At 61.3% G+C, this 54791-nt stretch carries 60 protein-coding genes and 1 pseudogene (2 of these 61 only partly in view); 28 read left to right on the top strand and 33 right to left on the bottom strand.

All coding sequences use genetic code 11. The features are described 5' to 3' along the window. From ilvM to ompA, 5 genes are all read left to right on the top strand, one after another. A protein-coding gene (ilvM, locus tag ACSMDR_RS20045) for an acetolactate synthase 2 small subunit (protein ID WP_005901383.1) crosses the window boundary here: on the top strand, positions 1-205 show its 3' portion. 83 nt of this gene lie to the left of the window's left edge; the window shows 205 of its 288 coding nt (coding positions 84-288); its start codon lies beyond the left edge, outside the window; its stop codon occupies positions 203-205. Positions 206-217: 12 nt separating this feature from the next. Then, positions 218-1150, top strand: coding sequence for a branched-chain amino acid transaminase (locus ACSMDR_RS20040; protein ID WP_436469462.1), 933 nt, complete (start codon positions 218-220; stop codon positions 1148-1150). Positions 1151-1318: 168 nt separating this feature from the next. Beyond that, complete coding sequence (ilvD, locus tag ACSMDR_RS20035; RefSeq protein WP_436469461.1) at positions 1319-3160, top strand: dihydroxy-acid dehydratase; 1842 nt, start codon at positions 1319-1321, stop codon at positions 3158-3160. A 104-nt stretch (positions 3161-3264) separates the two neighbouring features. Further along, the gene (ilvA, locus tag ACSMDR_RS20030) at positions 3265-4785 is read left to right on the top strand and encodes a threonine ammonia-lyase, biosynthetic (protein ID WP_436469460.1); all 1521 of its coding nucleotides are present in this window, start codon (positions 3265-3267) and stop codon (positions 4783-4785) included. 256 nt (positions 4786-5041) lie between these two features. Further along, positions 5042-6172, top strand: a complete 1131-nt coding sequence (ompA, locus tag ACSMDR_RS20025; protein WP_436469459.1) for a porin OmpA — start codon at positions 5042-5044, stop codon at positions 6170-6172. A gap of 105 nt (positions 6173-6277) precedes the next feature. On the opposite strand, the gene ACSMDR_RS20020 is transcribed toward ompA, so the two are convergent. Then, entirely contained in the window at positions 6278-6745 is a 468-nt protein-coding gene (locus ACSMDR_RS20020) for an HPP family protein (RefSeq protein ID WP_436469458.1), read from the bottom strand. Positions 6746-6826: 81 nt separating this feature from the next. On the opposite strand from ACSMDR_RS20020, the gene ACSMDR_RS20015 reads away from it, so the two are divergent. The 3 genes from ACSMDR_RS20015 to ACSMDR_RS20005 all read left to right on the top strand — a co-directional run bounded on the left by ACSMDR_RS20015 (position 6827) and on the right by ACSMDR_RS20005 (position 9098). Beyond that, positions 6827-7390, top strand: a complete 564-nt coding sequence (locus tag ACSMDR_RS20015; protein WP_436469457.1) for a TetR/AcrR family transcriptional regulator — start codon at positions 6827-6829, stop codon at positions 7388-7390. 45 nt (positions 7391-7435) lie between these two features. After that, complete coding sequence (locus tag ACSMDR_RS20010) at positions 7436-8182, top strand: SDR family oxidoreductase (protein ID WP_436469456.1); 747 nt, start codon at positions 7436-7438, stop codon at positions 8180-8182. A 193-nt stretch (positions 8183-8375) separates the two neighbouring features. Next, positions 8376-9098: a head GIN domain-containing protein gene (locus tag ACSMDR_RS20005; RefSeq protein ID WP_436469455.1), complete on the top strand. Its 723-nt coding sequence runs from the start codon at positions 8376-8378 to the stop codon at positions 9096-9098. Positions 9099-9222: 124 nt separating this feature from the next. Here the strand turns inward: ACSMDR_RS20005 and ACSMDR_RS20000 are convergent, their stop codons facing one another. The 3 genes from ACSMDR_RS20000 to ACSMDR_RS19990 form a co-directional block, all read right to left on the bottom strand. Further along, positions 9223-9729, bottom strand: coding sequence for a DinB family protein (locus tag ACSMDR_RS20000; protein ID WP_436469454.1), 507 nt, complete (start codon positions 9727-9729; stop codon positions 9223-9225). Positions 9730-9825: 96 nt separating this feature from the next. Beyond that, positions 9826-10674, bottom strand: coding sequence for an S-formylglutathione hydrolase (gene fghA / locus ACSMDR_RS19995; protein WP_005905741.1), 849 nt, complete (start codon positions 10672-10674; stop codon positions 9826-9828). Positions 10675-10746: 72 nt separating this feature from the next. Next, positions 10747-11874, bottom strand: a complete 1128-nt coding sequence (locus tag ACSMDR_RS19990) for an S-(hydroxymethyl)glutathione dehydrogenase/class III alcohol dehydrogenase (RefSeq protein WP_436469453.1) — start codon at positions 11872-11874, stop codon at positions 10747-10749. Positions 11875-12003: 129 nt separating this feature from the next. On the opposite strand from ACSMDR_RS19990, the gene ACSMDR_RS19985 reads away from it, so the two are divergent. Then, positions 12004-12909 (top strand): LysR substrate-binding domain-containing protein, encoded by a 906-nt coding sequence (locus ACSMDR_RS19985; RefSeq protein WP_436469452.1) that lies wholly within the window; start codon positions 12004-12006, stop codon positions 12907-12909. A gap of 54 nt (positions 12910-12963) precedes the next feature. Here ACSMDR_RS19985 and ACSMDR_RS19980 read toward each other — a convergent pair whose 3' ends face one another. The 4 genes from ACSMDR_RS19980 to ACSMDR_RS19965 form a co-directional block, all read right to left on the bottom strand. After that, entirely contained in the window at positions 12964-13929 is a 966-nt protein-coding gene (locus ACSMDR_RS19980; RefSeq protein ID WP_005907469.1) for an ABC transporter permease, read from the bottom strand. Between the two features lie 2 nt (positions 13930-13931). Beyond that, a complete protein-coding gene (locus tag ACSMDR_RS19975) occupies positions 13932-15050 on the bottom strand; it encodes an ABC transporter permease (RefSeq protein WP_005907471.1) in 1119 nt (372 codons plus the stop codon). Beyond that, positions 15047-16630, bottom strand: a complete 1584-nt coding sequence (locus ACSMDR_RS19970; protein WP_436469451.1) for an ABC transporter ATP-binding protein — start codon at positions 16628-16630, stop codon at positions 15047-15049. The genes ACSMDR_RS19975 and ACSMDR_RS19970 overlap by 4 nt, the downstream gene beginning before the upstream one ends. A gap of 142 nt (positions 16631-16772) precedes the next feature. Next, positions 16773-17771 carry a BMP family lipoprotein gene (locus ACSMDR_RS19965; RefSeq protein WP_005907475.1) on the bottom strand — a complete coding sequence of 333 codons (999 nt, stop codon included), beginning with the start codon at positions 17769-17771 and terminating at the stop codon, positions 16773-16775. A gap of 518 nt (positions 17772-18289) precedes the next feature. Between ACSMDR_RS19965 and uvrD the strand changes: the two genes are divergently transcribed. After that, entirely contained in the window at positions 18290-20461 is a 2172-nt protein-coding gene (gene uvrD, locus ACSMDR_RS19960) for a DNA helicase II (protein ID WP_436469450.1), read from the top strand. Positions 20462-20530: 69 nt separating this feature from the next. Here the strand turns inward: uvrD and ACSMDR_RS19955 are convergent, their stop codons facing one another. The 4 genes from ACSMDR_RS19955 to ACSMDR_RS19940 all read right to left on the bottom strand — a co-directional run bounded on the left by ACSMDR_RS19955 (position 20531) and on the right by ACSMDR_RS19940 (position 23623). Continuing rightward, on the bottom strand, positions 20531-20896 hold the full coding sequence (locus ACSMDR_RS19955) for a DUF2846 domain-containing protein (RefSeq protein WP_436469600.1): 366 nt from the start codon (positions 20894-20896) through the stop codon (positions 20531-20533). A 313-nt stretch (positions 20897-21209) separates the two neighbouring features. Further along, a complete protein-coding gene (locus tag ACSMDR_RS19950; RefSeq protein WP_436469449.1) occupies positions 21210-21530 on the bottom strand; it encodes a hypothetical protein in 321 nt (106 codons plus the stop codon). A 128-nt stretch (positions 21531-21658) separates the two neighbouring features. Next, entirely contained in the window at positions 21659-21970 is a 312-nt protein-coding gene (locus ACSMDR_RS19945; protein WP_436469448.1) for a BON domain-containing protein, read from the bottom strand. Between the two features lie 702 nt (positions 21971-22672). Further along, complete coding sequence (locus tag ACSMDR_RS19940) at positions 22673-23623, bottom strand: transposase (RefSeq protein WP_436469447.1); 951 nt, start codon at positions 23621-23623, stop codon at positions 22673-22675. A gap of 179 nt (positions 23624-23802) precedes the next feature. Here ACSMDR_RS19940 and ACSMDR_RS19935 point away from each other — a divergent pair, with 179 nt between their 5' ends. The 3 genes from ACSMDR_RS19935 to ACSMDR_RS19925 are packed head-to-tail and all read left to right on the top strand — an operon-like array spanning position 23803 to position 24715. Continuing rightward, on the top strand, positions 23803-23955 hold the full coding sequence (locus tag ACSMDR_RS19935) for a DUF3309 family protein (protein WP_201764981.1): 153 nt from the start codon (positions 23803-23805) through the stop codon (positions 23953-23955). Between the two features lie 27 nt (positions 23956-23982). Next, positions 23983-24402 carry a BON domain-containing protein gene (locus ACSMDR_RS19930; protein ID WP_436469446.1) on the top strand — a complete coding sequence of 140 codons (420 nt, stop codon included), beginning with the start codon at positions 23983-23985 and terminating at the stop codon, positions 24400-24402. Positions 24403-24427: 25 nt separating this feature from the next. Next, entirely contained in the window at positions 24428-24715 is a 288-nt protein-coding gene (locus ACSMDR_RS19925; protein WP_436469445.1) for a sll1863 family stress response protein, read from the top strand. A gap of 312 nt (positions 24716-25027) precedes the next feature. Here ACSMDR_RS19925 and fabF read toward each other — a convergent pair whose 3' ends face one another. Continuing rightward, a complete protein-coding gene (gene fabF / locus ACSMDR_RS19920; protein ID WP_436469444.1) occupies positions 25028-26305 on the bottom strand; it encodes a beta-ketoacyl-ACP synthase II in 1278 nt (425 codons plus the stop codon). Beyond that, on the bottom strand, positions 26302-26829 hold the full coding sequence (locus ACSMDR_RS19915) for a winged helix-turn-helix transcriptional regulator (RefSeq protein ID WP_436469443.1): 528 nt from the start codon (positions 26827-26829) through the stop codon (positions 26302-26304). The genes fabF and ACSMDR_RS19915 overlap by 4 nt, the downstream gene beginning before the upstream one ends. Before the next feature lie 249 nt (positions 26830-27078). Here ACSMDR_RS19915 and ACSMDR_RS19910 point away from each other — a divergent pair, with 249 nt between their 5' ends. Further along, on the top strand, positions 27079-27477 hold the full coding sequence (locus ACSMDR_RS19910) for a hypothetical protein (RefSeq protein ID WP_436469442.1): 399 nt from the start codon (positions 27079-27081) through the stop codon (positions 27475-27477). A gap of 214 nt (positions 27478-27691) precedes the next feature. Here ACSMDR_RS19910 and ACSMDR_RS19905 read toward each other — a convergent pair whose 3' ends face one another. Beyond that, a complete protein-coding gene (locus ACSMDR_RS19905) occupies positions 27692-28141 on the bottom strand; it encodes an SRPBCC family protein (RefSeq protein ID WP_040318863.1) in 450 nt (149 codons plus the stop codon). A 179-nt stretch (positions 28142-28320) separates the two neighbouring features. Here ACSMDR_RS19905 and ACSMDR_RS19900 point away from each other — a divergent pair, with 179 nt between their 5' ends. Further along, entirely contained in the window at positions 28321-29007 is a 687-nt protein-coding gene (locus tag ACSMDR_RS19900) for a chromophore lyase CpcT/CpeT (protein WP_236611706.1), read from the top strand. A 16-nt stretch (positions 29008-29023) separates the two neighbouring features. Here ACSMDR_RS19900 and ACSMDR_RS19895 read toward each other — a convergent pair whose 3' ends face one another. Continuing rightward, complete coding sequence (locus tag ACSMDR_RS19895) at positions 29024-29203, bottom strand: type 2 periplasmic-binding domain-containing protein (protein ID WP_436469441.1); 180 nt, start codon at positions 29201-29203, stop codon at positions 29024-29026. A 9-nt stretch (positions 29204-29212) separates the two neighbouring features. Between ACSMDR_RS19895 and ACSMDR_RS19890 the strand changes: the two are divergent. Beyond that, a pseudogene (locus ACSMDR_RS19890) lies at positions 29213-29356 on the top strand (LysE family translocator); the annotation flags it as partial. Positions 29357-29466: 110 nt separating this feature from the next. On the opposite strand, the gene ACSMDR_RS19885 reads toward ACSMDR_RS19890, so the two are convergent. From ACSMDR_RS19885 to ACSMDR_RS19835, 11 genes are all read right to left on the bottom strand, one after another. Next, positions 29467-30576, bottom strand: a complete 1110-nt coding sequence (locus tag ACSMDR_RS19885; protein ID WP_436469440.1) for a YeeE/YedE family protein — start codon at positions 30574-30576, stop codon at positions 29467-29469. Between the two features lie 233 nt (positions 30577-30809). Continuing rightward, on the bottom strand, positions 30810-30941 hold the full coding sequence (locus ACSMDR_RS19880; protein WP_436469439.1) for a hypothetical protein: 132 nt from the start codon (positions 30939-30941) through the stop codon (positions 30810-30812). A gap of 3 nt (positions 30942-30944) precedes the next feature. Next, on the bottom strand, positions 30945-31076 hold the full coding sequence (locus tag ACSMDR_RS19875) for a hypothetical protein (protein WP_436469439.1): 132 nt from the start codon (positions 31074-31076) through the stop codon (positions 30945-30947). Positions 31077-31079: 3 nt separating this feature from the next. Further along, the gene (locus tag ACSMDR_RS19870; RefSeq protein ID WP_436469438.1) at positions 31080-31211 is read right to left on the bottom strand and encodes a hypothetical protein; all 132 of its coding nucleotides are present in this window, start codon (positions 31209-31211) and stop codon (positions 31080-31082) included. A gap of 3 nt (positions 31212-31214) precedes the next feature. Continuing rightward, entirely contained in the window at positions 31215-31346 is a 132-nt protein-coding gene (locus tag ACSMDR_RS19865; RefSeq protein WP_436469437.1) for a hypothetical protein, read from the bottom strand. A gap of 3 nt (positions 31347-31349) precedes the next feature. Then, entirely contained in the window at positions 31350-31991 is a 642-nt protein-coding gene (locus ACSMDR_RS19860; RefSeq protein WP_436469599.1) for a LysE family translocator, read from the bottom strand. 47 nt (positions 31992-32038) lie between these two features. After that, positions 32039-32854: a helix-turn-helix domain-containing protein gene (locus ACSMDR_RS19855; protein WP_436469436.1), complete on the bottom strand. Its 816-nt coding sequence runs from the start codon at positions 32852-32854 to the stop codon at positions 32039-32041. A gap of 136 nt (positions 32855-32990) precedes the next feature. Continuing rightward, positions 32991-33893: an EamA family transporter RarD gene (gene rarD / locus ACSMDR_RS19850; protein ID WP_436469435.1), complete on the bottom strand. Its 903-nt coding sequence runs from the start codon at positions 33891-33893 to the stop codon at positions 32991-32993. A 124-nt stretch (positions 33894-34017) separates the two neighbouring features. Beyond that, complete coding sequence (locus ACSMDR_RS19845; protein WP_005893497.1) at positions 34018-34191, bottom strand: hypothetical protein; 174 nt, start codon at positions 34189-34191, stop codon at positions 34018-34020. A 119-nt stretch (positions 34192-34310) separates the two neighbouring features. Then, the gene (locus ACSMDR_RS19840) at positions 34311-35810 is read right to left on the bottom strand and encodes an aldehyde dehydrogenase (protein ID WP_436469434.1); all 1500 of its coding nucleotides are present in this window, start codon (positions 35808-35810) and stop codon (positions 34311-34313) included. 144 nt (positions 35811-35954) lie between these two features. After that, positions 35955-36497 (bottom strand): cupin domain-containing protein, encoded by a 543-nt coding sequence (locus ACSMDR_RS19835; RefSeq protein WP_005893493.1) that lies wholly within the window; start codon positions 36495-36497, stop codon positions 35955-35957. Positions 36498-36671: 174 nt separating this feature from the next. Between ACSMDR_RS19835 and aptA the strand changes: the two genes are divergently transcribed. The 6 genes from aptA to ACSMDR_RS19805 all read left to right on the top strand — a co-directional run bounded on the left by aptA (position 36672) and on the right by ACSMDR_RS19805 (position 43207). Continuing rightward, complete coding sequence (gene aptA, locus ACSMDR_RS19830) at positions 36672-38003, top strand: omega-aminotransferase AptA (RefSeq protein ID WP_436469433.1); 1332 nt, start codon at positions 36672-36674, stop codon at positions 38001-38003. 103 nt (positions 38004-38106) lie between these two features. After that, positions 38107-39603 (top strand): CoA-acylating methylmalonate-semialdehyde dehydrogenase, encoded by a 1497-nt coding sequence (locus ACSMDR_RS19825; RefSeq protein WP_436469432.1) that lies wholly within the window; start codon positions 38107-38109, stop codon positions 39601-39603. A gap of 54 nt (positions 39604-39657) precedes the next feature. Then, positions 39658-40377, top strand: a complete 720-nt coding sequence (locus ACSMDR_RS19820; RefSeq protein ID WP_436469431.1) for a glutamine amidotransferase-related protein — start codon at positions 39658-39660, stop codon at positions 40375-40377. A gap of 42 nt (positions 40378-40419) precedes the next feature. After that, positions 40420-41535, top strand: coding sequence for an alanine dehydrogenase (gene ald / locus ACSMDR_RS19815; protein WP_436469430.1), 1116 nt, complete (start codon positions 40420-40422; stop codon positions 41533-41535). A 105-nt stretch (positions 41536-41640) separates the two neighbouring features. Then, on the top strand, positions 41641-42480 hold the full coding sequence (locus tag ACSMDR_RS19810) for a PfkB family carbohydrate kinase (protein WP_436469429.1): 840 nt from the start codon (positions 41641-41643) through the stop codon (positions 42478-42480). A gap of 274 nt (positions 42481-42754) precedes the next feature. Then, the gene (locus ACSMDR_RS19805) at positions 42755-43207 is read left to right on the top strand and encodes an Rrf2 family transcriptional regulator (protein WP_005893480.1); all 453 of its coding nucleotides are present in this window, start codon (positions 42755-42757) and stop codon (positions 43205-43207) included. A 64-nt stretch (positions 43208-43271) separates the two neighbouring features. Here the strand turns inward: ACSMDR_RS19805 and ACSMDR_RS19800 are convergent, their stop codons facing one another. Further along, on the bottom strand, positions 43272-43784 hold the full coding sequence (locus tag ACSMDR_RS19800; RefSeq protein ID WP_005893478.1) for a ferredoxin-type protein NapF: 513 nt from the start codon (positions 43782-43784) through the stop codon (positions 43272-43274). Positions 43785-43920: 136 nt separating this feature from the next. Here ACSMDR_RS19800 and ACSMDR_RS19795 point away from each other — a divergent pair, with 136 nt between their 5' ends. Next, positions 43921-44136 carry a hypothetical protein gene (locus tag ACSMDR_RS19795; RefSeq protein WP_436469428.1) on the top strand — a complete coding sequence of 72 codons (216 nt, stop codon included), beginning with the start codon at positions 43921-43923 and terminating at the stop codon, positions 44134-44136. Continuing rightward, positions 44133-45473: a DNA recombination protein RmuC gene (gene rmuC, locus ACSMDR_RS19790; protein ID WP_436469427.1), complete on the top strand. Its 1341-nt coding sequence runs from the start codon at positions 44133-44135 to the stop codon at positions 45471-45473. Before ACSMDR_RS19795 ends, rmuC begins: the two co-directional genes overlap by 4 nt. A 63-nt stretch (positions 45474-45536) precedes the next feature. On the opposite strand, the gene ACSMDR_RS19785 is transcribed toward rmuC, so the two are convergent. The 5 genes from ACSMDR_RS19785 to def form a co-directional block, all read right to left on the bottom strand. Continuing rightward, entirely contained in the window at positions 45537-46979 is a 1443-nt protein-coding gene (locus tag ACSMDR_RS19785) for a TrkH family potassium uptake protein (protein WP_436469426.1), read from the bottom strand. Between the two features lie 93 nt (positions 46980-47072). Then, positions 47073-48449, bottom strand: coding sequence for a Trk system potassium transporter TrkA (trkA, locus tag ACSMDR_RS19780; protein ID WP_005893470.1), 1377 nt, complete (start codon positions 48447-48449; stop codon positions 47073-47075). Positions 48450-48513: 64 nt separating this feature from the next. Further along, on the bottom strand, positions 48514-49809 hold the full coding sequence (gene rsmB / locus ACSMDR_RS19775) for a 16S rRNA (cytosine(967)-C(5))-methyltransferase RsmB (RefSeq protein ID WP_436469425.1): 1296 nt from the start codon (positions 49807-49809) through the stop codon (positions 48514-48516). A gap of 60 nt (positions 49810-49869) precedes the next feature. Further along, complete coding sequence (gene fmt / locus ACSMDR_RS19770; protein WP_436469424.1) at positions 49870-50814, bottom strand: methionyl-tRNA formyltransferase; 945 nt, start codon at positions 50812-50814, stop codon at positions 49870-49872. A gap of 12 nt (positions 50815-50826) precedes the next feature. Then, positions 50827-51339: a peptide deformylase gene (gene def, locus ACSMDR_RS19765; protein WP_436469423.1), complete on the bottom strand. Its 513-nt coding sequence runs from the start codon at positions 51337-51339 to the stop codon at positions 50827-50829. Positions 51340-51447: 108 nt separating this feature from the next. On the opposite strand from def, the gene ACSMDR_RS19760 reads away from it, so the two are divergent. The 4 genes in view from ACSMDR_RS19760 to ACSMDR_RS19745 are tightly spaced (at most 54 nt apart) and all read left to right on the top strand, a layout consistent with a single transcriptional unit that may run on beyond the window. Beyond that, entirely contained in the window at positions 51448-52536 is a 1089-nt protein-coding gene (locus ACSMDR_RS19760; RefSeq protein WP_436469422.1) for a LysM peptidoglycan-binding domain-containing protein, read from the top strand. An 11-nt stretch (positions 52537-52547) separates the two neighbouring features. Beyond that, the gene (gene dprA / locus ACSMDR_RS19755; RefSeq protein ID WP_436469421.1) at positions 52548-53714 is read left to right on the top strand and encodes a DNA-processing protein DprA; all 1167 of its coding nucleotides are present in this window, start codon (positions 52548-52550) and stop codon (positions 53712-53714) included. Continuing rightward, complete coding sequence (locus tag ACSMDR_RS19750; protein ID WP_005893455.1) at positions 53707-54180, top strand: DUF494 family protein; 474 nt, start codon at positions 53707-53709, stop codon at positions 54178-54180. The genes dprA and ACSMDR_RS19750 overlap by 8 nt, the downstream gene beginning before the upstream one ends. A gap of 54 nt (positions 54181-54234) precedes the next feature. Beyond that, positions 54235-54791 carry the 5' portion of a DNA topoisomerase family protein gene (locus ACSMDR_RS19745; protein ID WP_436469420.1) on the top strand. It continues 1 nt past the right edge of the window, so only the first 557 of its 558 coding nucleotides appear in the window; its start codon is at positions 54235-54237; the stop codon is cut by the window's right edge — 2 of its three bases fall inside, at positions 54790-54791.

The raw sequence follows: 54791 nt of genomic DNA, 5'->3' as shown, positions 1-54791 counted from the left end.
AGTGATGGAACGAGTACTGCGAGTGGTGCGCCACCGCGGCTTCAATCTCAATGCCCTGCATATGGAGCAAGATTGCCAACAGCTGCGGATCACGGTTACTGTCGAGTCGACGCGTCCCATCGCGCAGCTGTGGAGTCAGCTGGTCAAGCTGGTGGACGTCTCCCGGGTCGATGCACTGGAACCGCAGCCCAGAATACACGCATAAGGAGCAGCAAGTATGTCACAGGCCACCCACCCCCAATTCATCTGGTTCAACGGCAATATGGTGCCCTGGCAAGATGCCCAGGTACACGTCATGAGTCATGCCTTGCACTACGGCTCCTCGGTGTTCGAGGGGGTGCGTGCCTACGACACCCCCAAGGGCACCTGCATCTTCCGCCTGCAGGAGCACAGTCGGCGCCTGTTCGATTCCGCCAGGATCTACTGGATGGACGTGCCCTTCAGCGAGGCCGAGGTGAACGAAGCCTGTCGCGCCGTGGTCCGTGCCAATGGCCTCAAGAGCGGCTACCTGCGCCCACTCGCCTTTATCGGCAACGTAGGACTGGGGCTGCATCCGCCGCTGGATGCCAAGGCGGATCTCATCGTTGCCGCCCTGCCCTGGGGCGCCTATCTGGGGGAAGAGGGGTTGAAAAACGGGGTGGACGTGTGCGTCACCTCCTGGAATCGACTCGCTCCCAACACCATACCGACCGGAGCCAAGGCCGGCGGCAACTACCTCTCGTCACAGCTCATCAGCCGGGAGGCCAAGCGCAACGGCTATGCCGAAGGGCTGGCGCTGGACGTGAACGGCTACCTGAGCGAGGGGGCGGGGGAGAACCTCTTCCTGGTGAAGAATGGGGTACTGTTCACACCGCCCGCCACCGCCGCCATCCTGCCCGGCATCACCCGCGACACCATAATGACGCTCGCACGAGACCTCGGATATGAGGTGCGCGAGCAGGCACTGCCCCGCGAGGCGCTCTATGTGGCCGACGAGATCTTCATGACCGGCACCGCCGCCGAGGTGACCCCGGTGCGTTCCGTGGATCGAATGCAGGTGGGGGCAGGCTGCCGTGGACCCATCACCGAGCAGTTGCAGAACGCCTTCTTCGGCCTGTTCAATGGCCAGACCGAGGATAAATGGAACTGGCTCACCCCGGTCGACGATTGATGGACAGCGCGGGCGACGTTGTCGCCCGCAGATAGCCAGGCCAGAAGAGAGAGCAAGTGCCGAGTCGGCTATGGCAAGGGCCATGTCCTTTGCCACAACCGATTCGAATTGACGGTTTCGCATCATTAATTTGCCCAGCAGGGCTCATGTATTCAGGGAGTAGAGACAATGCCGAAGTTGAGATCCGCCACCACCACCCACGGACGTAACATGGCCGGAGCCCGTGCCCTCTGGCGCGCCACCGGCATGACAGACGAGGACTTTGGCAAGCCCATCATCGCCGTGGTCAACTCCTTCACCCAGTTCGTGCCGGGTCACGTGCACCTCAAGGATCTGGGTCAGCTGGTGGCCAGGGAGATAGAGGCCGCGGGCGGAGTCGCCAAGGAGTTCAACACCATCGCCGTGGATGACGGCATCGCCATGGGCCACGGCGGCATGCTCTATTCGCTGCCGTCCCGGGAGCTCATCGCCGATTCCGTGGAGTACATGGTCAATGCCCACTGCGCCGATGCCATGGTCTGCATCTCCAACTGTGACAAGATCACCCCGGGGATGCTGATGGCGGCGCTGCGCATCAACATTCCGGTGATTTTCGTCTCCGGCGGCCCCATGGAGGCGGGCAAGACCAAACTCTCCGATCAGATAATCAAGCTGGATCTGGTGGACGCCATGATCCAGGGCGCCGACCCCAAGGTCTCCGACGCCCAGAGCGATCAGATAGAGCGCAGCGCCTGCCCCACCTGCGGCTCCTGCTCCGGCATGTTCACCGCCAACTCTATGAACTGCCTGACCGAAGCCCTGGGCCTCTCCCAGCCTGGCAACGGCTCCATGCTGGCGACCCACACCGATCGCGAGCAGCTGTTCAAGCTGGCTGGCCAGCGCATCGTCGCCCTGGCCAACCGTTACTACCAGCAGGATGACGAGAGCGCCCTGCCGCGCAACATCGCCACCAAGGCGGCGTTCGAGAATGCCATGGCACTCGACATCGCCATGGGCGGCTCGACCAATACGGTGCTGCACCTGTTGGCGGCGGCCCAGGAAGCGGGCGTCGACTTCACCATGGATGACATCGATCGCATGTCCCGCCGGGTGCCCCAGCTGTGCAAGGTCGCTCCCTCCACCCAGAAGTACCACATGGAAGATGTGCACCGCGCCGGTGGCGTGGTGGCTATCCTGGGTCAGCTGGAAAAAGCCGGTCTGGTCCATGGCGATACCCGCAACGTGCTTGGCACCAGCTTGCACAAGCTGCTGGAGCGCTATGATGTGAGCCGCACCCAGGATAAAGAGGTGCATGATTTTTACCGCGCCGGCCCGGCCGGGATCCGCACTACCAAAGCGTTCAGCCAAAGCTGCCGCTGGCCAGAGCTGGATCTGGACCGCGCCGAAGGCTGCATCCGCTCCCTGGATAATGCCTACAGCCTGGAGGGGGGGCTGGCCGTACTGTCCGGCAACATCGCCCTCAATGGCGCCATCGTCAAGACCGCCGGTGTCGATGAAGAGAACCTCTGCTTCCGTGGCCCGGCCCGGGTATTCGAGAGCCAGGACAGCGCGGTGGCGGGTATTCTGGATAGCACCGTCAAAGCCGGTGAAGTCGTCGTGATCCGCTACGAGGGCCCCAAAGGCGGCCCCGGCATGCAGGAGATGCTCTACCCCACCACCTATCTCAAGTCCATGGGATTGGGCAAAGCGTGCGCGCTCATCACCGACGGACGCTTCTCCGGCGGCACCTCGGGTCTCTCCATCGGTCACGTCTCCCCCGAGGCGGCTTCCGGCGGCACCATAGGGCTGGTGGAGGATGGCGACATCATCAACATCAACATCCCGGCCCGCACTATGGTGCTGGAGGTGGCTGACAGCGTGCTGGCGGCTCGCCGCGCCGCCGTCGATGCCCGGGGCTGGAAGCCGCTGGACAGGCAACGTCAGGTCTCCTATGCCCTGCGCGCCTACGCCATGCTCGCCACCAGTGCCGACAAGGGTGCGGTGCGCGATTTAAGCAAGCTGGAGGAGTGATGATGTCCCCTACGACAAGTTATCTGAACGACATGCAGCTCGCCTCATCCTGTGCCGACAAGGGCATGGTGTGGCGCGACCTCAGCAAGCTGGAGGAGTAAGCCATGGTCTCTGCGGCGGATTATCTACGCAAGATACTGCTCTCCCCCGTCTATGAGGCGGCGCGGGTCACCCCCTTGCAGACACTGAAAAGATTGTCCGAGCGGCTCGGCAACCATGTCGCTCTCAAGCGGGAAGATTTGCAGCCGGTGCACTCCTTCAAGCTGCGCGGCGCCTATCACAAGATTGCGACCTTGAGTGCCGAGCAGAAGGCTCATGGCGTGGTGGCGGCCTCGGCAGGCAACCATGCTCAGGGGGTCGCCCTGTCGGCGGCCAAGCTTGGCATCCATGCCATCATCGTCATGCCCAAGACCACGCCAGACATCAAGATAGATGCGGTGCGGGCCCAAGGCGGCAATGTGCTGCTGTTCGGCAACAGCTTCGATGAGGCCTATGCCGAGAGCCGCCGCCTGTCAGAAACCGAGGGTTACACCCTGATACCGCCCTTCGATGACGTCGAGGTGATCGCGGGCCAGGGTACCATCGGCAAGGAGTTGCTCGAGCAGGATACCCACCTCACCCATGTGTTCGTACCGGTGGGCGGCGGCGGCCTGGCCGCCGGGGTGGCGGTCTATATCAAGCAGCTGCTGCCAAATGTGAAGGTGATTGGGGTCGAGGCGGAGGGTTCAGCCTGTCTCAAGGCGGCGTTGGAGGCTGGCGAGCCGGTCAATCTGGATCGGGTCTCCCTGTTTGCGGACGGGGTGGCGGTCAAGCGCATCGGCACCGAAACCTTCCGGCTCTGCAACCAGTACCTCGATGAGGTGGTGACCGTCTCCAATGACCAGATCTGCGCGGCGCTGAAAGACATCTTCGACGACTGCCGCGCCATCGCCGAGCCGTCCGGGGCCTTGTCCCTGGCGGGGCTCAAGGCGTACAGCGAGCGGGAACAGGTCAAGGGCGGCCGGATGGCGGCCATACTGTCCGGCGCCAACGTCAACTTCCACAGCCTGCGTTACGTGTCGGAGCGCTGCGAGATCGGCGAGAAGCGCGAGGGCATGTTGGCGGTGACCATTCCCGAGCGCAAGGGGGCCTTCCTCGACTTTTGCCGCAACCTGGGCTCGCGGATGGTGACCGAGTTCAACTACCGTTATTCGGATGCCGAGCAGGCCTCGCTGTTTGTCTCGGTGCGGCTCACCGGTGGTGACGAAGAGTTGAGTCAGATAGAAGCCCATCTCAATGGCAACGGTTACCCCGTGGTCAATATGACGGACAACGAGCTGGCCAAAAATCATGTGCGTTACATGATTGGCGGCCGCCCTGCGCGGCCCCTTGGTGAGCGGCTCTACAGCTTCAAGTTTCCGGAGCAACCCGGCGCCCTGATGCGTTTTCTGGAGACCCTGGGCTGTCGCTGGAACATCAGCCTGTTCCACTATCGCAACCATGGCGCCGACTATGGTCGGGTGCTCTGCGCCTTCGAGCTGCCGGACGAGGACGTGGCCGCCTTCCACGACTACCTGCGCGAGCTGGGCTACGGCTGGAAAGAGGTGAGCGAGGATCCCGCCTACCGGCTGTTCCTGTCGAACTGAACGGGGTTAACCCCATGAGCAAGGGCGGGGGGCATAGGTCTCCCGCCCTTTTTTTAGCCGGACAGCCATCGTAGCGCCATGGGTTCATGTTTTGTTTGTCAGCCAGTTCACACTCTGGGATCTCTGGTCATTTGAGACCCGGTGCGAATGGGATAGGCTGGTGAAGGCGGCCCTGCACGGCGCCCGGCATCATGGCCTGGATTATTGCCATGTCGCCAGACCCCAAGACAGATGACTCAAGGAAGAGGCACTTAAGATGACAAGAACCCTGCTGGCGGCCCTGATAGGTGCGACATGCACGAGTGGATTAGCCCAGGCTCAGGCGCTGGACAACAGCTGGTATCTGGGGGGCAAGGCCGGCTGGTCCCACTATTTCGGAGCGGATTTCGAGCCTGACATCGATGAGGCATTCAAGCTGGTGGGTGCCGATGAACAGGGCGACGATCTCGGTCTGGGCCTGTTCGTCGGCTATCAGCTTAACCCCAATCTCGGCTTCGAGCTGGGGTACGACCACCTCGGCAAGTATCGGTTGAGCGGTCGGCGTAGCGAGGGAGGGAGCAGTGCCCGGTTGGCGGGGGAGGCCAGGAGTCAGATGATCCAGGCCAGCATGCGTATCGGTTTCCCCGCGACCCAGAGTCTGGATCTCTATGGCAGGCTCGGGGGCGCCTATGCCTGGACCGAGAGCGACCTGAGCGCAGCACTCACCACGAGTAGCCGCCAGTTCAACGAGTCGGCCAACGGCAACAAATACCATGGCGCCGCCTTCGTCGGCGCCCTCGGCGCCGAGTATGCCTTCAATTCCAGCTGGGCTCTGCGCCTCGAATACCAGTACAGCACCCCCCTTGGCAGTACCTCCCCGAGCGAGTCAGGCATAGAGCTGGATAACGGCCTGCTTGCCTTGGGGCTGGTCTATCGCTTCGGCCAGGGAGAAGAGGAGGTGGTTGCGGCCAGCCCGGCACCGGCCGCCGTCGTCCCCGCCACCGTCATCATGCAGCAGCGCTTCACCCTGAGTTCGGATGTGCTGTTCGAGTTCAACAAGGCGAACCTCAGGCCTGAGGCCAACCAGGCGCTGGATACCCTGTTCCAGCAGATCGTTGCGGCCAACCCTCAGGACGGCATAGCGACAGTGGTGGGCCACACGGACAGGTTGGGCTCGGATGACTATAACCAGAAGCTGTCTTCGCTGCGTGCCCGCTCCGTGGCCGATGCGCTGATCGGCCGTGGCTGGCCGGCAGAAAAGATGCAAGTGGAAGGCCGGGGCGAGCGGGAACCCGTCACCGCCAATCAGTGCAACAGTGGCAGCAAGCGTGAACTCATCGTCTGTCTGGCACCGGATCGGCGGGTCGAGGTCAAGTTGAACGGCGTCGGCGAGAGGTCGCCGCAATAGACGAGCCCTGGCCCCAGGATGACTATCTTACAGGCTGGTGCAGCCAGCCAGAGCTTGGGAAGAGACAAAACAGGGAGGCCAAGCCTCCCTGTTTTGCGTCGTACTTCAGTGTAAGGCCAGGGCGCGTCGCTGCCAGTGGCCGAGCCGACGGTAGCCTGCGGCAATCAATATCAGCAACAGGGCTCCGGGCAGCACAGTCTGCCAGAGGAAGGGCCAGGACTGGGCCGTGAGCAGCACCAGCAACGGATTGGCGCCAGCGGGGGGATGTATCAGCCCCAGGCCCTGCATCAGTGCGATGGCAAGGCCTACCCCGAGTGCCAGTTTGAGCTCCAGAGGCAGGGGCAGCAGCTGCACCAGCAGACCCACCCCGGCCGCCAGCAGATGACCCCCCAGCACGTTCTGCGGCCGAGCCAGCGGGCTCTCTGGCAGGGAGAACAGCAGCACGCAACTTGCGCCAAAAGGGGCCATCAGCAGGGTCAGCTGCCAATCCAGATCCAGCCAGCCAAGCAGGGCTATGGCCAGGCTGGCCCCTAGTCCTGCCAGCAGGGCAGCTTGCCATCGTCTTTTCTCCATCTCGCGTCTCCTTGTGTGGGTCCCTTGACCCAGGTTGAGACATTAGGTAGACAGATCGGTGTACTTCAAGGGGGAATTGCAATGAGCGAGAAACGGCAGCAACTGATGACGACCGCCTACCGGCTGTTCAACCGTCATGGTTTTCACGCCACCGGCATCGACAGGATCTGGGCTGAGGCGGGGAGCACCAAGCGTACCCTGTACCGCCACTTTCCTACCAAGGATGCCCTGATCGAGGCGGTGCTGATCGCCCGCGACGCCGAGTTCTTCGCCCTGCTCGATGTCTGGCTGGCAGGTGTTGAGGGGCCAAGGGCCAGGCTGCAGGCCCTGCTCGATGGCTTCGCCGACTGGTTTGGGCGCAGCGATTTCTATGGTTGCAACTTCATCAATGCCAGCGCCGAGTTTGGGGATCCTCGCCATCCGGTTCGCAAGCTGGTGGCGGCGCACAAGCGTGCTCTGCTGCTGTGGGTGAGCCATAACCTGGGTTGTGACGAGCAGACTGCCACCCGGCTGTGTCTGCTGTTGGAGGGGGCGGTCGTGATGACGCACAGCTATCAGCAGGCCGAGGCCCTGAGTCAGGTCAGGCCCCTGGCGCTGACCCTGCTTGGCCTGGCGCAGGCGGACGACATAACCGGGAATGCATGAGAGGATGGTAAACAAGATCAATGGCTTAACGACAAGGAGTCCAGGATGAGCAAGGTGGCACTGATCACGGGAGCGAGTCGCGGCATCGGCGCCGCCACGGCCCGGCTGTTGGCGCAGCAGGGGTATCGACTCTGCCTCAACTATCTGCGGGAAGCGGCCCGCGCCGAGGCGCTGGCCGAAGAGTTGAGCGCCCGGGGCGCCGAGATCCTCACGGTGCAAGCCGATCTCGCCGAAGAGTCGGAGGTGGTGAGGCTGTTTCAGACCCTGGATCGGCGCTTCGGATCCCTCGATGCCCTGGTCAACAATGCGGGCATCTTGCTGCCCCAGAGCCGGGTCGAGGATATGGATGCGGCCCGCATCAACCGCTTGTTGACCACCAATGTCACCAGCCAGTTTCTCTGCTGCCGGGAGGCTGTCCGCCGCATGTCCCACCGTCATGGCGGCCGGGGCGGGGCCATCGTCAATGTCTCCTCGGCGGCGGCCCGACTGGGATCGCCCCATGAGTACGTGGATTATGCCGCCAGCAAGGGCGCCATCGACACGCTTACCCGGGGATTGGCACTGGAGGTGGCCGGGGAGGGGATCCGGGTCAACTGCGTGCGTCCCGGCTTTATCCACACCGAGATGCACGGGGATGGCGGCGAGCCAGGCAGGGTGGCCCGTCTCGCCCCCCAGCTCCCCATGGGGCGCGGTGGGGAGCCGGTCGAGGTCGCCGCCGCCATCCGCTGGCTGCTCGGCGACGAGGCCTCCTATGTCACCGGCGCTTTTATCGATCTGGCTGGGGGCCGCTGAGGGGCGGCCTGCCCCCCATATGGGGTTGGTCAAACTGGCCAATGTGTAGTGAAAATGGCTTTCCCCTGCTTGGGTATAGGGCAGAACAAGAGAATTTTACATATAAATCATGTTGTTATGTTTTGGCATGGGGATTGCGATAAAGGGGGAAGGGTGAGGCCCATGGGGGCCCCTGGCAGCAAGGATGAACAAGATGAAACAGATAGTGGCCATGGTACTGGCATTGGGGTTGGCAGGGTGCAGCTGGCAGGACGATGAGGTCGTTCATGGCCAGGGAGCGTCTGTCATTACGCAGCGGCCCCTCGGGGACAAGGTGGACAGGATACTGGCCGTTGTGCCGGCGGATATCACCCTGGTACCCGGTACACAGCGCAGGATCCGGGTGGAGGGTCAGGAGAACCTCTTGCCCTACCTGACCTTCAGCGAGAGCGGTCGCAAGCTGGAGATAGAGGTCAAGGAGGGATACCAACTCAGCCCTGGTGAGCGGATCAGGGTCACCATCACCCTGCCTGTCCTGCGTGAGCTGGCCCTGGCAGGGGGCAGCCAGGGTGAGATAGGCGCCTTCGAGGGGGATGAGCTGACCCTCTCCCTGGCGGGATCCGGGGGCATACATACCGATCGGCTGGAGATGAAGCGCCTGGAGGGCAACATTGCCGGCTCTGGGGATCTTGCCCTCGGACAGGGCCATGCCGACAGCCTCACCTTCAACATCGCAGGATCCGGCGGCATCGCCGCCGGGGATCTGCTGGCCCGGGAGGTCGAGATCAACATTGCCGGCAGCGGCGATGTGGCGGTACGCGCCGAGCAGAGGCTGACTGCCACCATCGCGGGCTCCGGCAGCATAGACTACTGGGGGGATCCCGAGATAGAGAGCGAGATCCTGGGGGTGGGACAGCTGGTGCGCAGAGGGGGCTGAGCCCGGCGGCAGCTGACGAGATAAAAACGGGCCAATGGGCCCGTTTTCTTTGCTGTGCCTGCCCGCCAGGGGAGAGCGCGCCTTCTTGCTTGCGTCGTCTTCCCGCCCCTGCCTGCATGGTGGCTCAGGCGAGGGGAAGGTGCAGCCCTTGGTCGGCGTTGAGCCGCATCAGCAGCCACTGCATCCCGGCGAGGTGCTGGTGGTCATGGCTGACCAGCAGGCGCACCAGGCCATCCAGGGTGATCTCCCCATAGTTGCCATATTGGGCCCGTCGCCCCCAGACAGAGGGGGGCAGCCCCTGGAGCCAGCTGACTGTGTGAGTGCGGGCGGCGCGAAAGCGGGCCAGCTGCACGGCGGGATCCTGATGGGGATAGTCATTGTCCTGGGCCAGCTGATAGCCATCGAGGGAGGCCAGCTGGGGGAGCGCTTCATCCAGGGTACGCTGGATGCGCACCTGATAGCCTTGCGTCTCTATGTCCAGCAGGTGGCAGAGGTGGCCAAGGGCCGAGAAACGCTCCGAAGGGATGCCGGCCCAGTTGGCCGGCTCCCAGTTCAGGCAGTCACCGGGCACCTGAGCCAGCAGCTGTTCGAATCGATCCGGCATGGCTCGCAGCGTGGTAAAGATATTCATCCTTGAGTTCTGTTCCTTGCTCAAACGGGGTCGTCCTGGGCTATCCACAGGGAGTGTGGCTCCTGGACGAGCATTCAGGGCCGATGATCGGGCTGATCAGTCTCGCTCGAGCAGGTGCTCGGCGTGAAAACGCAGGTGCGCCTCGATGAAGCTCGCCACGAAGTAGTAGCTGTGGTCATAGCCAGCGTGGCGATGCAGTGCCAGGGGCCATCCCTTGGCCTCGGCCGCTTCGGCCAGGGCATCGATACCGAGCTGCTCATCGAGGAAGGGGTCGTCCAGGCCGACATCGACCCGGGTCGGCAGCGGCTGACAGTCGTGATGGCGCAACAGCTGGCAGCTGTCCCACTCCTGCCACAGCAGGGGGTTGTTGCCCAGATAGGCACCCAGTGCTTTTTGGCCCCAGGGGCTGCGGCTCGGGTGGCTGATGGGGCTGAAAGCCGATACCGAGCGGTAACGACCCGGCTCACGCAGGGCGGCGATGAGGGCACCATGGCCGCCCATGGAGTGACCGCTGATGGCGCGGCGGCTCGAGATGGGGAAGTGGGTCTCGATGAGGGCGGGCAGCTCCTTGGTGACATAGTCATACATCTGGTAGTGCTCACGCCAGGGCGACTGGGTGGCGTTGACGTAGAAGCCCGCGCCCTTGCCGAGGTCGTAACCGGCATCATCCGCCACCTGCTCGCCCCGGGGGCTGGTATCCGGCGCCACCAGGGCGATGCCCAGTTCGGCAGCGATGCGCTGGGCACCGGCTTTTTGCATGAAGTTTTCGTCGCTGCAGGTGAGGCCGGACAGCCAGTAGAGCACGGGTACCTTCTGGCCGGTCAGCGCCTGGGGCGGAAGATAGACGGCGAAGCGCATCTCGCAGCCGAGCACGCTTGACTCATGTCGGTACTGCTTGTGCCAGCCATCGAAGCTCTTGTTGCTGGCGATGATATCTAACGACATCTGGGGATCTCCTGCGCCAATGGGCGCCTGGGATGAAAAAAGAGGGGCGGGAATGCTCCCGCCCGGCCCGACTCAGTAGTGGATGACGGTGCGGATGCTCTTGCCTTCGTGCATCAGATCGAAGGCTTCGTTGATCTGCTCAAGCCCCATGGTGTGGGTGATGAAGTCGTCCAGCCGGAACTCACCCTGCATGTAGCGCTGCACATAGCTTGGCAGTTCGCTGCGACCCCGTACGCCGCCGAAGGCACTGCCGCGCCAGACACGACCAGTGACCAGCTGGAACGGACGGGTACTGATCTCCTGACCGGCCCCGGCCACGCCGATGATGACGGATTCACCCCAGCCCTTGTGGCAGCATTCGAGCGCCGCGCGCATCACCTTGACGTTGCCGATGCACTCGAACGAGAAGTCGACGCCGCCGTCGGTGAGCTCGACGATCACCTCCTGGATGGGCTTGTCGTAATCGTTCGGGTTGATGCAGTCGGTGGCACCCAGCTTGCGGGCCAGCTCGAACTTGCTCTCGTTGATGTCGATGGCGATGATGCGACCTGCCTTGGCCAGGCGCGCGCCGATCACGGCGGAGAGGCCGATGCCGCCCAGTCCGAAGATGGCGACGCTCTCACCCTCTTTCACCTTGGCGGTGTTCATCACGGCGCCTATGCCGGTGGTGACGCCGCAGCCGAGCAGGCACACCTCTTCCAGCGGAGCGGCCGGGTCCACCTTGGCGATGGAGATCTCGGGCAGTACCGTGTACTCGCTGAAGGTCGAGGTGCCCATGTAGTGGTAGATGGGTTGGCCATCTTTCGAGAAACGGGTGGTGCCATCCGGCATCAGTCCCTTGCCCTGGGTGGTGCGGATCTTCTGGCACAGATTGGTCTTGCCGGATTTGCAGAACTTGCACTCGCCGCACTCCGGGGTGTAGAGCGGGATCACGTGATCCCCCACCTTGACGCTGGTGACCCCTTCGCCGATGGACTCGACTATGCCGCCACCCTCATGGCCCAGGATGCAGGGGAAGACCCCTTCGGGGTCTTCGCCCGAGAGGGTGAAAGCGTCGGTGTGGCAGACGCCGGTGGCGACAATGCGCACCCGCACTTCACCGGCCTGGGGCGGCATCACCTCGATCTCTTCGATGGAGAGAGGCTGACCCGGGCCCCAGGCGATGGCGGCCTTGCACTTGATGCTCTGTACCTGTGCCATGAAAGGATCCTCTTGTTGTGCGCTGGAATGGGAAATTAAAAGGTCGATTTGAACCTGTCTGAGTGTAGTTTCCCATTCATTTGGTGATAATAGGGTCAAATATCAAATCACTTTTACTGACAGGTAATAATGTTCGGCTGGGAAGGGGTCTGTGAATTTGTCAGCGTGGCGGAGCAGGGGGGCTTTACCCCGGCGGCCCGCCAGCTGGGGGTGTCGGTGGCCCAGGTGAGCCGACAGGTGGCGCAACTGGAAGACAGGTTGCAGGCCAAGTTGCTGCTGCGCACCACCCGTCAGGTGCGACTCACCGAGCTTGGCGAGATCTACTACCGCCACTGTCGCCAGCTGCTCGACAACCTCTACGAGGCCGAACTGGCCCTGGGTCGCCATCAGGCCCAGCCCCAGGGCCTGCTGCGCATCACGGCCCCCGTCTCCTATGGCGAGAGTCGCATCGCCCCCCTGGTGAACGACTTCATGGTGCGCTATCCGGCCCTGGAGGTGACCCTCAACCTCACCAACCAGCTGCTGGATCTGGTGCATGACGGGTACGATCTGGCGATCCGGCTTGGTCACCTCAAGGATTCCAGCCTGGTGGCGCGGCGCCTGGCGGGGCGGGTGCCTTATGTGTGCGCCTCCCCGGCCTATACGGCGCGCCGGGGCATGCCCAACAGCCTCTCCGAGCTGGCTCGCCATACCTGCCTGCTGGGCAATGGCGACGAGTGGCACTTCACCCTGGATGCTCGCCCCTACAGCGTGCGGGTGCGCGGCCTGCTCAAGTGCAACAGCGGCCACGCCCTGGTGGACGCGGCCCTCAAGGGCATAGGCATAGTGCAGTTGCCCGATTACTACGTCAGCGATCATTTGGCCGCCGGTCGCCTCATCGAGCTGCTACCCGAGCTGCGTGCTCCCGAGGAGGGGATCTGGGCACTCTATCCACAAAATCGCCACCTCTCCCCCAAGGTGCGGCTTTTGGTGGACTATCTGGCCGAGCGGCTCGGCGAACCGGGTCAGGTCTCACTGGCGCCGCCCATCGGCTAAATCGCAGACAAGAAAAAGGGCCCATGGGGCCCTTTTTGCAGCTGTCGGTCGCGCTTATTCGCGCTCCTTCACATAAGGTGTGCCGAGTGCCTTGGGTGCCACCGCCTTGCCGATGAAACCGGCCAGCAGGAACACGGTCAGCACATAGGGCAGCGCCTCTATGGCCTGCACCGGGATGGGGAAGTCACCGATGCTGACCCCTTGCAGGCGGATGGCGACCGCATCGAGGAAGCCAAACAGCAGGCAGGCCGCCATGGCGCTCCAGGGGCGCCACTTGCCGAACACCAGAGCCGCCAGCGCCATGAAGCCCTTGCCCGCGCTCATGTTGGGGATGAACTGGGCGGTCTGGGCCACCGCCAGATAGGTGCCCCCTATCCCGGCCAGCAAGCCCCCTATGATGAGCGCCGTATAGCGCATTCGCACCACGGAAATACCAGCGGTATCGACCGCCGCCGGTGCCTCGCCCACGGCGCGCAGGCGCAGGCCGAAGCGGGTACGAAACAGCACCCACCAGGCCAGGGGAACCACGGCAAAGGCGGCATACTCCAGCAGGGAGTGACCGCTCAGCAGCTCGCTGTAGAGCTGGCCGATGACGGGCACGTCATGGAGCTCCCTGGCATAGGGCAGATCGATGGGGGCGAAGCGAGCGGCGCCGGAGAGCGCCGGGGTCTGGCCGCCCTGATCGAACCAGTAACGGCCGAGGGTGACGGTCAGGCCCGCCGCCAATATGTTGATGGCCATGCCGCTCACCACCTGATCGCCCCTGTGGGTGATGGTGGCAAAGCCATGAAGCAGGGCGAACAGGATGGAGACGCCCACCCCGGCGCCCAGGCCAACCCAGGCGGAGCCGGAGACGGCGGCCGCCGCGCCGCTGGCAAAGGCAGCGGCTAGCAGCTTGCCCTCCAGGGCGATGTTGACCACGCCGGAGCGTTCGCAAAACATGCCTGCCATGGCCGCTAGAATAAGCGGCGGCGCGGTACGCACCGTGGCATCCAGCATCAGTATCAGAGTTTCGAACATGATCAGACTCCTTTGACTTGCGTAGCCGGGCGATGGGCAAGCGCCAGATAGATCTGCTCGATGCGCGGACGCAGCATGTGCTCCAGGGCGCCGCAGAACAGGATCACCAGCCCTTGCAATACCACCACTATGTTGCGATCCACCCCGAACTCGAAGCTGAGCTCGGCGCCGCCCTGATAGAGGAAGCCGAACAGCAGGCTGGCGATGATGACGCCGACCGGGTGGTTGCGCCCCATCAGGGCGACCGCGATGCCGGTGAAGCCGAAGCCCTCCACGAAGTTGAGCTTGATCTGGTGCAGCTCACCCTGCAGCACGTTGAGGGCGAAGAAACCCGCCAGCATGCCGGAGATCACCATGGCCAGGATCACCACCTTGGGATAGGAGATGCCCGCATAGGCCGAGGCCGAGGCGCTGGCGCCCACGGCGCGGATCTCGTAGCCCCAGCGGCTATGCCAGATGAAGACCCATACCAGGGCCGCGCAGATCAGCGCCCAGAAGAAGCTGATATTGAGCGGGCTGTTGGGGATGCTCATGCCCAGCCCTGCTGCCAGTTCGCTCATCTTCGGCAGCCAGCTGTTCACCGCAAACACCTTGCTCTCGGTGGCCATGGAGCCTGCCGGCTTGAAGACATCGACCAGCAAGTAGGCCATCAGGGAGGCGGCGATGAAATTGAACATGATGGTGGTGATGACGATGTGGCTGCCACGCTTGGCTTGCAACCAGGCCGGGATGAAGGCCCAGGCCGCGCCAAACAGGCCACCGGCGATGATGGCGAGCGGCACCAGCAGCAGGGGCGGCAGCAGGTCGCCAAGCAGCAGGCAGACCAGTCCCACTCCCAGACCGCCGATATAGGCCTGACCCTCACCGCCAATGTTGAACAGACCGGCGTGGAAGGCGACCGCCACCGCCAGACCGGTGAAGATGAAGCCGGTGGCGTAGTAGAGGGTGAAACCTATCCCTTCACCCGTGCCAAAGGCGCCGTACCACATGATCTCGGCGGCCTCGAGGGGGTTGATGTCCAAGTAGTAGAACAGGATGGCGGAGACCAGGAAGGCCAGCCCAATGTTCATGACAGAGAGGACGCCGACCGATACCCAGGCCGGAACGCGTGGTTGACTCATTGCTGGGACTCCTTGCCACTCCCCTGAACGGGGATCTCATCGGGGACTATGTTCGCCATCATCAGGCCTATGGTGCGCTCGTCCGCCGTGGCGGCATCCAGCTCACCGACCAGGCGGCCATCGCTGATCACCAGAATGCGATCAGAGAGGGAGAGGATCTCGTCCAGCTCCACCGACACCAGCAGCACGGCCTTGCCCTGATCGCGCATGGCGATGATCTGCTGGTGGATATATTCGATGGCGCCTATGTCCACGCCCCGGGTCGGCTGGCCTATCAGCAGCACGTCCGGATCCTGTTCCACCTCCCGGGCTATCACCAACTTTTGCTGATTGCCGCCGGAGAAGTTGGCCGTCCTGTTGTCAGGGTTCGGCGGGCGTACGTCCCACTTGTCCATCTTGGCCTGGCAGTCCTGGCGGATGGCGCCTTTGTCCTGCAGCCAGCCGCTGTTGTACATGGGGCGCTTGTGGTAGCCGAGGATGAAGGCCTCCTGGGCCTCGAAGCGGTTGATGAGGCCCATCTTGTGTCTGTCTTCCGGCACATGGCCGAGACCGTAGTCGCGCACCTGCTCCGGGCTGGCCGGATGCTGGCCATCGATGCGATGCACGCTGCCCTTGCCGTGCAGGGTGAAGCCGCCCTGGCTTGGTTTGAGGATGCCGCCGAGCAGGCTGAGCAGCTCGGACTGGCCGTTGCCAGAGACGCCGGCCACGCCGACCACTTCCCCGGCCCGCACCGCAAAGCTGACCGACTTGAGCCGCTCGACCCCGTCGTCATCGCGATAGCTGAGGCTGTCTACCTGCAACTTGGGGGGGCCGGGCTGGGCCGGGCCCTTGTCGACCTTGAGTCGCACCTTGCGGCCCACCATGAGTTCGGCCAGCTGCTCCTTGTCGGTATCCTGGGTGGCGACGTGGGCCACCATCTCGCCCCGACGCATGATGGAGACCCGGTCCGTGATGGCCAGGATCTCGCGCAGCTTGTGGGTGATGAGCATGATGGTCGTGCCCTGATCCCGCAGCTTTTTCAGCACCTCGAACAGGTGATCCGCCTCTTGCGGGGTCAGCACTCCGGTCGGTTCGTCGAGGATCAGAATGCGGGCGCCGCGATAGAGCGCCTTGAGGATCTCGACCCGCTGCTGCAGGCCGACCGGCAAGTTCTCGATCTTCTCGTGCAGCGGTACGTCCAGACCATAGTCCCGGGCCAGCTCGCCGAGCAGCCTCTCGGCGGCGGCCAGGCTCTTGCCAAGGTGCCAACCGTTCTCGGCGCCGAGAATGACGTTTTCCAGCACGGTAAAATTGTTCACCAGCATGAAGTGCTGATGCACCATGCCCACGCCTGCGGCGATCGCATCTTGTGAGCCATGGGGTCTGAAGGGGTTGCCGTCGATGAACATCTCACCGCGATCGGCATGATAAAAACCGTAGATGATGCTCATGAGCGTCGATTTGCCGGCGCCATTTTCGCCGACGATGCCATGAATGCTGCCTTTTTGAACCTGCAGGTCGATCTGCTTGTTGGCGTAAACCTCGCCGAACCGCTTATCGATACCGCGCAATTCGATGGCGTAGCGATCTGTCTGGTCCATGATGCAGTCCTTGCTAATCATGAAGTGTCTCCGCCCGCGCCCGGCAGTGCGGCTATCCGTAGCCAGCCTGTGCCAGGGGGGGGAGACTCAAAAACCGGCCCGCGAACGGGCCGGTGGTGGGGTGTCGAGTAGCGAGGAACTATCAGTAGTTACAAGTGCTGTCGCTCATGTAGTCATGCACCTTGACCTTGCCGGCGATGATGTCGGCCTTGATGGCATCCGCCTTGGCTTTCATCTCGGGGGTGATCAGCGCCTCGTTGTCTTTATCCAGCGCCCAATCCACACCGCCCTCGGCCAGCCCCAGGGACTGAATACCCGGCTGCCAGGTGCCCTTGGCGCCATCTTCCCAGGTCTTGTAGGCGGCCAGGCCGACGGACTTGACCATGGAGGTCAGCATGGTGCCCGGCTGCAAGTGGTTCTGGTTGGAATCCACGCCGATGGCCAGCTTGCCTTCATCCTTGGCGGCCTGATAGACGCCGATACCAGTGCCACCGGCGGCGGCATACACCACGTCGGCGCCCTTGGCGAACTGGGACTTGGCGAGCTCGGCACCTTTGGCCGGGTCGGCAAAGGCCGACGGGGTGGAGCCGGTCATGTTCTGGAAGACATCGATCTTCGGATTGACGTACTTGGCACCTTGCTCATAACCGCACTGGAACTTGCGGATCAGCGGGATATCCATGCCGCCCACGAAGCCGACCTTGCCGGTTTTGGAGGCCATGGCTGCCAGGGCGCCGACCAGGAAGGAACCCTCATGCTCCTTGAAGACGATGGATTGCACGTTCGGCTTGTCGACCACCATGTCGATGATGGTGAACTGCACCTTCGGGAACTCGGTGGCGACCTTCTCGACCGCCGAGCCCATGTTGAAGCCGACGGCGACGATCGGGCTGTTGCCACGGCTGGCCAGGCGACGCAGACCCTGCTCGCGCTGGGCTTCGTTCTGGGGTTCGAACTCCTTGACCTTGACCCCTTTGTCCTTGTTGTAGACTTCGACGCCGTTGCGGAACACGGCCTCGTTGAACGACTTGTCAAATTTGCCTGCGGTGTCATAGATGACGGCGGGTTGGGAAGCTGCCTGGGCCGAGAGAGCGGCCAGGGTGAAGGCGGCCACGCTGGCCAGTTTGAGTACCTTAGTCACGATCTTATCCTTGATTGTTATTGAGGGTCCATGGCCTGCTGGTGCAGGCGCCAGTGCACGCAGGCTAACTGTAAGTGAGTGAGCATGGGGGTCAAGGCGTGCGTGACAGAAAAACGTTTGCGCTAACGAATTGAAACATAAGCAAACGGCTTTATAAGTGGTTGTTTATAAGCATTTTTATGGTTTTTTGTGCTGTAAAAGCCAAGCTCCAAATGACATTTTGATTACAAATCATAGGGTTGTGCGCAAGCGTTTTCCTCTGTTGGGCCGATAGCCGGTTTCTATTGATTCCCATTTGACCGATTTACGGTGTGTGAGGCTGCTTGGCCATCTTCTTCTCCCCGTGGCGCAAGCCAGTCGGCAAGAGAGGTCGCCGCTGAAGGGCAGGGGGGAGGGTGCGCCCCGGAAGAGGCGCTGAGGACATGGCCGGGGATCTTCTCTTTGGGCATAAACGCCGATTTGGCCTGAGCCCACTCTGCCCGTATAATCCCTGCCTGTATAAATAAACAGGAGTGGTGATGGACGTTTCAACCCTGCTCGACGGGCTCAACGACAAGCAAAGAGATGCCGTTGCGGCGCCCCGTAGCAATCTGCTGGTACTGGCTGGCGCCGGCTCGGGCAAGACCCGGGTGCTGGTGCACCGTATCGCCTGGCTGATGCAGGTGGAGCGTTGTTCACCCTTCTCCATCATTGCGGTGACCTTCACCAACAAGGCGGCGGCCGAGATGCGTGGCCGGGTGGAAAAGGTGCTGGGCGCGAGCCAGCGCGGCATGTGGATAGGCACCTTCCACGGCATCGCTCACCGCCTGCTGCGGGCCCACCATCTGGATGCGGGTCTGCCCCAGGATTTCCAGATCCTCGATTCAGACGACCAGTACCGTCTCATCCGCCGCGTCATCAAGGCGCTCAACCTCGACGAGAAGCACTGGGCACCGCGCGCCGTGATGGGCTACATCAACGGCAAGAAGGACGAGGGCTTGCGCCCCGGCGACATCGACCTCTACGGTGACCCCGTCACCCGCACCTATCAGCAGATCTACAAGACCTACCAGGAGACCTGCGATCGCTCCGGGCTGGTGGATTTTGCCGAGCTGCTGCTGCGTGCTCACGAGCTCTGGCTCAATCGCCCTCACGTGCTCGAACATTACCGGGATCGCTTCCAGAATATCCTGGTGGACGAGTTCCAGGATACCAACGGCATCCAGTATGCCTGGCTGCGGATGCTGGCAGGCGACACCGGGCGGGTGATGATCGTCGGCGATGATGACCAGTCTATCTACGGCTGGCGCGGCGCCAAGATAGAGAACATCCAGCGTTTTCTCACCGACTATCAGGGCGCCGAAACCATTCGTCTGGAGCAGAACTACCGCTCCACCGCCAACATTCTCAAGGCGGCCAACAGCGTCATCGCCAACAACTCGGAGCGGCTCGGCAAGGAGCTGTGGACCGAGGGGGCCGATGGCGAGCCCATCTCCCTCTATGGCGCCTTCAACGAAGTGGACGAGGCCCGCTTCGTGGTCGGCCGCCTCAAGGACTGGAAGGAGAAGGGGGGCCTCTTGGCCGACTGCGCCATTCTGTATCGCTCCAACGCCCAGTCCCGGGTGCTGGAAGAGGCGCTGATGCAGGACGCCATGCCCTATCGCATCTACGGCGGCCTGCGCTTCTTCGAGCGCCAGGAAATCAAAGACGCCATGGCCTACCTGCGCCTTATCAACAATAGAGGCGACGACGCCAGCTTCGAGCGGGTGGTCAACACCCCGACCCGTGGCATCGGCGATCGCACCCTGGAGATATTGCGCAACAATGCCCGGGATCAGGGGCAGAACCTCTGGCAATCGGCCAAGGGACTGCTCAACGACAAGGTGCTGACCGGCCGTGCGGGCAATGCTGTGCGTGGCTTTGTCGATCTGATCGACGCGCTGGAGAGCCAAGTCGGCATGCTGCCGCTGCACCAGCAGGCGGATATCGCCATCCAGAATTCCGGCCTCAAGGCCATGTATCTGGCGGAAAAAGGCGAGAAATCCCAGGCGCGGGTAGAGAACCTGGACGAACTGGTCACCGCCTGCCGCCAGTACCAGCGCCCGGATGAGCTGGAAGATATGAGCGATCTCTCCGCCTTCCTCGCCCATGCTGCGCTGGAGTCCGGCGAGAATCAGGCGGACGAATATGCCGATGCTGTGCAGCTGATGACGCTGCACAGCGCCAAGGGGCTGGAGTTCCCGCTGGTGCTGCTGGTCGGCGTAGAAGAAGGCATGTTCCCCAGCCAACAATCGACCGAGGAGTCGGGGCGGCTCGAGGAGGAGCGCCGCCTTTGTTATGTGGGCATGACCCGCGCCATGGAGAAGCTCTACATCTGTTATGCGGAGAGCCGCCGCATCTACGGCCGCGAGATGTTCCACAAGCCGAGCCGCTTTATCCGCGAGATGCCCGCCGAGTGCCTGGAAGAGATCCGGCTGCGCACCCAGGTCAGCAGACCCACCCAGTACGGCCGCTTCAGCCAGAACGAGGTGCAGCAGAGCTTCGACGCCAGCGGCATCAAGCTCGGCCAGCGGGTGCTCCATCCGAAATTCGGGGAAGGCATAGTGCTGAACTTCGAAGGGGTCGGCCCCCAGAGCCGGGTGCAGATCCAGTTCGACGACGTCGGCGCCAAGTGGTTGGTGACGGCGTATGCACGGCTTGAGGCGCTGTAATTTTTCCCGTCTTTTGAAATAACCAACCCGGCTTAGGCCGGGTTGGTGTTTTTATATTAGCAAGTCTAGTCACTTAACCAGCTTGCTCTCCATCACCCCTTGCTTGCCTTCCTCTTCACTGACCTGACTTAGCTTGGAGCGGGCCATCAGCAGGCCCATTTTGACCTCCTGCCAGACGTAGTAGTTTTTACCCGCCTCGGTGCTGAGGGTCAGGGTGGCATCATTCTCCGACTTGGAGGTGATGGTGTGACTGCCCGGCGTCACCTGCTTGAGGATATAGCTATGGGCCACCGTATCGCCTACGGCAAAGCCATCCACCAGCACCGGCATTTTGACGGCAGTGCCGAAGGTCTCGTTGCGATAGATATAGAGGTTGGCCGCATCTTTGGGGGCCACAAACTGCTTGGCCTGGGCGTCAGCGGTGGTATCGGCCATGGGTACGGATGCACAACCGGAAAGCAGCGCCGCCGACAGCAAAATCCGGGACACCCACCTTTCTGAGTAAGCCGTAGCCAGGCTGGTTATGGAGTGATGGATGGCTCGGGAGCCGGAGCGACAAGATGAAAATCCGGGGCACCCATCTTTCTGAGCAAGCCATAGCCTGGGTGAGACAATGCGGGGAAAAGCCTGGAAAAGCCTGGGACATCCACCTTTCTGGGTAAGCCGTAGTCAGGTCGTTGGTGGGGTGACGGATGGTGGCTCTGGGGCCGGATCGGGCGTAGCAAGATGACGGAGGAGTCTGGGACACCTACCTTTTTGGGTAAGTCGTTGCCAGGCTGGTTGTCGAGAAAATCCGGGGAAAATCCGGGACACCTATCTTTCTGAGCAAGCCATAGCCTGGGTGAGACAATGCGGGCATGGCATCTATATCTTGGTCAAATATGGCGTCGATATGGTTGAGTAAAATGTTGTAGTTGAGCATGGGTTCGGGTTTTTCAATATCAACCAACAGCCCTGGACGCCGCGCTACAGCTTGCTCATATAGCATATGGTTAAGACAGGATGGCAGGAAAAATGTTGAAAATATGCAGTGCCAACAGACATAGAAATGCTCCTGGTTCAGGAGCATAATTTCAACTTTCTATCTCACAGTTAAATTGATCAGGACAAATTTCATCTAAGAGGTGTCAAATAACCCACTCCACACTAAGGACCAATCCATAGCATGCCCCAATGCGGATGTTGACTTGCATAGCCCTATTTTAAACGCAGATCGTTTTTGACGGAGGTGACACCGTTGACGCCTTTGGCGGCAACCACAGCCTTGTTGATATTGGCGCTATCCTTAACAAAACCGCTCAGCTGTACGACGCCTTTGAAGGTTTCCACATTGATTTCAGTCGATTTCAGGTTTGGATCATTGAATATTGCTGCCATAACCTTGGTGGTAATGACAGAGTCATCGACATATTCTCCAGTCCCTTCCTTGGTTGTAGTGGATGCACAACCTACCGCAGTGATCAGAACGGCGATAGCCAGTGGAATTGAAAATATATTTCTAGTTTTCATTTTAGGTTTTACTCCAAGTAATGTTAAATGCTAAAAATTAAAATCTGAAATTCCCATTCAATGAAAAATATCGTTTCCGTGAATGCTGTCGACTCGCATGGAATTACTGAAAGTAATGACACTCACACACTTATCACATTAAGCTGCCAGTGCATTATGGATTGGCTTGCTACGTTCTAATCTACGGCTATGCAATATTGTTGTCTGTGCGCTAACGAACATGACTGTCAGTTATCTTGTGAGGAGTCTGGGACACCCACCTTTTTATGTAAGTCGTTGCCAGGCTGGTTGTCGATGCGGTGGTGGACAATGGGGCAGGGCTAGACGCAACAAGGTGACTGTTCTGGCACGAAAGCCTCCTTGTTCAGGCAGAACCATGCCCGGCATCGGATGACATGCCGGGGGGGACATGAAAAAATCCGGGACACCCATCTTTCTGAGCAAGCCGTAGCCTGGGCAAAGCCTGGGACATCCACCTTTCTGAGTAAGCCGTAGTCAGGTCGTTGGTGGGGTGGAAGAGTCTGGGACACCCACCTTTTTGGGTAAGCCGTTGCCAGGCTGGTTGTCGATGCGGTGGTGGATAATGGGGCAGGGCTAGAAGCAACAAGGTGACTGTTCTGGCACGAAAGCCTCCTTGTTCAGGCAGAACTATGCCTGGCATCGGATGACATGCCGGAGGGGCATGAAATGGAGGCTATCGATTCAAAGTTGCGGCTGGTGACATCGCCGCTGGCCGCAGTGTTGCGCGAACTGTTGGCAATGCGCTCTGTCGCCCACGGCTCTGATGCCTTGCCGTTTAAACAGCGCCACTTGTCGCAACCATTGCGTTGCATCAAGACCCAGCCGTTGCAGGATGGGCGCAAGGTTAGCCGGAATATGACCCCGTTTGTCTGCTCTAATGGCTCGCCCTGTCCCGTCGACCAGTGTTAGATAGTCGATGAAGGCATAGGGCAGGCAATCAGGCTCGCCTTTACTGGAAAACGGCAGCAACAGTGGTGGTGAAGACGGGGCGGATTGTTCGGCATCAAGACGCTGCTTGATGCTGGTGTAGTCGCTCTCTTCGGGCCGGTCGGCAATCGCTGCCCGTATCGGATTGAGGTCAACGTAGGCCATGCAGGCCAGCAGGGCTGATTCGGTAAGCAGGGCCTGACTTTTAAAGCGCCCCTCCCAGAAATGGCCCTTGCAGCCATCTTCCTGATTGGCCTGCCGGGCCAGGTTTTCATTGAGCAGCCGAACAAACCAACTGATGGAATGCAGGCGCTCGCGCCATTTCCCTATCAGCTGTTCTACCACCACCCGTTCCGGTTCAATCAGTAATTCTCCCTGATACCAACGCCTCACCAGCAGCGGCCACTGAAATAGTGCCACCCAGCGCTCGGCTACCTCCCGTTCACTCCATCGGTTAGCTGCATCCGGTTCAACCTTGAGCACCAGGTGGTAGTGGTTGTTCATCACCGCATAGGCGCAAACACCGATAGCAAACAGCCGTGACAATTGACTCAGTCTGTCGACCACCCATTGGCGCCTGTGCTCATAGCTCTGGCCGGAATGGGTATCTTCACCGCACAAGAAGGCTCGCCGCACGCAGCGACTGACCACATGGTAGTAAGGCGTATCTTGCAGACTGATTTGACGGGAACGGGCAATGGTCATCGCAACCTCCTGCTATCTCTCCTTGAGTCAAGAACAGAGGTGCGACGCTGTCAAAAAGGTGGGTGTCCCAAGATGCCCTGTCTGTGTGTTTGCGTACAGACGGTGCTTGTGGATAGGTCGCATTATCAGGCGTGTCGTTTATGCAGCCCGCATAGAACGTTTAGGAGAAAGAGATGACCATGGGAACCGTTCTACTGATCGTGCTGATCCTGCTATTGGTCGGCGTCATTCCACGCTGGCCGCACAGCCAGGGCTGGGGTTACGCGCCAAGCGGCGCCATTGGACTGGTATTGATCATACTGCTCATCCTGATCTTGCTCGGCAAGATCTAGGCAACTTCACTGCGGAGAAATAAACAGATGCGACATCGCAACATCGTCCTCATTGCCATCTCGCTGCTCTGCACGTTCGGGCTGAGCGGATGCGACAAGCCCGGGTCGGCCGAACAGGCCGGCAAAAACATTGATGAAGCGGCCAGCGAGACTGGCAAAAAGGTGGATGAAACCATCGACAAGTATGAAAGCAAGGTGAGCGAACAAGGTGCCGAGAGTGCCCAAGTCTGGGCTGACACCGAAGTCACCACCAAGGTAAAAGCCGGACTCCTCGGCGAGCCCGGGTTGAAGTCACTGCAGATCAGCGTCGATACCGTCGGAGGCGTCGTCACCCTGACGGGTAAGGCCGATTCGCAAGCCAACAGCGACAAGGCCGGTGCCATCGCGCTGGCGATCGATGGTGTCGAGCATGTCGTCAATCAGCTGACACTCACCGCGACCCAGTAAGAGTCATTCACCCAAGGGGAATATCATGGAAGCGTACGAAGCCTATAGAGAAAAAATGAGCGCCCAGCTCAAGGAGTGGGGCAGCCAGATCAGCCTGCTGGAAGCCAAGATGGATAATCTTTCAGCCGACATGAAAATCAAGCGGACTCACGAAATCCAGGCCTTGCGTGCCAAGCAACATGCCGCTTCCGATCAGATGGAAGTGCTCGGCAAGGAGAGCGGCGAGTCCTGGGAGCAAGTCAAACTGACCGCCGACAAAATATGGACTGACCTGAAGATCGGCCTGGCGGACGCACAGTCGAAATTCAAGTGAGCAGGGCGCTTTGCGCCGCAGGGTCACTCTGATCCAGCGGCGAACACAAGGCATCAACCCATAGTTCCCGCGCAAGCGTAAATCAGGAAGAAAATAGCGAGCCCTCTCGTCATGTCTGCCTCAATGAGGCGGTTATCCATACAGGAAGGGCGACGAACGGCGTGGCCCGATCTCTTGGGGCGTAATGGGCACGGCTGTGCCCATTACGCCGACATCTTTATCGAGGCAGCTTTTCGCCGGCTCGGAGACGCCATTCGGCAGCACATGGCAAATGCGCGCTGGCGGGGTTAGGCGGCTTATTCGTTACTGAGATCAGGCCCCCTGCCAGCGCTTGAATAGCACGCTGGCATTTACCCCGCCAAAGCCAAAGCCATTGGAGATGGCGTGCTGGATCTGCATGCTGCGGGCAGCCCCCCGCACTATGTCCACGCCGTTGGCGAGCGGGTCGGGTTGTTGCAAGTTGCGGGTTGCTGGCACTATCTGGTCGCGAATGGCCAGTGCGGTGAAGATGGCCTCAATGCCCCCTGCGGCCCCCAGCAGATGACCGGTGGCCGACTTGGTGGAGGTCACCGCAATCTGGTTGTCATCGCCAAAGACGCGTTTGATGGCGGCCAGTTCCCCCTTGTCACCCACAGGGGTTGAGGTGGCGTGGGCATTGAGGTGCTGGACATCCGCCGCCTGGATGCCAGCCTGATGCAGAGCCGCCGCCATGGCGCGGCGCGCCCCGTCGCCATCCTCGGGGCCTGCGGTCAGGTGATAGGCGTCGGCACTGGTGCCATATCCCACCAGTTCCACTATGGGGGTGGCGCCCCGGGCCAGGGCGTGTTCCAGGGATTCAATGACCAGGATCCCGGCCCCTTCGCCCATGACAAAACCATCGCGATCAACATCGAACGGGCGAGAGGCCGATGCGGGATCATCGGCATAGGCTGACGATAGGGCGCGGGCTGCGGTAAACCCGCCCAGACTGACACGATCTATGGTGGCCTCGGCCCCGCCACAGATGGCGATGTCGGCTTCACCGCAGCGAATGAGGCGGGCGGCATCGCCAATGGCCTGGACCCCTGCGGCGCAGGCCGTTACCGGCGCTCCGAGCGGACCTTTGAAACCGAAGTTGATGGAGACATGACCCGCCGCCATGTTGACCAGAAACGAGGGGATGGTGAAGGGGGACAACCGACGCGGTCCTCGCTCGTCCGTAGTACGCACGGCATCGACGATGGCCGGGAAGCCACCGATGCCCGAGGCGATAATGGTGGCGGTTCGCTCCTGTTCCGCCGCCGTTTTGGGGGCCCAGTTGGCTTGCAGCAGAGCCTCCTTCGCCGCGGCAATGGCAAACAGGATGAAGCGATCCATCTTCTTCTGCTCCTTGGTCGACACCACCGCATCGGGGTCAAACCCCGCCACGGGATCTTCTGCCAGGGAGGGCACCATGGCGCCCACTTTGGCGGCCAGCCCCTCCGTGAATGGCTCCGGCAGGCGGCGCAAGCCGGACTGGCCCGCCAGCAGTCGCTGCCACACCGTCTCCACCCCATATCCAAGCGGAGTCACCGCCCCCATTCCTGTCACAACGATGCGAGTTGAGCTCATGATTCTGATTCCTGTTTCGAAGGGTTGTCGCCGCTCATCGCGCCATGGGCATGGCGCAGACGCTGCTTCATGCCGTCGCTGGCGGTCGGGCCTGGCACCAGTACATGACGCGAGGGGGAAATTTTTTGACCCGTGCGGCCGTCTATCAGCAGGGGTTCGACCAGTTCGCCAGTCTGGGCATCCATCAACTGGATGCTTGCTCCCTCGGGAGCCAGGTGGTTATTGCCCCAGCTGAGCAGCGCGATCAGCACCGGGCTGAGCTCCTGGCCGCGGGGGGTGAGCACATATTGATAGCGAGGAGGGCGCTCGGAGTAGAGCTGCTTCTCCATCAGCCCCCCCTCGACCAGGGTAGTCAGGCGTCGGGTCAGTATATTGGGGGAGATACCAAGACTTTTTTGAAATTCATCGAAGCGCGACAGGCCATGCATGGCATCGCGGATAATCAATAGACTCCACCACTCCCCGACGTGATCCAGGGTACGGGCGATGGGACACTGCTGTTCACTCAGACTCTTCTTGCGCATGCTTGATCATCATGTGACTTTCATTATGAAAGTTACAATAAGGCCCTTACTTCCATTATGCAAGTTACTCGTTCCATCCGCTGACTGTTGATGGTGCTTAACATCTTGGGAGGAGGATTTCCGACAGGCTCATGGATGTGATGCCTAGTTCGATAGGAAGCTCCTGTCTGGCATGCTGCACCACACACGCTGTGGGGAGGCTGAGATGTTTCGATGGAAGGTGAGGGAGGATGCTGGGGGCGCCAGGCCATGTTGGCATTGCTTGCCAGCCTGTTGTTTACCCTCTCCTTTACCCTGTTTCAATACGCCTCCTGGTGGCCGGTGCTGACCGAGGATCCCACTCTGGCATGGGGTGGCGTCTTTCAGGGGCGTACCTTTGCCGAACTGGTCATGCCCATGCTGGCGTTCGGTGCCTTTTGGCCGCTGTTTCTGCTGACACCTCGCCTGCTATTGCCACCGCTCTTTGCCGTGCTCTGGTTGTGGCAGACCTATGAGACCGCCACAGCGTCGACCTGGCAGCCGCTGGAAATCCTTTATGCCTTTGTCCTGCCCCATGTTCATTGGTTGTTGGTGACCCTGGGTCCCACCCTGTGGTTGGCCTGGTCACTGGGCCGGTCGTTGCTTGTCCCCGCGGCAGACGGCCGATAGCTGTCTGGTATAACGACCCCACTCGACACTGGGACATTCCCCCCTTGCTGACCCTGCATGGCTTTCATGAGGCGGTTTGGACGAACCCGTATTGGTCATTGCCGGCCATGGATGATCCCAAGAGCATGGCGGAGCTGCGCGCCCTGAATCTGCCATGAGTGCAGGGCGGTTGAATCGGCACAGAGCCCGCCATGGCGGCAGGCTCGGCGCTGCGCTATTCGCTCGGGATCTCGGGTTCGACCAGGGCGGCGAGCTGGGTCAGGGACTCCTGCCAGCCGAGATAGCACATCTCGACCGGTATGGCGTCGGGGATCCCGCTCTGTTCGATGGCAAGCTCGGTGCCGCACAGCACCTGGCTGAGGGTGATGGTCACCGCCATCTCCCCCGGCAGATTGGGATCGTCGAAACGGTCCGTGTAGCGCAGGCGTTGGCCCGGCTCCAGCTCGAGATACTGGCCGCCAAAGCCATGGCTGTGGCCGGTGGCAAAGTTGCTGAACGCCATCCTGAAGGTGCCGCCGACGCGGGCCTCCAGACGCTCTACCCGGCAGGTGAAGCCATGGGGCGGCAGCCATTTGGCGAGCGCCTCCGCCTCAAGAAATGCCCGATAGACCCGCATCGGCGGGGCCTTGAGTACGCGGTGCAGCCGTACTGTTCCTGTTGTCATCATCTATGCCTCGTTGGGGGAGTCGCACCAAGAATAGCCGCCACATCCGGGCTTGCCGTCCAGTTTGGGGATTGGCTGGGCTAACACTGTGATTTTTCAGCAGATTGGCCAGGATTTGATCAAGGTTGCGGTTATTGCCAGCGTTCGCTCATATAATCGCCACCATGAAAATGATTCGGATGGATTCGACAATGCGGCTGATGGCGGCCCTGTGCGGCTTGCTCTGTTCCTGCCTGATCTGGGCGGAGTCCACCCCCTTTGTCCCCCGCCCAGGCGTGCCGTCAGAGGCAGCCCAGCCTCAGGCCAGTCTGGCACCCCTGCTTGACTGGTTTAGCGGCGATTTTGCCAATGCCGAGCAGGCTCGCGATGACGATCGCTTCGCCAGTGCCAGTTTGCGGTTGATGGAGATCTGGCCGGGCAGGCCTGGGGTGCGCTGGATCTACGCCGAGCAGAGCCTGGCCGAGCGCGCCCCGCGCCCCTTTCGCCAGCGTATCTACCGCTTCAGCGAAGCCTCTGGCGGGCGCATCCTGATGAGCGAGCTGACCATGCCGCGCGCCACGGACTTTGCCGGTGCCTGGCGTCAGCCTGAGCTGCTCGACTCCCTCACCCCGCAACAACTCTCCCTGCGCCAGGGCTGCGAGATCTGGTTGCACCGCCAGCCGTCCGGCGAGTATCAGGGGCACAGCGACATTGGCCGTTGCACTACCGACTTCGGCGGCGCCAGCACCCTGGTGCAATACCTCTGGATCGGCCCGGATCGGGTACGTCTGCTCGATCGTGCCTACGATGAGGGCGGCAAGCTGCGCTGGGGCAGCCCCGGCGAGGGCTATCTCTATCTGCGCAAGATGACTGAGCGGGGGGAGTGAGCCGACCGGTGCTGCATCACGCCGGGATGTCCAGCTCCTGGCGGTGATCGCTGAGGTAGTCGATCAGCAGCGGCATGGGCTCCCTGGCAGGATAGAGCATGTTGACCAGGCGCGGGGCAGGCAGGGCATCCGGCAGTATTTCCAGCAGGACGCCGCTGGCCAGCTCCTGAGTCAGCAGGGCCCTGGGTTGCAGCATTATGCCCGCATGGTTGATCGCGGCGACTGTCTGGTGTTTCGCTGGGTAGGCTTGCAGAGGTATGGCGAGCGTTTCGCCAGAGGTATCAACCGATTGTCGGCCGTTATGTTCACCGGCTTCGCAATCCTGCTGCTGATGAGGGCGCTGGGCTGAAGTAAAGGAGAGAGCTGTCGGTATGATACCCGCTCCGCGGTCATCAGGCCGGGACATAAGGAAAGGTATTTCAACGGGATGGCGCACTTGTGCGCCATCCCGTGCTTGCATCAGAGTTTGAACAACGGTCGCAGGCGGATGCCGATCAGGCTGCCGGCCAGGGCCATCAGCATCCAGACCCAGCCGTGCAGGCTGCCCGACGCCGTGCCATCGAAGAAGCCACCCAGGTTGCAGGCGCTGTACATGGCGCCCATCCCCATCAGCAGGCCGCCGATGATGGATGCCAGGCTGTTGCCGAGCCGCATCGGGGCGAATTGGCCGCCACCGCTCAGGCAGCGTGCCAGCATGGCCCCCAGGATCCCCAGCCAGAACATGCCGACCATGGGGTTGATGAAGAGTGGCTGGGCCAGCTTGGGGTGCCCCTCGAACAGACCGAACAGGGAGGCGCCGCGCAGTGCCATGTCATAGACGGCACCGGTGATGGTCCAGGCCGAGCCGTACAGGGCGACCACGGCGGAGTTGAGCAGGGCGATGAGGATGCCGCCGGTCAGCACGGTGAAGCGGCCGTCGCGCCAGAACAGGTTGCCGCCGCCGAAGATGGGCTTGATCTCGCCGGTACGCTTCAGCTCGCTCTTGCGAAACAGCAGGAAGAGTACGGTGACCAGCGCCAGGTTGAGCAGCATGCCGCTCCAGAGATTGCCGGTCAAATCCTTGGCAAGCACCACCTGGCTGGAGAAGGTGGCCTCCAGCTCGGGGCGGAACTGGTTGCTGATGAGAGTGCCGATGCCGTAGCAGACCAGCACCAGCCAGAAGCGGGGTTGCCCCTCACCGCAGCAGTAGAGGGTACCGGTAGCGCAGACCCCCGCCAGCTGCATGCCGATACCGAACAGGAAGGCGCCGACGATGAAGGGGACGCCGATGGCCATGACGTTGCCCACCATGGCATCGCCAAACAGGGCGTGAGTAAAGGAGAGGAAGCAGGTGAACAGCAGAATTTCGATGGCGATGGTGAGCAGGTGAATCCGCACATAGTAGCTGTTGCGCTTGGTCAGCATCTCGCGCCAACCGAAGACGATGCCGAAGCGACTGAAAGAGAGGGTGAAGCCGAAGCCGAATCCTAACAGGGCCATCAGGGCCCATTTCATACCGAAGCTGTTGCCGAGCCAGAATAAAGCTCCCCCTGCGAGTGCCACTATGGGGAGCGACCATTGTCGAGTCATGCCGATACATCCGTAACGTTACTGTGGTTAAGGCGTGCATCCTAATCCCACAATGAGTCCGATGCCAGCCCGCTCGGCGGCGGGAGTGGCCTGCGTGCCAGACATAGGCACTCGCCTCGCGGGCCAGCTCCATCAGGATAGAGAAGGCTGGGCGGGTGATACCAAACAGCAGGCCGCTGCACTCGGCCGAGCAGATGCTGGGTCCGTTCTATGGCGGGAGCGGTTGGCATGACTTAGAGATAGGCACTCGCCTCGCGGGCCAGCTCCACCAGGATGGAGAGGCTGGGCGGGTGATACCAAATAGCAGGCCGCTGCACTCGGCCGAGCAGATGCTGGGTCCGTTCTATGGCGGGAGCGGTTGGCATGACTTAGAGATAGGCACTCGCCTCGCGGGCCAGCTCCACCAGGATGGAGAGGCTGGGCGGGTGATACCAAATAGCAGGCCGCTGCACTCGGCCGAGCAGATGCTGGGTCCGTTCTATGGCGGGAGCGGTTGGCATGAATTAGAGATAGGCACTCGCCTCGCGGGCCAGCTCCGCCAGGATGGAGAGGCTGGGCGGGTGATACCAAACAGCAGGCCGCTGCACTCGGCCGAGCAGATGCTGGGTCCGTTCTATGGCGGGAGCGGTTGGCATGACTTAGAGATAGGCACTCGCCTCGCGGGCCAGCTCCACCAGGATGGAGAGGCTGGGCGGGTGATACCAAATAGCAGGCCGCTGCACTCGGCCGAGCAGATGCTGGGTCCGCGCTATGGCGGGAGTGGTTGGCATGACTTAGAGATAGGCACTCGCCTCGCGGGCCAGCTCCACCAGGATGGAGAGGCTGACGGCGCCAAACAACAGGCCGGTGACCAGATTGAGCGGGCGCTGCACCCGGTCGAGCAGGCGCTGTGCGCGCGGAGTGGAGAGGCTCCAGGCCAGCAGGCCGAACCAGGCGAGGGAGAGCAGGAACAGCTCAATGACCAGCAGGCTGCGGGTCAGGCCGCTCACCTGGGGGGTGATCATGGCAGCCAGCAGACCGACGAAGAACAGCAGCGCCTTGGGATTGAGCAAGTTGGTGGCGAGCCCACGGCGAATGCCCTGGGCCAGGCCGCCATGCTCGTTCCCCGCCTGCAATCGCAGGGTGGCACTGCCCTGCCAGGCGGCCTTGAGTGCACCCCAGCCGAGCCAGCCAAGATAGAGGGCGCCCGTCAGTCGCACCAGGTTGAACAACCAGGGGTGTTTGGCAATCAGCAGACTGATGCCGGTCAGGCTAAAGGTGGCGTGCAGCAAGATGGCGAGCGCTATGCCAATGGCGGCACCGATGGCGGTGGGCCTGTGCAAGCTGGTGCGCAGGATAAGCGCAAAATCCGGGCCCGGGCTCGCCAGGGCGATGAGATGGAGGAGTCCTATGGTGACGAACAGGCTCTGCATGATGGTGCTTTCCTTACTGTGCTGCATTGAAGAGAGGGCAGCTTGCCAGCCTAGCGGTGCGGGTGGCTTGTAAAAGATTGCATCTGCTGGCGGTAATCGGCGGGGGTGAGCCCGAAGGCTTGGCGAAAACCATGGTGGAAGTGGCTCTGATCGAAGAAACCCACTGCCAACGCCACCTCGCTCACCGCCATGCCTCGGGCGAGCAGGGCCTTGCTGCGCTCAAGCCGTAGCCGCTTGAGCCAGGCGTAGGGGGTCATGCCGGTCTTTTTCTTGAACTGGCGCAGGAAGGCGAAGCGATCCAGCCCGAACAGGGCGGCAAGATCCTCCAGGCTGTGGCGCTCGTCGAGGCGATCCAGCAGGTGGCCGCGCAGAAACCTGAGCTGAGGGTCAGCCAGTCTGTGCTCACTTGGCGCTAGTTGCAGCAGCTCGCCGAGCAGGGCCAGCAGCGTGCTCTCGGCCAGCAGGCCATCGACCTTCGGCTCCTCGAGGTACATGTGCAGGCGGGCGAAGCCGGTGTAGAGATCCGGTCGCCGCTGCAGCCCTCTGTCGAAAAAGAGCTCGCCACCAGGCAGCCAATCGGCCAGCTGGTTCGGGTCTATGGAGAAGACCCGCACCTCGTACCCTTCCGGCAGCAGGCTCAGACCGTCGTGCATCTCGTCGGGGTTGACGGTGGAAAGCTCACCGCGCACCAGGGCATGGCTCTCTCCCTTGTGGATGAATTTCTGGCCACCGCGCTGCACCAGACCGATGTGATAGTCCAGGTGGACGTGACGGCCATAGCTGAACTCCCGGTGATGGGAGTGGGAGAGTTCCAGGCCCGGCAGATGGGGTGACTGCCAATAGTGAATGGGGTGCGCGTGCTTCATCCCTGATCAATACCTCAGATTGGCGCAGGGCGCTTGTAGATTATTGCGATCCGGCCCTGGCACCGGTTTGGCAGGCCGCCGCGGGTTGGCCGGGACGGGATGAAAAACACCCGGCAAGCGCCGGGTGTCGGTAGGTTTATTGCGCCGCCGACTGGGATCGTCGCCTGCTGCTGCGCAGGCCATCCAGGCTGAACAACACCAGGGCGCTCCAGATGCAGGCGAAGGTGATCAGCTTGTCGGTACGCAGCGCCTCGCCGTACAAGGTGACCGCCAGAATGAACATCAGGCTGGGGCCTATGTACTGGAAGAACCCCAGGGTGGAGAACTTGAGCCGGGTCGCGGCGGCGGTGAAGCAGAGCAGGGGAGCCGTGGTGACGGCCCCGGCGGCAATCAGCATCAGGTTGAGGTAGAGGCTGTTGTCCGCCATATGGCTGGTGGGGCTGTCGGCGATGCCCCACAAATAGATGGCGGCGGGCGGCAGCAGGATCAGCGTCTCCAGCAGCAGGCCGGTGAGGGCATCCAGGGCCAGCTTTTTGCGCACCAGGCCATAGAAGGCGAAGGAGCTGGCCAGCACCAGAGCAATCCAGGGCAGGGAACCAAAGGCGATCAGCTGCACGGCCACCCCTACCACGGCGAGCCCTACCGCCCACCACTGCAAGCGGCGCAGTTTCTCACCGAGGAACACCATGCCGAGCAGCACGTTGAACAGCGGGTTGATGTAGTAACCCAGGCTGGCGTCGAGCATGTGGCCATTGTTGATGGCCCAGATAAACAGTAGCCAGTTGCCGCCCACCACGGTAGAGGTCAGCGCCAGAGTCATCAATACCTTGGGCTTGCGCAGCACGGTCTGCACCTTGGACCACTGGCGCCCGAGCAGCACCAGCACTGCCAGCAGGGCACAGGACCAGATGATGCGGTGGGTGAGGATCTCGGCGGCGGGGACTTCGGCGATCAACTTGAAATAGATGGGAGCTATGCCCCAAAGGGTATAAGCACACAGGGCATAAATGATCCCCTGGCGCTGGATCTGTTGTGACATCTGACTAACCTTCGCAAAAGAGCGGATGTGACTGACACCGCCAAACGATCAGTTTAGCCATCCTTGCGATGGGAAAGAAGCGATTAAATAGTGATTAACAAGCGAGTGGCCGCCGGGTATGCGGCTATCTGGGCCCGCCTCGGCGGATCTTGTCGATATCCAGCAGCAGCCACAGCATGAGGACCAGGGCCGAGATCCAGGGGCCCCAGGTAACATAGGCCTCCCCTTGACCCAGCAGGAAAAACAGCAGTGGCAGCCCTATCACCAGCAGCAGCACGCTTCCCACGAGAAACAGCATTTTTTCTTAATATTTAATGGTTTGTGTAGCTGATTATTATATCAGTCTCGCGAGGTGAGGGAAGGGTAAACATGACAAAGGGGGCCTTGGCCCCCTGTTTATCGACAAAATGCATATTTTCAGGATTCGAGCTGGATCCAGGTGCTCTTGAGCTCGGTGTATTTTTCCAGCGCATGCAACGACTTGTCACGACCATTGCCAGATTGCTTGAAGCCGCCGAACGGCATCGTCATGTCACCGCCATCCCAGTTGTTGACGAACACGGTGCCGGCACGCAGGGCCCGGGAGCCCTTGATCGCCTTGTTGAGATCTGCGGTCCAGATGGCGGCTGCCAGGCCGTAGTCGGTGTCATTGCCCAGGGCGATCGCCTCCTCAAGGGTATCGAAGCCGGTGATGGCGAGCACGGGGCCGAAGATCTCCTCGCGGAAGATGCGCATCTGGGGGGTCACCTCATCGAAGATGGTGGGGGCTATGTAGAAGCCACCGCTCTCCTCCCGGGTGCGCTGGCCGCCGAGCAGCAGCTTGGCGCCCTCCTGCTTGCCTATCTCTATGTAGCGCAATACCTGCTCCATCTGGATGCCATCGACCATGGCGCCGATACGGGTGGCGGGATCCTGGGGATCTGCCGAGACCCACTCACGGGCATGGGCCAGCAGCCGCTCGATGAAGTCGCTCTTGATGCTGTTTTGCACCAGCAGGCGGGAGGCTGCGGTGCACACCTCCCCCTGGTTGTAGAAGATGGCGCCGGCTGCACTCTTGGCGGCAGCGTCCAGATCCGGAGCATCCGCCAGTATGATGTTGGGGCTCTTGCCACCGCACTCCATGAAGGCGCGTTTCAGGTTCGACTTGCCGGAACACTGCACCAGATGCTTGCCGACCTTGGTGGAGCCGGTGAAGGTGATGCAGTCCACGTCCATGTGCATGGCGAGCGCCTCGCCCACGGTATGACCAAAGCCCGGCAACACGTTGAATACGCCATCCGGAATGCCAGCTTCTTTGGCGATCCCGGCGATGCGCAGGGCGGTGAGGGGGGATTTTTCGGACGGTTTGAGGATGACGGAGTTGCCGGTGGCGAGCGCCGGGCCCAGCTTCCAGCATGCCATCACCAGGGGAAAGTTCCAGGGCACTATGGCGGCCACTACGCCCAACGGCTCGCGGGTCACCAGGGCCAGGGCGCCCTCTTCGACCGGGGCGACCTCGTCATACAACTTGTCGATGGCCTCGCCATTCCAGGCGATGCAGTTGGCGGCGGCGGGGGCATCGTAACCCATGGCGTCCGAGATGGGCTTGCCCATGTCCAGGGATTCCAGCAGAGCCAGCTCGACCCGGTGGAGCCTCATCAGTTCGGCGAAGCGCTGCAGTACCAGCTTGCGCTCCTTGGGGGACTGACCCGCCCAGCGCCTGTCATTGAAAGCGGCGCGGGCGGCGTTGACCGCCAGCTCCGCATCGGCGGCATCACAGGCGGCAACTTTTGCCAGCAACTGGCCATTGGCGGGGTTGATGCAATCAAAGGTGGCACCATCGACGGCATCTCTATAGTTGCCATCGATGAAAGCCTGGGTGGGGAGGGTCAACTGGGCCTGTCGGTACTGCCACTGGGCCAGGTTCATGTCACTCATGTTCGCTCCTTGAACGTGCAAAGGTTGTCCGCGTATCAATATGCTAAACATTTTGCCGTCTGTAAATCCAGGTTGTAACAATTCCTTAAACAGGGATGTTGACAGGTATCCGGCATAGCGGCCCACCCTGGCCCGAGATCGGGATCAGAAAGTGGCCGGGGTGTTGGCCGAAATCAGCACGCACTCCTGCTCATCGACGTTGCGAAAACGATGGGGGGTACGGCTGTCGAAGTAGTAACCATCACCGGCGCCGAGCAGGTGGATCTGTTCGCCTATGGTCACCTCGACCTGGCCCTTGATGATGATGCCGCACTCTTCGCCATCGTGACTGAGCATGTCGTCACCTGTGTCGGCGCCAGGGGGCAATATCTCTTGCAGCATGCCGATGGCGCGGTTGGCGCGACTGTGGCCGACCAGGCGGTAGCTGATGGGGTGGCTGCCAAGATCCGGCATGTCGGCGGCGCGAAATACCACCTCGGAATCCAGGGCCGTCTCGTCGGTGAAGAAGCTGGCCAGGGACATGGGAATGCCCGCCAGCACCTTGCGCAGGGAGGCGACCGAGGGGCTGACTTGATTCTTTTCTATCTGGGAGATAAAGCCATTGGTCACCCCCGAGCGTTTGGCGAGTTCACGCTGGGACAGGGCCGCCTTGGTGCGGACCGCCTTGAGGCGCTGACCTATATCCATCCTTCTGTTCTCCTCGAGTGTTTACTATTATTGAATTTGTGTTAAATATCTTATACCACCCTGGTCGGGGTGACACCATCACTGGGCAGCATAGCGCCCTTTTTTATGGATATAGGTGTTTAATTTAATAGGCGCTCGCCAAGAGTAGCTAAACACCTTAAGGATGAGGTGACCATGAAAGTTGTCAGTGACATCAATACGCCGGCGGACATGTCCGCGTTCTGGATGCCCTTCACCGCCAATCAGCAGTTCAAGGCGGCGCCACGCATCCTCAAGTCTGCCGAGGGCATGTATTATCGCGCAGAGGATGGCCGCAAGATACTGGACGGCACCGCTGGCCTCTGGTGTTGCAATGCGGGTCATGGTCGCCGTGAAATCGCCGAGGCGGTCTCCCAGCAGATCGCCCACCTCGATTTCGCCCCCACCTTCCAGATGGGGCATCCCCTGCCGTTCGAACTCGCCAACCAGCTGGTAGAGATAGCCCCCAAGGGCTTCGGCCATGTCTTCTTCACCAACTCGGGGTCCGAATCGGTGGATACGGCGCTGAAGATTGCGCTGGCCTGGCAACGGGCCCGGGGCCAGGGGACTCGCACCCGCCTGATTGGCCGTGAGCGCGGCTATCACGGGGTGGGTTTTGGCGGCATCTCGGTCGGCGGCATCCCCGGCAACCGCAAGTGGTTCGGTTCCCTGCTCGGCGGGGTGGACCATCTGCCCCACACCCTCGATATTGCCAAGAATGCCTTCACCAAGGGCCTGCCAGCAGAAAATCTGACCCTGGCCGACGAACTGGAAAAGATAGTCTTCCTTCATGATGCCAGCAATATAGCGGCGGTCATCGTCGAGCCCATCGCCGGTAGCACGGGGGTCATCATGCCGCCCAAGGGCTATCTCAAGCGGCTGCGGGAGATCTGCACCAAGCACGGCATACTGCTCATCTTCGACGAGGTGATCACCGGTTTCGGCCGCCTCGGCGCCCCCTTCGCCGCCCAGGAGTTCGATGTGTTGCCGGATATCATCACCTGCGCCAAGGGGCTCACCAATGGTGCCATCCCCATGGGTGCCGTGCTGGTACAAAGCCACATCCATGACGACATGATGAGTGCGGGCAAGGGAGCCATCGAGCTGTTTCACGGCTACACCTATTCGGGTCACCCGGTGGCCGCCGCTGCCGGGCTCGCCACCCTGGAAATCTACCGCAACGAGAACCTGCTGCACCGCGCCGCCGAGCTGGCCGATTACTGGCAGGAGGCCGCGCATTCGCTGAAGGGCTGCAAGCATGTCAAAGATGTGCGCAACTACGGTCTGGTGGCGGGTATAGAGCTGGAACCTATGGCGGGGGCACCTGGCAAGCGTGCCTATGAGGTGTTCGTGCGCTGCTTCGAGAAAGGGGCCCTGATCCGGGTCACTGGCGACATCATCGCCCTGTCGCCACCGCTGATCATCGAGCACAGCGAGATAGATGACCTATTTACCCTGCTGCAGGACGTCCTGCAGGCTCAGGAGTGATCAACAGATAGTACTGAATCCACTGCCCGCGCGTGGCGAGCAGTGGCCTGCGCTCCGACTAGGCCGGGCGCAGGGGAAGGTTATTAGCCATCACGGAGGATGCATGGAATACAGGGTCACCAACTTCATCAACGGCGAGCTCAAAGCCAGCCACAGCGAGCGCTTCGCCCCTATCTTCAACCCGGCCACCGGTCAGCAGCAGGGCCAAGTCGCGCTCGCCAGCGCCGCCGAGTGCAGCGAGGCCATAGCCATTGCCGAGACCGCCTTCGTCGCCTGGTCCCAGACCCCGCCGCTGGTGCGGGCCAGGGTGCTGTTTCGCTTCAAGGAGTTGATGGAGTTGCACAGAGACGAGCTGGCCGAGCTTATCAGCCGCGAGCACGGCAAGGTGTTCTCCGACGCCCAGGGGGAGCTGACCCGGGGGCTGGAGGTGGTGGAGTTTGCCTGCGGCATCCCTCACCTGCTCAAGGGGGAGCACTCCCTCAATGTGGGGCGCGGGGTGGACAGCTATTCCATGATGCAGCCGGTCGGGGTCTGCGCCGGGATCACGCCGTTCAACTTCCCGGCCATGGTGCCGCTGTGGATGTTCCCGGTGGCGCTGGCCTGCGGCAATAGCTTCATCCTCAAGCCGTCCGAGAAGGATCCCTCTCTTGCCCTGCGCATGGCCGAACTGCTCAAGCAGGCCGGACTGCCGGACGGGGTACTCAACGTGGTCAACGGTGACAAGGAGGTGGTCGATGTGCTGCTGACCGACCCGCGGGTGGCCGCCGTCTCCTTCGTGGGCTCCACCCCCATCGCCGAATACATCTATGCCACCGCCTCGGCCCATGGCAAGCGGGTGCAGGCCCTGGGCGGCGCCAAGAATCACATGGTGGTGATGCCGGATGCGGATCTCGAACAGGCGGTCTCCGCCCTGATGGGCGCCGCCTATGGCGCGGCGGGTGAGCGCTGCATGGCGATCTCGGTAGCCGTGGTGGTGGGAGAGACGACCGCCGATGCGTTGGTGGCCAAGCTGGCACCCCTCGTCGAGGCGCTGCGGGTGGGGCCCGGTCTGGGGGTGGTTCCGGAGAACGAGATGGGTCCCCTCATCAGTCGGGAACATCTGGCCAAGGTGCGTGGTTACGTGGATCAGGGGGTGGCCGAGGGTGCCCTGCTGCGGGTCGATGGCCGTGGCGTCAGCCAGGGGGAGGGCTACTTTATCGGCGGTAGCCTGTTCGATCGAGTCAATCCCGAGATGCGCATCTATCGGGAGGAGATATTCGGCCCCGTGCTCGCCATAGTGCGGGCGCCGGACTATGAAACGGCACTCCAGCTCATCAATGAGCATGAGTACGGCAACGGTACCGCAATCTTTACCGGCGACGGCGATACGGCGCGGGACTTCACCACGCGGGTTCAGGTCGGTATGGTAGGGGTGAATGTTCCCATCCCGGTGCCCATGGCGTTTCACAGCTTCGGTGGCTGGAAGCGATCCATCTTCGGGCCGCTCAATATGCATGGGCCGGATGGGGTACGTTTCTATACCAAGATGAAGACGGTGACCGCCCGTTGGCCTCAGAGCCTGCGGGCCGGTGCCGAGTTCGCCATGCCGACCATGAAGTAGGGCCTTGGGCCGCTTTGGGTCGGCCCGCCCTATGGACGTATAAAGGAGTAAAGGATGCGACTGGGAATTCTCGATTGTGATCGGCTGGATCCGGAGTTCGAAGCCCGTTTTGGCCGGGTCTATTCCGGGATGTTTATCGAGGGATTCAGGACCTTGGCACCGGATCTGGAATTTAGGGTCTGGTCGGCCCTGGATGGCGAGTTACCAGCGGATCTGGATGAGTGCGATGCCTGGCTCATCACGGGATCGCGCCATGACGCCCATGGGGATGCGCCTTGGGTGGAAGCATTGCGGGAGTGGGTGCGGCGGGCAGATGAGGCCCGGGCCAAGCTGGCCGGGGTCTGTTTCGGCCATCAGGTGATCGCCCAGGCGCTGGGCGGCGAAGTGGTCAAGTCCGACAAAGGCTGGGGACTGGGGGTCGCCACTAATGCCATGTTGGCGAGCGAGCCCTGGATGCAGCCCGCCCTCGATCAGATCCGTATCCTGGCGAGCCATCAGGATCAGGTGGCGCAGCTTCCCCCCGGTGGGCGCCGGCTGGCAGGCAATGGTTTTTGCCCGAACTTCATGTTTGGTCAGGGAGAGCACATCGTCGCCATCCAGGGTCACCCGGAGTTCCCGGTCGACTATGACAGGGCGCTGATCGAGAAGCGGCAGCAGCACCTGGCCCCCGAGCGTTACCAGGCCTGCCTCGATTCGCTGGAGCAGGAGGTGGATTCCACCATCATGATGGGTTGGTTGTTGCGATTTTTAGGGATACTGCCGAGTCGGCCCTGAGCGGCCCCGGCGGGATACAGGGATGAACGCAGGAGCATTGAGATGATCATTGGTATACCCAAGGAAATCAAAAACCACGAGTACCGGATTGGCATGACCCCCTCGGGGGTGCAGGAGCTGACGGCTCGGGGCCATACCGTACTGGTGCAGGTGCGGGGCGGCGAGGCCATCGGTCTGTCCGACGAAGAGTACGGCGCTGCCGGGGCCGAGCTGGTGGCCAGTGCCGCCGAGATCTTCGCTCGGGCAGAGATGGTCGTGAAGGTGAAGGAGCCGCAGCCGGAGGAGTGTGCGCTGCTGCGGCCGGGGCAATTGCTGTTCACCTATCTGCATCTGGCACCGGATCCGGTACAGACCCAGCTATTGGTTCACTCGGGAGCGGTGGCCATCGCCTACGAGACGGTTACCGATGATCGTGGTGGCCTGCCGCTGCTGGCGCCCATGTCCGAGGTGGCAGGGCGCATGGCGGTACAGGCCGGTGCGCACAGCCTTGAGAAGGCCCAGGGCGGCAATGGCACCCTGCTCGGCGGCGTTCCCGCGGTGGCCCCTGCCAAGGTGGTGGTGCTGGGCGGTGGCGTGGTCGGGGTCAACTCGGCGCGCATGGCCCTGGGTCTGGGGGCCGATGTCACCATCCTGGACAAGTCGCTGCCAAGGCTGCGGGAGCTCGATGGCCTCTATGGCCCGGCCCTCAAGACGCTCTATTCGACCAAGGCCAACATCGAGGCCTGCATTGCCCAGGCGGATCTGGTGATCGGTGCCGTGCTGATCCCGGGGGCGGCGGCGCCCAAGCTGCTGACTCGCGCCATGCTGGGGTTGATGCGCAAGGGCTCGGTGCTGGTGGATGTGGCCATCGATCAAGGGGGCTGTTTTGAGACCTCCAGGCCGACGACCCATGAAGATCCCACCTATGTGGTCGATGGCATCATCCACTACTGCGTGGCCAACATGCCGGGCGGTGTGGCGCGCACCTCCACCTTCGCGCTGACCAATGCCACCTTGCCATTCGTGCTGGCCCTGGCAGACAAGGGTTACCAGCGCGCCCTCAAGGAGGACAAGCATCTGCTGGCTGGACTCAATGTCTATAAGGGCAGCGTCACGCAGCAGGCGGTGGCCGAGGCGCTCGGTTATGACTACGTCAGCGCGGCCACTGTGTTGGGGTGACGGGGCTGCGATGAACCTCGAGCGGGTTCACATTCTCACCGTCAGGGAGGGCCGTCATGGCCCTTTCTCTTTATAATGAGCCCTCGCACTTCTCGAGGATCCGCCATGTCCCGCATTCTGCTGCTCGCCAATCTCAACTGTGACCATGTGCTGTCCCTCTCCGAACCCTTGGTCGCGGGAGCCCGGCTGCAGTACCTGGATCGGGGGCGGCGACTGGGGGGAGGCGCGGCCAACACCGGCATAGGGCTGGTGTGGGCGGGGCATGAGGTCGCCATCGCCTCGCGGATCGGCCTGGATGACACCGGAGACTGGCTGTTGGCCGAGGCGCGCAGTCATGGTCTGGATTGCAGCCATGTTGAGCGCTTCGGCGGTGAGACGGGGGAGCTGTTGATCCTGGTGGACTCCCTCGGTGAGCGCACCATATTGCGTCAGCCCCGCCGCCCTGATCTGCCCGGTAACCTGCCGAGTCAGGGAGTGGATTGCCTCTATGTGAACTACCCGGGGGGGGCGGTGGCGGACTACATGGGCCAGATGCAGGAGCACTGCATGGTCGTGGCCCAATATCCCAAGGGTGGCAAGCACTTGAGGCCCTGTCACCTGCTGGTGGCCTCGCGCTCTGATCTGGGTGAGATTGGGGATCCCTGGGCCCATGCCCAGGGGCTGGCCGGCGATCAGCTGCAGTGGCTGGTGCTGACCGAGGGCAAGGCCGGGGCCGTCGCCATCCATGGTGAGGAGCGGATCCGGGTGGCGGCGCGCCCCGTCTCGGTGGTGGACACGACGGGGGCCGGGGATGCCTTCGCCGCCGGACTCATTCATGGTCTGGCTCGGGGCATGGCCATTGAGGATGCGCTGCAGTGCGCTGTGGACTGGGGCGCCTTTGCCGTTGCCAGCCAGAGTTCAATCCCCTCACAGGCGCTCAAGTCCTGGCTGGAGCAGGGCCACTGATCACACACCATCCGCAGCATGGTGCGAGATGTCATTCAGGCTGTTTCGCACCCTTGGTATCCCCTGCCAGTTCGGGTTAAAACTGGCTAGAAGCGTGCTATAAGCCAGCAAGTTTGCGATCAATCAAAGAAAGTGTCGATTTATGTGCATCTTTATCGACACCCGTGAACGCTGCTCTTAACCTTGGCTCTCACCCTCAGGAACCCGGAGACTCTCCGTCGTTTCCCTTGGCTCTTGTTGTCCGATCCCGGCTGTAGTGAGAGGCAGTACCACCATGCAACTGACACGTTTTACCGACTATGCCCTGCGCGCTCTGACGTTTCTGGCGCTCCAGCCGACGGATCGGCTCTCGACCATCACCGAAGTGGCCGATACCTTTGCCATCTCTCGCAACCACGTGGTCAAGATAGTGCACCAGCTTGGCATCAAGGGTTACATCGAGACGGTGCGTGGCAAGCATGGCGGCATTCGCCTCGGCCGCTCCGCTGTCTCCATCAATCTGCGTGATGTGGTGATGGACATGGAGAACATCCTCTGTCCCGCCTATTGCAAGACGGACAACTGCCGCTTGGCTGGCGGCTGCCGTATTCAGGGCATATTGCGCAAGGCGATCAATGCCTTCCTCGAGGTACTGGGCGAGTACACCCTGGCCGACGTGGTCAACGATCCGGCCCGGCTCTGTCATCTGCTTGGCATGGATCAGGATCAATTGCTGGCCGTGAGTTGAACCCATGCATCCGGCATGAACAAGAAGGGGCCTGTAGGCCCCTTCTGCTATGTGCTGCCAGCGGTCAGGGTTGGCGTACCAGAGTGATGGCGCCATAGAGGCAGGCGAGACCGCAGGCGCCGCAGCCATCGCAGGCGGTCATGTTGACCGTGACCCCATCCGGGCTGGCCTTGATTGCCTGCTGGGGACAGGCATCTTCACAGAGCAGGCAGTAGAAACCCTGCCTGGCCTGACAGCTGGCCTCTATCTTGACCCGGGTCTGCACCTGGCGGCCGTAGCGCAGGTCGAGGGCACCGCTCGGGCAGGCTCTCGCACAGCTGCCGCAATAGCTGCACTGGCCACAGTCGAGATCCAGGACAGGGGTGCCGGCAATGGGGCTGTTCTGGTACTCGGGGCCCGTGGCCGGTTTGATAAGGCCGTTTGGACAGGCCTGGAAACAGTTGCCGCAGCGTTGGCAGAGGGCGAGGAATTGGGATTCCTCTATGGCCCAGGGAGGGCGGGCCTCGCGGCAGTTGATGGCGCCCGGTCGACGTCTGGCCCAGAGCCGCGTCAATCGTCGACAGAGGAAATGCGCCATGCTTGGCTCCTGATACCTACTAGGGGGTAATTCTATGAGGTTTGTGTCTCGCAAGCCAGCGGAACTGTCACGGCGGGATCGCAAGGCCACGCCCCCTTGTGTAAGCTAGGCGAGTCTTTTTTGCTGGGCTGACTCTATGTGGTTATTTCTGTGGCGGGCTTCCCTGCTCTATGTCTTCCCCCTGCTGATGTGGGGTTACTGCCGGTTCAAGGAGATCGACTTCGATGAACTGGACAGTGGCGTCAACAACCACAAGTGGGTGGTGCTGGCCGCCTATCTGCTCTATGTGGTGGTCTGGATCCTGATCAACCGCTATCTCTTGCTGTTCCTGCGTCAGCGGAGCCGGCGATGATGGAGCCGTTGCTGTGGCTCTGGCTGGCCGGGGCGGCTCTGCTGGCTCTTGGCCTCGGTTGGTTGTGGGGGCGCCAGGGGGCCCAGGCCCTGAGTCAGGCGCTGGCCTTGAGTCAGGAGCGCGCCAGTGCGTGGCAGGAACGGCTGACCGAGCTGCACGATGAGCAACTGCAGGCGCAGGATAAGCTGGAACAGCAGCAGAACTTCATCATCAAACTCACCGCCCGCCTCAAAGATGCCGAAGCCACCCTGCGCAGCGAGCGTCTCGCCAGTGCCGAGAAGCTGGAGCTGCAACAGCAGGCGGAGGCACGGCTCGGCCAGCAGTTCGAGAACCTTGCCAACCGTATCTTCGAGCAGAACTCGGGCAACTTCCGTGAGCTGAACCAGCACAGCCTGGATAACCTGCTGGTCCCGCTCAAGGAGCAGCTGGAGGGCTTTCGCCGCCAGGTGGGTGAGACCCATGCCCAGGAGACGGCCCAGCGCCACAGCCTCAAATTTGAATTGGAGCGCCTGGCCGGGCTCAACGCGCGCATGACGGAGGAGGCCGCGGCCCTGACCCGCGCCCTCAAAGGCGACAGCAAGCAACAGGGCAACTGGGGCGAGGTGGTGCTGGCGCGCATTCTTCATGAATGTGGCCTGCGCGAGGGGCACGAATACGACACCCAAGTGAGCCTTGAAACCGACAAAGGCAAGCGTTATCAGCCCGATGTCATCGTTCACCTGCCCCAGGAAAAAGACATCATCATCGACGCCAAGGTGTCGCTGACCGCCTATGAGCGTTGGTACAACGGCGAGGATGAACTGACCCGGGCCGTGGCGTTGAAAGAGCATGTCGCCTCGGTGCGCAATCATATCCGCGAGCTGGGCCGCAAGGATTATCAGCAGTTGCCAGGGGTACGCACCCTGGATTATGTGCTGATGTTCGTGGCGGTGGAGCCGGCCTTTCTGGCGGCGCTGGAGGCGGATCCCTCCCTGGTGCGCTATGGCCTGGATCACAATATCCTGCTGGTCAGTCCCACCAATCTGATGGTGGCGCTGCGCACCATAGAGAACCTGTGGCGTTACGAGCGCCAGAACCAGAACTCCCGTCAGATAGCCGAACGGGCCGGGCGCCTCTACGAGAAGCTGCGGCTGTTCGTGGAGGAGATGCAGCAGCTCGGTGGTAGCCTGAACAAGGCGCAGGAGAGTTATGACAAGGCCATGGGCAGACTCGCCAGCGGTCGCGGCAACCTGATAGCCCAGGCCGAGCGTTTTCGCGAGTTGGGGGTCGAAGTGACCAAGACGCTGCCAGAACCGCTGGTCAATCGGGCCCTGGAGCGGGAAGAGCCAGGGGACTGAGCCAGTATCAACGTCATGAGAAAGGGCAGCCATTGGCTGCCCTTTTTGCTATCTGGCGGCGGCTTACTGCTTCCAGAACGAGGGGAAGAAGATGACGGCCACGGTCAATATTTCAAGTCGGCCCAGCAGCATACCGAATGAGAGTATCCATTTGGCTGTATCCGGCAGGCTGGCAAAGTTGCTGCTTGGCCCTATCACGGGCCCCATGCCGGGACCCACGTTGGCCACCGCAGTGATGGACCCGGACAGGGCGGTAAGGGGATCCAGCCCTATCACCGCCAGCAGGGCGGCAATCAAGATGATGATGGCGACATAGGCCAGGACGAAGGCGATCAGGGAGCGCACTATCGCCTCATTGACCGGACGGCCATTGTACTTCTGGGGGAAGACCCCCGAGGGGTGCATCAGTTGGCGCATCTGCCTCCTGAACAGGGAAAAAGCCACCTGTACCCGAAAGATCTTGAGGCCACCGGCGGTAGAACCCGAGCAGGCCCCCAGCCCCAGCAGGAAGAGGAAGAGGATGCTGGTGAGCGGCCCCCAGGTGCCAAAATCCCCCAGCCCATAGCCGGTGGTGGTCAGTACCGAGACGATATTGAAGGCGCTGATCCGCAGCGCATCCATGAAGTCGAAGGTGCCGCGATGCCAGAGGTAGAAGGTCATGATCAGCGTGACCCAGACCACCAGCCAGAAGAAGCCGCGCACCTGGGCATCGCGCATCAGGCTGGTGTCGCGCCGGGTCAGACTCTGGACATAGAGCAGAAAGGGCAAGCCCCCCAGGAACATGAAGAGGGTGCCTATCCAGTGAGCCGCATGGGAGAAGTGGGACATGGATTGATCCGAGGTGGAGTAGCCCCCGGTACTGAGCGTGGTCATGGCATGGTTGATGGCTTCAAAGCTGCTCATGCCGCTTACCCAGTAGGCGAGGAAGCAGAGCATGGAGAGCACCAGATAGACCTGCACTATGTTGTTGGCCACCGTCTTGGCGCGGGGAGCACTCTTGTCTGACCAATCCGAGCTCTCGGTCTGAAACAGCTTCATGCCGCCCACGTTGAGGTAGGGCAGCACGGCCACCGCCATGACGATGAAGCCCACCCCCCCCAGCCACTGCAAGATGGAGCGCCACAACAGTATGCTGTGGGCCATGCCATCGAGCCCGGACAGCACGGTAGAGCCTGTGGTGGTGACCCCTGACATGGTCTCGAAATAGGCGTCGGCGAAGCCGATGTGGGTGATGAACACGAAAGGCAGGGCGCCAAACAGGCAGGCAACCGCCCACACCGAGGTGGTGAGCAGGAACATCTCCCGCACACCAAGGTGAAACTCGGCCTTGCGACCATAGTGCAGGCACCAGAAGGCGGCGAGGTGAGTGATCACCACGGATTGCAGAAATTCGACGAAACCCTCGGAGCCGGAAAGCAGTGCCAGCAGGGTCGGCAGCCACATGAAGAGGGCGAGCTTGGAGAGCACCAGACCCAGGGTGAAGACGATGGGACGCAGCTTGATCATGATGAATAGCCTGGTCGTTGATGAGCTGAACACCGGTCACCGCCAGGGGCAGCGAACCGGGTCTTGTCTGGCTGAAGCGTAAACATGGTCAGGTTACAGGAAGAAGGGGCTTGGTTGGAACAATCGCTCCACTTCCGGTATGTACTTCTTGTCGACCAGGAACATCACCACATGGTCATCTTGCTGGATCTGGGTGCGATCGTGAGCGATCAATACCTCATCCCCACGCACGACGGCGCCTATGGTGGTGCCGGGCGGCAGCTTGAGTTCACCGACGGTGCGACCGACCACCTTGGAGGTGTTCTCGTCACCATGGGCGATGGCTTCGATGGCCTCGGCTGCGCCACGGCGCAGGCTGTAGACGTTGGCGATGTCGGCCCGGCGCACATGGGTCAGCAGGGCCGAGATGGTCGCCTGCTGTGGCGAGATGGCGATGTCGATGGAACCGCCTTGCACCAGATCCACATAGGCACTGCGCTGGATCAGCACCATGGTCTTCTTGGCGCCCATCTTCTTGGCGAGCAGGGCCGACATGATGTTGGCTTCATCTTCGTTGGTGACCGAAATGAAGACGTCGATCTGGTCGATGTGCTCCTCGGCGAGCAGTTCCTGATCCGCAGCATCACCACAGAAGACGATGGTGTTTTCGAGTAACTCCGAGAGCTGTTCGGCCCGCTTCTGGTTACGCTCGATCAACTTGACGCTGTAACGCTTCTCCAGCTGACGGGCGAGCCCGGCACCTATATTGCCGCCACCGACGATCATGATGCGGCGATAGGGGCTCTCGAGCCGCTGCAACTCGGACATCACGGCGCGGATATGGCCGGCCGCCGCGACGAAGAACACCTCGTCATCGGCCTCTATGATAGTGGTGCCTTGCGGGCGGATGGAGCGGCCCTGGCGGAAGATAGCCGCCACCCGGGTCTCTATGTTGGGCATGTGCTCGCGCAGGGTGGAGAGTGCGTTGCCGACCAGGGGGCCGCCATAGTAGGCCTTGACCGCGACCAGACCCACTTTGCCACCGGCAAAATCCACCACTTGCAACGCACCCGGATACTCAATCAGTCGGCGAACATAGTCGGTCACCAGCTGCTCGGGGGCGATGAGGTGATCCACTGGTATCGCCTCGGGCAGAAAGAGCCGATCCCGCTCAGCCAGATAGGAGGGAGAGCGAATGCGTGCCACCTTGTTCGGGGTGTTGAACAGTGAGTAGGCGATCTGGCAGGCGATCATGTTGGTTTCATCACTGTTGGTGACGGCGACCAGCATGTCCGCATCCTGGGCTCCCGCCTCGCGCAGCACCTTGGGGTGGGCACCGTGGCCATTGACCACCCGCAGGTCAAATTTGTCCTGCAGCTCGCGCAGGCGTTCGCTGTCGGTATCGACCAGGGTGATGTCGTTGTTCTCCCCGGCAAGGTTCTCGGCCAGGGTGCCGCCAACCTGGCCGGCTCCCAGTATGATGATTTTCATAGGGAAGACGTACTCGCATCAGGGGGGAGGAGGGGGGCAGCAGGCTGACCCATGACCGCATTCATCAGGCTTCTTTCAACAGCTTGGCGTAGTAGAAACCATCCATGCCCGCATCGCCCGGCAAGAACTGGCGACCCGGAGCTGCCGGTGTGTCTTGCTCGTGGAGTGGTATCAGACGGGCGTCCTTGGTGGCGGCCAGGAAGGTATGCACCTGATCGCGGTTCTCTTCGGGCAGTACCGAGCAGGTGGCGTAGAGCAGGGTGCCACCTTTCTTGAGTCGTGGCCAGAGTGCCGCCAGGATGCGGCCCTGCAACTCGGCCAGTTCGCGAATATCTTGATCCCGGCGCAGCCACTTGATGTCGGGGTGGCGACGGATGACGCCGGTGGCGGAGCAGGGAGCATCGAGCAGGATGCGGTCGAACTGCCCCTCTGGCCACCACTGGTCGGGGGTACTGGCGTCGCCGTGGATCAGCCGGGCCATGAGGCCGATGCGATCCAGGTTCTCTTGCACCCGTTTGAGGCGGTTATCGTCGGCATCGACGGCGACGACACCGGCCAAGTCGGGTTGGCGTTCGAGCAGGTGTGCCGTCTTGCCGCCAGGGGCGGCGCAGGCATCCAGTATCCACTCGCCCGGTTGCGGGTCGAGCAACTGGGCGGCGAGCTGGGCGGCGCCATCTTGCACAGAGCAGTCCCCCTGCTCGAAGCCGGGCAGTTTGGTCACGTCACAGGGGCGCTCCAGCAAGATGCAGTCAGCGCCCTCGTCACCGGCCTGTGCATTGATGCCCACCTCGGCCATGCGCGCCAGCATCTGATCGCGGCTCTGGCGTTGGCCGTTGTTGCGGATCCACATGGGCGGGCGCTGGTTGTTGGCCTCCATGATGAACTCCCAATCTTCGGGATAGGCCTGGCGCAGACGTTTGGTGAGCCACTCCGGGTGACCGAGACGTATGCTGGGCACCCTGTCGATACGGGCCAGGATCACCTCGGCGCTGCGCTGGAAGTTGCGCAATACACCGTTGATCAGGCCTCGCAGTGAGCTGCCCTTGAGCAGCTTGACCGCATTGACGGTCTCGGCCACGGCGGCGTGGGCCGGAATGCGGGTGTAGATAAGTTGGTAGAGCCCGACCAGGATCAGATAGTGGAAGATGCGGCTCTTGTTCTTGAGGGGCTTGTCCATCATCTCGTTGACGGCGGCATCCAGGCGCGGCATCCAGCGCAGGGTGCCGTAGCAGAGTTCTTGCAGGAGGGCGCGATCGCGGGGGGCGACTTTCTCCTGGGCAGCAGGCAGAACGGCGGAAAGAGAGAGCCCCTGATCCAACACCTGTTGAATGACGAGAGCGGCCTGTGCACGTGTTTTCATAATGTTACCTTAGATGCTCAAGTCGGGGCTGGGGCCCCGCTTGGTTCAATTCAATCCAGCTCAATTCAGTCGGATGCCGGGGGCAAACCAGTCACGGCGCGAGTTGAGCAGGTCCGAAGCGGACATGGCTTTCTTGCCGGGAGGTTGCAGGGTCAGCAGGCGCAGGATGCCATGGCCGGTGGCGATGTCGATCCCCTGCTTGTCGGCCTTGAGCAGAGTGCCTGCATGCTGGCCATGTTCGGCCTCGAGCGCTTCTGCCTGCCAGACCTTGATGGTCTGGTCTGCCACTTCAAACCAGCTGATGGGCCAGGGATTGAAGGCGCGAATGCAGCGCTCTATGGCGACGGCGTCCATGGACCAGTCGATGCGGGCCTCCTCCTTGGAGAGTTTCTGGGCGTAATTGGCCTGGGCATCATCCTGCTGTTCGGCGGCGGCGTTGCCTGCGGCCATCGCATTGAGCGTCTCGACCAGTGCCTGGGGGCCCAGCTCGGCCAGCTTGTCATAGAGGCTGGCTGAGGTCTCGTCGGGGGCGATGGGGCAAGTGACCTTGCGGATCATGGCGCCGGTATCCAGGCCTACATCCATCTGCATGATGGTCACGCCGGTTTCGGCATCGCCCGCCCAGATGGAACGTTGGATGGGTGCCGCACCACGCCAGCGTGGCAGCAGAGAGCCGTGAACGTTGATGCAGCCCAGACGTGGGGCATCGAGTACCAGCTTGGGCAGGATCAGGCCATAGGCCACGACCACCATAAGGTCGGCGCCCAGCGCCTTGAGTTCGGTCTGGGCCTCTTCATTGCGCAGGGATGCGGGTTGGTAGACGGGCAACTGGTGCGCAAGCGCCAGCTCCTTCACCGGGCTGGCCATCAGCTTCTGGCCCCGGCCAGCAGGCTTGTCAGGCTGGGTGTAAACGGCAACGACCTCATGGTCGGAAGACAACAACGCCGCCAGATGACGGGCGGCGAAGTCGGGGGTACCGGCAAAAATCAGTTTCAATTTATTCAAAGGGGCAGATCCTTAACCGGCTTTACGGTCTTCGCGCGCCATTTTTTCCAGTTTCTGACGGATACGCTGGCGCTTGAGTGGGGACAAGTAATCCACAAACAGTTTGCCCACCAGATGATCCATCTCATGCTGGATGCAGATAGCGAGCAGATCGTCCGCTTCGAGCTCGAACGGTTTGCCGTTACGGTCCAGGGCGCGGATCTTGAGCCACTCGGCACGAGGCACCAGGGCGCGGCTGCCTGGCACTGAGAGGCAACCCTCTTCAATGCCGGTGCTGCCTGACTGGGCAATGACTTCCGGGTTGATCAGCACCAGGGGATCTTCTCGATCCTCAGAGACGTCGATAACTATGATGCGCTGATGTATGTCGACCTGGGTTGCGGCCAGGCCAATGCCTTCCTCCGCATACATGGTGTCGAACATATCATCTACAATGTGTTGTAACTCGGGTGTAATGGTCTCGACAGGGGCTGCAACGGTACGCAGACGTTCATCGGGGAAACGCAATACATCTAGAATGGCCATAGTCTTATCTTTAGTTTCGTATAATTGCAGTCAATATTGACGTAATTCTAGTCATTTACGCCGACAAAAAACAGCAACACTTTGCGCACAGAAATAACAGGGAGTGTTATGTATCTGAAGCAAACGACTTTTGCCTGTCTGCTGGCCCTGGCAAGCCAGGGCGCACAGGCCCAGACGCTGTCCCTCAAGAGCGGTTATCCCAGCAACTATGTGGTCCAGAAGGGCGACACCCTGTGGGATATTTCCGGTAAGTATCTCGATCAGCCTTGGCTTTGGCCCCAGCTCTGGAATATCAATGCGCAGATTGCCAATCCACACTGGATATACCCGGGGGATGTACTGCAACTGAGCTGGATCAATGGTCAGCCCCGCTTGGGGAAGGCGGTGCAGGGTGGGAAGCGGGTCATCACGCTCTCTCCCAAGAATCACTATGAGAGCAAAGCCAATCCCATCCCGACGCTGCCGCTCAGCGAAATCGGTCCCTTCATGCAGACCGATCATATCTTCGCGACGCGCCAGGAGAGCAAAGCCCTGCCCTATATCCTGGGGGAAAACGAAGGCCATATCGGCATGCTGGAGGGGACAACCCTTTATGTGCAGGGTGATCTGATCCCGGGTCAGGATTATGGCATCTATCGGCCAGGTACCATTTATAAAGACAAGAAGACCCGTGAGCTGCTGGGACAGGAGGCCATCTTCGTGGGGACGGCCCATGCGCAGGCACGGCTGGTCAAGGATCGTAGCCGTATCACTCTCACCAGCAATCAGCGAGAAGTCTATCAGGGGGATAAGCTGATGCCATTGCCAGCTCAGGAGAGTCTCTCTGCCCTGTTTACCCCCAGGGCTGCCCCGGTCACCGGCCCTGGCTATGTGGTCGAGTTGCCGAGCAAGGCTCGTGGTGGTGGCAAGTTTGATATTGTCCTGATCAACAAGGGGGCTCGCGATCAGATGGCGCCCGGCGATGTGCTGGATGTGCAGCGTCCGGGGATCCGTCTGACTGACAAGTATGGCAAGGTTTCCTATCGAGACTTCTCCTCACTGTATGACAAGGGATTTCACTCCGCCGGTCGGACTCCCCTGCCTGACGAGTCCATAGCCCGCATCATGTTGTTCAAGGTCTATGACAAGTTGAGCTACGGCATGATATTGCAGAGCCAGGACATGGTGAGTACCGGCTACAAGGTCAGTAATTTCTGAGCTCGGTCATCATGGATGAACTCAGAGCCTGGCTGATACTGGAAAGCGTACCCGGGATAGGGCCTGTCACCGCTTCGCGTCTGATGAGCGCCCTGGCCGAGAGCGCCGACGAAGAAGATCCAGAGGGTGACATAACTGCGCTGTTTGATTGCAGTGATGGTCATCTCCATGATTTGGGCCTGAGTCGTGAGCAAGTCAGGGCCCTGCGCCATCCCGGCATCGGGGTGGAGGAGGCGCTCAGGTGGGCTGACTACCCCGGCAACAGGCTCATCTGTCGTGACAGTCCCGAATATCCTCCCTTGCTGCGGGAGATCCCCGCAGCTCCCCTCTTGCTCTACTGTCGTGGTGAGCTCGACGTGCTATGTTTGCCGCAGATTGCCATGGTGGGCAGCCGTCATCCAAGCTATGCGGGCAAGGATAATGCCGCCAGGCTCGCTCGGGCATTGGCGGGTTCCGGATTGGCCATCACCTCGGGATTGGCCCTTGGCATAGATGGTGTCTGCCATCAGCAAGCGCTGGCCGTTGGCGGTATCACCCTTGCCGTGCTTGGCTCGGGGTTGGATCAGGTCTACCCCAAACGTCATCAACTCCTGGCTGAGCAGATCCTGATCAATGGTGGCCTGCTCATCTCCGAATTTTCGCCGGACAAGGGGCCATTGGCCGAGCACTTTCCTCGCCGTAACCGCATCATCAGTGGCCTCTCCCTTGGCACCCTGGTGGTCGAGGCGGCCGAGCAGAGTGGATCCCTCATCACGGCGCGTTACGCACTGGAACAAGGTCGTGAGGTATTTGCCGTGCCCGGTGCCCTGCAAAACGAGCGGGCATTGGGTTGCAACAGGCTGATCCAGCAGGGTGCCAAGCTGGTACTCAATGCCGAGGATGTGCTGGCTGAACTCAACTGGACACAGATCTGTATTCCACCAGGGGGGGCAGGTGCTGTCTCGAATGCCTACGCTGATGAAAATGCCGACGTCAATGCCGGTATTAATAGTGCATTGCCTTATGCCGATTTGTTGGATAACGTAGATTATGAGACCACGAGTGTGGATACCGTTGCCGAACGGACCGAGCTTCCTGTCGAGGTGGTACTGGGCAGATTAGTCGAGCTTGAGCTGGCAGGTGTTGTGATAGCGGTAGCCGGTGGATACGTCAGAGCGAGGAGGGCGAATCATGTTTGATGTACTGATGTACCTTTTCGAGACCTACATCCACAGTGATGCCGATGTAACGGTCGAACAAGATGAACTCACCGATGAGTTGACCCGTGCCGGTTTTGACCAGGACGAGATCAACAAGGCTCTCAACTGGCTGGAGCGGCTGGCCAATCTGCACGATAGCGAACGTGAAGTCTATGTCACTGCCAGTGCTCAGGGCTCGATGCGAATCTATGCCCCCGAGGAGCTGGTGCGACTGGGCACCGAATGCCGCGGTTTCATGCTGTTCTTGGAGCAAGCCCAGGTGCTCAATGCCGAGACCCGTGAGATCTGCATCGAGCGACTGCTCGAGCTCGACAAACCCGACATCGAACTCGATGACCTCAAGTGGGTCGTGATGATGGTGTTGTTCAATGTCCCCGGTAGCGAGACCGCTTACCACCAGATGGAAGAACTGGTGTTCGACGAGTCGGACGGCATACTGCACTGACAGCCAGGTGCCGCGCTGGTAGAATCCGGATCATCCGAATTCGAGGCGCGGCCCATGTCCAAGATCGACCATCAGCTCTTTTCTACCCACGAGCATGCGCTTGAGCGTGAGCCTTGCCCAGAGTGCGGGGCTGCGTTGGTGATCCGCCAGGGCAAGCACGGTCCCTTTCTCGGCTGTGCCAGTTACCCCGCTTGCGATTATATCCGCTCCCTGACTCCGTCCAGTCGCGATATCGAGAAGGTGCTGGAAGGCTCGGCTTGTCCCGATTGTGGTCAACCGCTGGCCATCAAGAAAGGGCGTTATGGTCTTTTCGTCGGCTGTACCCAATACCCCGCCTGTCAGCACATGGCCTCACTGCAGGAGAGTGACGATACCCAGATCCCCTGTCCTGACTGTGGCAAGGGCCATCTGCTCAGTCGCACCTCCCGCTATGGCAAGCAATTCTACAGCTGCAATGACTATCCCCACTGTAAATATGTGGTCAATGACAAGCCGGTGGCCGTACCTTGTTCCAAATGTGGCTGGGGTATCGTGGTCGAGAAGCGGGTGAGGGGCACATTAAGATTGATCTGCCCGCAAAAGAAATGCGGTCATCAAAACGAGCAGGTATA

The organism is Aeromonas molluscorum, assembly GCF_051376105.1.
In the GTDB taxonomy this organism is placed as follows: domain Bacteria; phylum Pseudomonadota; class Gammaproteobacteria; order Enterobacterales; family Aeromonadaceae; genus Aeromonas; species Aeromonas molluscorum.
The sequence above is the reverse complement of the archived record's forward strand: the minus strand, read 5'-3'. Positions and strand labels throughout refer to the sequence as shown.

Coding starts and splice junctions, on each gene's coding strand:
- ACSMDR_RS20040 (WP_436469462.1), top strand. CDS start 218: ATGTCACAGGCCACCCACCCCCAATTCATCTGGTTCAACGGCAATATG.
- ilvD (WP_436469461.1), top strand. CDS start 1,319: ATGCCGAAGTTGAGATCCGCCACCACCACCCACGGACGTAACATGGCC.
- ilvA (WP_436469460.1), top strand. CDS start 3,265: ATGGTCTCTGCGGCGGATTATCTACGCAAGATACTGCTCTCCCCCGTC.
- ompA (WP_436469459.1), top strand. CDS start 5,042: ATGACAAGAACCCTGCTGGCGGCCCTGATAGGTGCGACATGCACGAGT.
- ACSMDR_RS20020 (WP_436469458.1), bottom strand. CDS start 6,745: ATGGAGAAAAGACGATGGCAAGCTGCCCTGCTGGCAGGACTAGGGGCC.
- ACSMDR_RS20015 (WP_436469457.1), top strand. CDS start 6,827: ATGAGCGAGAAACGGCAGCAACTGATGACGACCGCCTACCGGCTGTTC.
- ACSMDR_RS20010 (WP_436469456.1), top strand. CDS start 7,436: ATGAGCAAGGTGGCACTGATCACGGGAGCGAGTCGCGGCATCGGCGCC.
- ACSMDR_RS20005 (WP_436469455.1), top strand. CDS start 8,376: ATGAAACAGATAGTGGCCATGGTACTGGCATTGGGGTTGGCAGGGTGC.
- ACSMDR_RS20000 (WP_436469454.1), bottom strand. CDS start 9,729: ATGAATATCTTTACCACGCTGCGAGCCATGCCGGATCGATTCGAACAG.
- fghA (WP_005905741.1), bottom strand. CDS start 10,674: ATGTCGTTAGATATCATCGCCAGCAACAAGAGCTTCGATGGCTGGCAC.
- ACSMDR_RS19990 (WP_436469453.1), bottom strand. CDS start 11,874: ATGGCACAGGTACAGAGCATCAAGTGCAAGGCCGCCATCGCCTGGGGC.
- ACSMDR_RS19985 (WP_436469452.1), top strand. CDS start 12,004: ATGTTCGGCTGGGAAGGGGTCTGTGAATTTGTCAGCGTGGCGGAGCAG.
- ACSMDR_RS19980 (WP_005907469.1), bottom strand. CDS start 13,929: ATGTTCGAAACTCTGATACTGATGCTGGATGCCACGGTGCGTACCGCG.
- ACSMDR_RS19975 (WP_005907471.1), bottom strand. CDS start 15,050: ATGAGTCAACCACGCGTTCCGGCCTGGGTATCGGTCGGCGTCCTCTCT.
- ACSMDR_RS19970 (WP_436469451.1), bottom strand. CDS start 16,630: ATGGACCAGACAGATCGCTACGCCATCGAATTGCGCGGTATCGATAAG.
- uvrD (WP_436469450.1), top strand. CDS start 18,290: ATGGACGTTTCAACCCTGCTCGACGGGCTCAACGACAAGCAAAGAGAT.
- ACSMDR_RS19955 (WP_436469600.1), bottom strand. CDS start 20,896: ATGGCCGATACCACCGCTGACGCCCAGGCCAAGCAGTTTGTGGCCCCC.
- ACSMDR_RS19950 (WP_436469449.1), bottom strand. CDS start 21,530: ATGCTCCTGAACCAGGAGCATTTCTATGTCTGTTGGCACTGCATATTT.
- ACSMDR_RS19945 (WP_436469448.1), bottom strand. CDS start 21,970: ATGAAAACTAGAAATATATTTTCAATTCCACTGGCTATCGCCGTTCTG.
- ACSMDR_RS19940 (WP_436469447.1), bottom strand. CDS start 23,623: ATGACCATTGCCCGTTCCCGTCAAATCAGTCTGCAAGATACGCCTTAC.
- ACSMDR_RS19935 (WP_201764981.1), top strand. CDS start 23,803: ATGGGAACCGTTCTACTGATCGTGCTGATCCTGCTATTGGTCGGCGTC.
- ACSMDR_RS19930 (WP_436469446.1), top strand. CDS start 23,983: ATGCGACATCGCAACATCGTCCTCATTGCCATCTCGCTGCTCTGCACG.
- ACSMDR_RS19925 (WP_436469445.1), top strand. CDS start 24,428: ATGGAAGCGTACGAAGCCTATAGAGAAAAAATGAGCGCCCAGCTCAAG.
- fabF (WP_436469444.1), bottom strand. CDS start 26,305: ATGAGCTCAACTCGCATCGTTGTGACAGGAATGGGGGCGGTGACTCCG.
- ACSMDR_RS19915 (WP_436469443.1), bottom strand. CDS start 26,829: ATGCGCAAGAAGAGTCTGAGTGAACAGCAGTGTCCCATCGCCCGTACC.
- ACSMDR_RS19910 (WP_436469442.1), top strand. CDS start 27,079: ATGTTGGCATTGCTTGCCAGCCTGTTGTTTACCCTCTCCTTTACCCTG.
- ACSMDR_RS19905 (WP_040318863.1), bottom strand. CDS start 28,141: ATGACAACAGGAACAGTACGGCTGCACCGCGTACTCAAGGCCCCGCCG.
- ACSMDR_RS19900 (WP_236611706.1), top strand. CDS start 28,321: ATGGATTCGACAATGCGGCTGATGGCGGCCCTGTGCGGCTTGCTCTGT.
- ACSMDR_RS19895 (WP_436469441.1), bottom strand. CDS start 29,203: ATGCTGCAACCCAGGGCCCTGCTGACTCAGGAGCTGGCCAGCGGCGTC.
- ACSMDR_RS19885 (WP_436469440.1), bottom strand. CDS start 30,576: ATGACTCGACAATGGTCGCTCCCCATAGTGGCACTCGCAGGGGGAGCT.
- ACSMDR_RS19880 (WP_436469439.1), bottom strand. CDS start 30,941: ATGCCAACCGCTCCCGCCATAGAACGGACCCAGCATCTGCTCGGCCGA.
- ACSMDR_RS19875 (WP_436469439.1), bottom strand. CDS start 31,076: ATGCCAACCGCTCCCGCCATAGAACGGACCCAGCATCTGCTCGGCCGA.
- ACSMDR_RS19870 (WP_436469438.1), bottom strand. CDS start 31,211: ATGCCAACCGCTCCCGCCATAGAACGGACCCAGCATCTGCTCGGCCGA.
- ACSMDR_RS19865 (WP_436469437.1), bottom strand. CDS start 31,346: ATGCCAACCACTCCCGCCATAGCGCGGACCCAGCATCTGCTCGGCCGA.
- ACSMDR_RS19855 (WP_436469436.1), bottom strand. CDS start 32,854: ATGAAGCACGCGCACCCCATTCACTATTGGCAGTCACCCCATCTGCCG.
- rarD (WP_436469435.1), bottom strand. CDS start 33,893: ATGTCACAACAGATCCAGCGCCAGGGGATCATTTATGCCCTGTGTGCT.
- ACSMDR_RS19845 (WP_005893497.1), bottom strand. CDS start 34,191: ATGCTGTTTCTCGTGGGAAGCGTGCTGCTGCTGGTGATAGGGCTGCCA.
- ACSMDR_RS19840 (WP_436469434.1), bottom strand. CDS start 35,810: ATGAGTGACATGAACCTGGCCCAGTGGCAGTACCGACAGGCCCAGTTG.
- ACSMDR_RS19835 (WP_005893493.1), bottom strand. CDS start 36,497: ATGGATATAGGTCAGCGCCTCAAGGCGGTCCGCACCAAGGCGGCCCTG.
- aptA (WP_436469433.1), top strand. CDS start 36,672: ATGAAAGTTGTCAGTGACATCAATACGCCGGCGGACATGTCCGCGTTC.
- ACSMDR_RS19825 (WP_436469432.1), top strand. CDS start 38,107: ATGGAATACAGGGTCACCAACTTCATCAACGGCGAGCTCAAAGCCAGC.
- ACSMDR_RS19820 (WP_436469431.1), top strand. CDS start 39,658: ATGCGACTGGGAATTCTCGATTGTGATCGGCTGGATCCGGAGTTCGAA.
- ald (WP_436469430.1), top strand. CDS start 40,420: ATGATCATTGGTATACCCAAGGAAATCAAAAACCACGAGTACCGGATT.
- ACSMDR_RS19810 (WP_436469429.1), top strand. CDS start 41,641: ATGTCCCGCATTCTGCTGCTCGCCAATCTCAACTGTGACCATGTGCTG.
- ACSMDR_RS19805 (WP_005893480.1), top strand. CDS start 42,755: ATGCAACTGACACGTTTTACCGACTATGCCCTGCGCGCTCTGACGTTT.
- ACSMDR_RS19800 (WP_005893478.1), bottom strand. CDS start 43,784: ATGGCGCATTTCCTCTGTCGACGATTGACGCGGCTCTGGGCCAGACGT.
- ACSMDR_RS19795 (WP_436469428.1), top strand. CDS start 43,921: ATGTGGTTATTTCTGTGGCGGGCTTCCCTGCTCTATGTCTTCCCCCTG.
- rmuC (WP_436469427.1), top strand. CDS start 44,133: ATGATGGAGCCGTTGCTGTGGCTCTGGCTGGCCGGGGCGGCTCTGCTG.
- ACSMDR_RS19785 (WP_436469426.1), bottom strand. CDS start 46,979: ATGATCAAGCTGCGTCCCATCGTCTTCACCCTGGGTCTGGTGCTCTCC.
- trkA (WP_005893470.1), bottom strand. CDS start 48,449: ATGAAAATCATCATACTGGGAGCCGGCCAGGTTGGCGGCACCCTGGCC.
- rsmB (WP_436469425.1), bottom strand. CDS start 49,809: ATGAAAACACGTGCACAGGCCGCTCTCGTCATTCAACAGGTGTTGGAT.
- def (WP_436469423.1), bottom strand. CDS start 51,339: ATGGCCATTCTAGATGTATTGCGTTTCCCCGATGAACGTCTGCGTACC.
- ACSMDR_RS19760 (WP_436469422.1), top strand. CDS start 51,448: ATGTATCTGAAGCAAACGACTTTTGCCTGTCTGCTGGCCCTGGCAAGC.
- dprA (WP_436469421.1), top strand. CDS start 52,548: ATGGATGAACTCAGAGCCTGGCTGATACTGGAAAGCGTACCCGGGATA.
- ACSMDR_RS19750 (WP_005893455.1), top strand. CDS start 53,707: ATGTTTGATGTACTGATGTACCTTTTCGAGACCTACATCCACAGTGAT.